We start from the raw sequence: 56,565 nt of genomic DNA, 5'->3' as shown, positions 1-56,565 counted from the left end.
CCAACTGAAGGGCCGATGACACGGCCTCGAGCACAGTGTCCGAGACGCCGCGAATACTGCCGCGTTCCAGGCGGGTGTAGTAATCCGTGCTCACCCCCGCGAGATGCGCCACTTCCTCGCGGCGCAAGCCCGGCACTCGGCGCAGGTTCCTGTATGTGGGGATGCCGGCCTGTTCCGGGCTGATCTTCGCTCGACGCGAGATCAGGAACTCACGGATTTCGTCTCTTCTGTCCACATCCACCACGCTACGCACACCGGGCGGCGGGTGGCAGTGTCTCTCAGACACCCCCAGCAGATGTCTCAAGGGCCCGACGGCGGTTGTCCCGTACCCTTGAACGGTGACCCTTTCTGCGATGAACGACTTTGCCGTATCCGCTTTGGGGGGTGCAGGACAGGTGCAGCCGCATATGTCCGCGCTCCTCCCCGACTGGTTGAACCCCCAAATCTTCCTGGCCGACCCAGCACTGGCACCATGGGTAGTCCTGCTCGTGTGCGGCATCGTGTTCGCCGAGACGGGACTCCTGGTGGGCTTCTTCCTGCCTGGCGACTCGATGCTCTTCACCGCAGGGCTGCTCGTCGCCACGGATACCATCAAGTTCAATATCTGGGCACTCGCCGCCCTCATCGTCGTGTCTGCGATCATCGGCAACCAGAGCGGCTACCTCATTGGTTCCAAAGCCGGACCGGCCATCTTCAACAAGCCTGATTCCAAGCTGTTCAAGCGGGAGAATGTCGAGAGCGCACACGCCTTCTTCGAAAAGCACGGCGGCAAGGCCCTGATCCTGGCCCGCTTCGTTCCGATCATCCGCACCTTCGTCCCGGTGATTGTCGGCGTCGCGCAAATGGACAAGCGCAAGTTCTTCATTTTCAACGTCATCGGCGCTGTGCTCTGGGGCGGCGGCGTCACGCTGCTCGGCTACCTGCTGGGCGACAAGGTTCCGTGGGTCCGGGACAACCTCGACATCATTTTCGTGGTCATCGTGCTGCTCTCGGTGGTCCCTGTGGCCGTCGAGGTCATCCGCGGCTTCCTGGCCAAGCGCAAGGCCACAGACCGCGGAACTGAACCCGTCGAGGAGTTCATCGAAGGACACGAAGCCGGAAAGCACGGCGAGGGCTAAGCCCACTGGCTTAAAGAAAGAGGCACCCCGCAATTCGTTTGCGGGGTGCCTCTCTCGTTAATGCTTGCGGGGAAAATCTAGCGCAGGGCGTCCACGATGGCCGGGAGCAGCGCCCTGAACGCCTTGCCGCGGTGGCTGATGGCGTTCTTCTCCTCGGAACTCAGCTCGGCGCAGCTGCGGTCCAGCCCCTGGGGCTGGAGTACGGGATCGTAACCGAATCCACCCGCGCCGCGGGGTTCACGCAAGAGGGTGCCTTCCAGCTGCCCGTATTCGACCACCTCGCGCGCCCCGCCGTCGACGGCGGCCGGTACAGCGAGCGCCGCCGCGCAGACAAACGCGGCTCCCCGGTGTGCGTCGGGGACGTCGGAGAGTTGCGCCAGCAAGAGTTGCAGGTTGGCGGCATCGTCACCGTGCCGGCCGGACCAGCGGGCCGAGAAGATGCCCGGGGCTCCGCCCAGCACGTCCACGGCCAGCCCCGAGTCATCGGCTATCGATACCATTCCTGTGGCTTCAGCCACGGCCCGTGCCTTGAGCAGGGAGTTCTCGGCGAACGTCACGCCGGTCTCGGCAACATCGGGAGCCCCGGCCGCAGCCGCGTCAATCACTTGGGTGTCGACGTCGAGTCCTGGCACCTGCCCCCTGAGGAGTTCCCTGAGTTCGCGCAGTTTTCCCTTGTTGTGGGTGGCGAGAACGAGCCGCGGCGTAGCTGCGATAGTTGCCCCGCTCACGGGGCCTCGGCCAGGGTCTCGCGCTGGATGGCCGCCAACTCTCCCGTGCCAATGAGGGCAAGGTCCAGCAACGCATTCAACTCATCGCGGTCGAAGGGTGCTCCCTCCGCGGTTCCCTGGACTTCCACGAACTTGCCGGAGCCTGTGACCACCACGTTCATGTCGGTTTCGGCGCGCACGTCCTCAACGTAGGGCAGGTCCAGCATCGGGATACCGTCAATGATTCCTACCGAGACGGCGGCGATGGTGTCGATCAGCGGCTGTGCGTTCTTGGCGATCATCTTGTTCTCGCGGGCAAAGCGGATCGCTTCGGCGAGCGCCACGTAGGCGCCGGTGATCGCAGCGGTGCGGGTGCCGCCGTCGGCCTGCAGGACATCGCAGTCCAGCACGATCGTGTTCTCGCCCAGGGCCTTGGTGTCGATGATGGAACGCAGTGAGCGGCCGATCAGGCGCGAAATTTCGTGGGTGCGTCCGCCGATCCTGCCTTTGACCGACTCACGGTCGGAACGGGTGTTCGTGGCCCGCGGCAGCATGGCGTATTCGGCCGTGACCCAGCCGCGGCCTTCGCCTTTGAGCCAGCGCGGAACGCCCTCGGTCAGGGAAGCCGTGCACAGCACCCGGGTGTTGCCGAATTCGATCAGGGCCGAACCTTCGGCCTGCTTGGACCAGCCGCGGGTGATGCTGATGGGACGGAGTTGATCGGGCGTACGGCCGTCGGCACGGATGACGGGGACAGATGTGGCTTCGGAAGTCATACTGCAAGCTTAGCGATCCCATGGCCCTAGCCTGACTGCGCGGCCGGACTCCTTCGTCGGGTGGTGGGGTTCAGACGGTGTAGTGGACTCCGGCAACCGCGACGGCGACATCGCCAGCGAACTCGGGCCGCGCCTCTGCCATGACTTTGGTCTGCGATGTCCACACCGGGATGTGGGTCAGCAGGAGGCGTCGGGCTCCGGCGGCTGTGGCTGCCTGGCCCGCGCGCTTGCCGGTCATGTGCACATCCTTGATGGCGTCGTCGCGCCCTTCTTCAAAGGCGGCCTCGCACAGGAAGAGATCGGCGTTGCGGGCGGCATCTTCAAGGCCGGGGCAGGAGTCGGTGTCTCCCGAGTACGTGAGGATCCTGCTCACGGCTTTGCCTTCTTTGTCCGGCTCGGTGACCTCCACGCGCAGCGCGTAGGCCTCTTCCACCGGGTGGTTCACGGTGTACGGCGTCACGGTGAACGGTCCGAGCTGCACGGATTGGCGTTCGCTCCAGTTGCTGAAGTCGAATTCCTCGTGCATTCCGGGGTCCAGGTCCAGGCCGTAGGCGGTGGCCATGCGGTCGGCTGTCGCGGCGGGACCCCAGACGGGGATCCGGTCCCGTCCCCAGCCGCCCGGCTTCCAGCGGACGGCCACGTGCAGTCCGCAGAGGTCCATGCAATGGTCCGGGTGCAGGTGGGTCAGGAAGATGGCGTCGATATCTTCGAGGTCCGTGTAGCGCTGGATGGCCCCGAGGGCACCGCTGCCGAGGTCCATGACGATCTTCCACTGGCGTTCACCGTCGTGCGCGGTCAGCAGATAGCACGACGCCGGAGAACCCGGACCGGGGAAGGAACCTGTGCAGCCAACAATGGTCAGTTTCACTGGATGCGGCCCCCGCGGGCCGCGCCGAATTCGTTCACGGTGAACGCTGCAGGGTCAACGAAATTGGACGTCCTCGCATGGTGGCCTCCAGCGCGGGCGGCCTCCAGCATTTCCGGGGTGATGCGGGCGAGGCTTCCGGTCGGGTATTGGGCGGCCACATGGTCCACGTGGCGCACGGACAGGACCTCCGGGCCGAGGAAACGTCGCGCCAGGGTTTCGAACTGGGCGGCGTCGCCAGTGGCCATGAAGTCGTGCCGGGGCAAACCGGCATCGGTCCGTTGGATCCCGTGGGTGGCCAAGGCGCGGTACACGTCTTTGGCGGTCTCCTCGGCGCTGGACACAAGGGTGACGTCTTCTCCCATGACGTAGGAGATGACGCCAGTGAGCAACGGATAGTGAGTGCAACCGAGCACCACGGTATCCACGCCGGCGTCCCTGAGCGGCTCCAGGTATTCGTGGGCCGCGGCCAGCAGCTCGGGACCGGTGGTGATGCCGGCTTCCACGAAGCTCACGAATTCCGGACAGGCCGCCGAGGTGATGTTCAAGTCCGGGGCTGCGGCAAAGGTGTCCTCGTAAGCGCGGGAACCCACCGTGGCCGATGTCCCGATCACGCCGATCCGGCCGGATCTCGTCGCGGACACCGCCCGGCGGACTGCGGGTTGGATGACCTCGATGACGGGAATCCCGTAGCGGGCCGTATAGCGTTCGCGGGCATCGCGCAAAACTGCGGCCGAGGCTGAGTTGCAGGCGATGGTCAGGAGCTTGACCCCGGAGTCCACGAGCTCGTCCATGACGCCGAGGGCATTGGCCCGGACTTCGGCGATGGGGAGCGGTCCGTACGGTCCGTTGGCAGTGTCCCCCACGTAGATGATTGACTCATTCGGCAATTGGTCGATGATGGACCGTGCCACGGTGAGTCCGCCGACTCCGGAATCGAAGACGCCGATGGGGCGCGATCCCAGCAAGGGGTTGGGTGCTTTGCTGTTCAGTGTTTCCAGCTTGCGCTGTGTTTCCGGCTTGCGCTGGGATTCCAACGCCGCTGCGGCGCTCTCCCCATCCGATACCGCGTCCGATGCTGAGTTCATGATTCTTAGAGAATAAGCCAAGGCATGTGCTGCAGCCACGACATGTGGCGGGGGCCTCGTGTCTGTTTTGTCACACGGACGGCCTTGGGCGCCGGTAATTTCACTCAGGGCTTCCGGTCCATCGAGGCCATCATGGCCTGGACCAGCGATTCCTGGAGCCAGGTGGTGAAGTTGTAGACGAGCGCCAGGTAGCTCTCTACGTCTTCGGCCTGGGACCAGTCCTGCATGGCGTGGACGTGGTCGGCATCTGCTTCGTCGCGGATATCGAGGCGCTCGGCCAGCACCAAACGAACATCGTTAAGCGCCATGGACCAGAGCTTCGCCTCCTCCCGGGTGAGGACGAGCTCGTCTCGGTCCAGGCCCATCGCGGCGGCCCGAAGCGCGCCGATTTTCCCCTCCCGCAGCGAGCGTTCGGTGAGCTGGCGGAACTCAAGGGACGCGGCGTCGTCGTTCTTCATGACGTTCGGCAAGAGCCGCAATAGGGCGCGATCGGACGGTTCCTTGACATTCATGTCCAGACCGATCAAGGCCGTCAGGGGATCTTCGTTCCCGGACAGCTCCGGTTCCAGCATTGAAATGACATCGTCCAGGAGTCCGCGCAGGAGTTCGCGCTCGGCGGGCTCAAGGTAGCCGGTAATGCCTTTGAGCCCGTACTTGAAAGCCTTAGCCACGTGCGCCGCCCTTGCGTCCCCGGCCGTCGCCGCTGCTGCTTGCCTTTTCAACCGTTGCCCACAAACCGTAGCCATGCATGGCAACTGCGTGCTGCTCCACTTGTTCCTTGCCACCGTACGCCACGATGGAACGGCCCTTCTTGTGGACCTCGAGCATGAGTTTGTTGGATTTGGCCTCGGAATAGCCGAAGTAGCTCTGGAACACGTAGCTCACATAGCTCATGAGATTGACGGGATCGTTCCAGATCACCAGGTTCCAAGGGATGTCAGCAGCGCTGAGGAGGTCGGTGGACGACTGCTCCGAGATGTCCGTCCGTTCCTCTCCCTTTAAGCCTGCGTCTGTCACTGTGTTGGTGACGGGGGCGACGGTAGTGGTCATCTGTCCATTCTATGGCGATGGTGGGCCCGCGCCGGCGAGACCTGGGAGCCGGTGGGTGGGCCCACACCGGCGAGGGCCCCGGGTTGAGCGGAGCGAGACCTGGGAGCCGGTGGGTGGGCCCACACCGGCGAGGGCCCCGGGTTGAGCGGAGCGAGACCTGGGAGCCGGTGGGGACTAGAGTGAATTCGTGAGTAGATCCGTCGCCTGGGACCACCCCCGCACGTCGTTGTACACCGATCACTATGAGCTGACAATGCTGGAAGCTGCCCTCCATTCGGGCGCGGCACACCGGCGCTCCGTCTTCGAAGCCTTCGCTCGCCGCCTGCCCGACGGCCGCCGCTACGGCATCGTCGCCGGGACCGGCCGGCTGCTTGAGGGAATCAAGGACTTCCGTTTCGGCGACGCCGAGCTCGCGTTCCTCGATCAGCACAAAGTAGTGGACAGGCAGACGCTGGATTTCCTCGCGGACTACAGGTTTTCCGGCGACATCTGGGGCTACCCGGAGGGCGAGGCCTACTTCCCCGGCTCCCCCATCCTGATCGTCGAATCCACCTTCGCGGAAGCGTGCATCCTGGAAACGTACATCTTGTCCGTGCTCAACCATGACACCGCGATTGCTTCGGCCGCCTCCCGGATGACCAGCGCGGCCGGTAACCGGCCGTGCATCGAGATGGGCTCCCGACGCACCCAGGAGGAATCCGCGACGGCGGCAGCCCGCGCCGCGGTCATCGCCGGTTTTGGCAGTACCTCCAACCTTGAGGCCGGCCGCCGTTACGGCATCAAGACCGTGGGCACGGCCGCCCACTCGTTCACGCTCCTGCACGATACCGAGCGCGAGGCCTTCGAAGCGCAGATCTCCGCCTTCGGACCGGGAACGACGCTTCTGGTGGACACTTACGACGTCGAGGTCGGGGTACGCACTGCGGTGGAACTCGCAGGTGACAAGCTCGGGGCCGTCCGCCTCGACTCCGGAGACCTCGTGGCCCAGGCCCAGTGGGTCCGCGAGCTGCTGGACAACCTCGGCAACACCAACACTCGGATCGTCGTCACCTCGGATCTCGATGAATTCGCCATCGCAGCCCTGCAATCGGCCCCGGTGGATGTGTACGGCGTGGGCACCTCCCTGGTCACAGGATCGGGAGCCCCGACGGCCAGCATGGTCTACAAACTGGTCAGCCGGACCAACGATGCCGGCGAATTCGTTCCCGTGGCCAAGATAGCCAAAAACAAGGCCAGCGTGGGCGGCCGCAAATACGCCCTCCGCAAACTCAACGAACTCGGCATCGCAACCCAGGAGATCGTGGGCATCGGACACCGGCCGGAAGACGACGGCAACGACCGCCCGCTGCTCCAGCAGTTCATCAAGAATGGCGAACTGCTCCCGGGTTGGACAGGACACGAGGGCGTGGTCCGGGCCCAGGAACGGCATGCTGCCACCATGGCCGAACTCCCCCCGGTAGTCCGGAGGCTGCAGCGCGGCGAGCCGGCAATCCCCACTGTCTACGAGGAGGACTGAATGTCCCGTGCCCTGATTATCGTGGACGTCCAGAACGATTTCTGCGAGGGCGGGTCCCTCGCCGTGGAAGGTGGCGCCGCCACGGCTGCCGCCATCAGCGAATTCCTTGACGCGAACCACCAGCACTTTGACCACGTCGTGGCCACGCAGGACTGGCACGTGGACCCGGGTAGCCATTTTTCGGAAACACCGGACCTGGTGGACAGTTGGCCCCCGCATTGCCGCGCCGGGAGCAAGGGCGCCGAACTCCACCCGGATCTCGACGCCGAGTACGTCCAGGCTTACTTCCGCAAGGGACAGTACACCGCGGCCTATTCAGGATTCGAAGGAGTCCTGGCACCCGAAGACGAAGTCCCCATGGGCGAGCTCGCGCCGGGCGCCGTTCCCTCCGTCGAGCTGGACGAGGACGCCCTCGGGCTCGACGACTGGCTGCAGAGCCACGGAGTGGAAGAAGTGGTGGTGGTGGGAATCGCCACGGACTACTGCGTCAGGGCCACCGCACTGGACGCCGTCCAGGCGGGCTACTCCGTGACAGTGATTGGTGAACTCACCGCCGGAATCGCGGAGGATCTTGACGAGACCTTCGCGGAGCTGGAAGAAAACGGCGTCGAACTAGCGCAGCCCTAAGGGCCGGGGCCCCGCCAAGCGGCCAGCGGTTCTACTTCCGCCCGATGAACCAATCCTGAAGCTTGCGCAGCCGCGACTGCAATTGCTCCTCGTTTGCCTGCGCGACGGCCGGTCCGCCACAAACCTCGCGCAACTTGTTGTGGACCACGCCGTGCGGGGTACCGGTGCGGGCCGACCAGGCCGCGACGTTTTTCGCCAGCTCATTGCGCAGGTCCATCAGCATGCGATGGTCCGGAATAGCGGGCGACGCGGCGGCGGCCAACGGAGATTGGCGCTTCTTCCTCGACTGCTGGTCGTGCTGCCGCTGCCGGAGCAACGTTCCCACCTGTTCGGCGTCGAGCAGCCCGGGGATCCCGAGGAAATCAAGTTCGTCCTCGGACCCGATATCGGCTCCCGTGCCGAATTCGCCGCCGTCGAACAGCACCCTGTCAAAGGATGCCTGGGAATCGAGGGCCTCGAATTTGCCCTTCTCCAAGGAGTCCGAGGCCTTCTCTTCGCGGTTGGCCTCGGCCATCAGGTTCTCTTCGGGGTTGAAGAGCCCGTCCGCGTCTTCCTTCTCGGGCCGGTCCAGCGCGTGGTCCCGCTCGGCTTCCATGGAGTTGGCCAAGGCCATGAGCGGCGGCACGGACGGCAAGAAGACCGACGCCGTTTCCCCACGTTTGCGGGCACGGACGAAGCGGCCCACGGCTTGGGCGAAGAACAGTGGCGTGGACGTGGACGTCGCGTAGACGCCGACCGAAAGCCGGGGGACGTCAACGCCTTCGGACACCATGCGGACGGCCACCATCCAGCGCTTCTCGCTGGCGGTGAACTCCTCGATCTTGTGTGAAGCCTTGGAATCATCGGACAGGATCACCGTGGGCGACTGACCCGTGATCTTCTTGAGCTGGCCGGCATAGGCGCGGGCGTCGTCGTGATCCGTGGCTATCACCAGGCCGCCGGCGTCGGGCACGGTACGGCGCACCTCGCTGAGGCGCTTGTCGGCGGCAGCGAGAACCGCGGGGATCCATTCCCCGCCGGGGTTCAGCGCGGTCCGCCAGGCCTGGGAGGTGATGTCCTTGGTCACGGCAGCCTCACCGAGGGAAGCCGCCATTTCGTCTCCGGCGCTGGTACGCCAACGCATCTGGCCCGAATACGCCATGAACAGCACGGGACGGACGACGTGGTCCCTCAAGGCATTGCCGTAGCCGTAGGTGTAGTCCGCCTTCGAGCGGCGGATGCCGTCGCGGTCTTCGGCGTATTCGACGAAAGGGATGGGTGAGGTATCGGAACGGAAAGGCGTGCCCGTGAGGGCCAGGCGCCGCGTCGCAGGATCGAAGGCCTCACGCAATCCGTCGCCCCAGGACAACGCTTCGCCACCGTGGTGGATTTCGTCGAGGATGACTAGGGTGCGTGCGGCCTCGGTCTTGGCCCGGTGGAGCATGGGCTTGCTTGCCACCTGCGCATAAGTCACCGCGACGCCGACGAAGCCCCTGCCGTGCTGGCCATCTGAATTCTTGAAGTTCGGATCGATGGCAATGCCCACCTTGGCCGCGGCATCCGCCCACTGCCGTTTCAGGTGGTCGGTGGGAGCGACGATCGTCACGCGGTTCACGGTTCCACTGTCAAGGAGTATTGACGCAATCCGCAGGGCAAAGGTGGTCTTACCTGCGCCCGGCGTTGCCACGGCGAGAAAATCGCGCGGACTCGCGTTCAGGTACAGGTCCAGCGCTTCCTGCTGCCAGGCGCGCAGCTTCGGGGCGGTTCCCCAGGCTGCGCGTTCCGGATATGCGGGAGGCAGCGCAGGGCCGCCGAAAAGTGTTTCAGTCACGCGGATTCCACCCGCCTGGCGTCTGCCTGACTCGCGGCAATCAAGCCGCGGGCCACGCCACCAGGCGCAGCTCTGCGCAGGCCGCTGCGCGAGGCAGCAACGATTCCAAGCAAGGCCGCTGCAGCCAGCGAAACCCAAATAACCACAAAAAACACCAATCTGTTCCGGATGCGCCGAATCACGCAGGGCAGCAAACAGGCAGAAAAAAACACTCCCCCGCCTACTACCAGGAAAAACCCGACTACTGGGGCTTACTCGCTACTTGGAGTTGCCCGAGCCGTTGCCCTTGTCTCCGCCGTCGTTACCGGGGCGAAGTCCTTCATAGATTTCTTTGCACTCGGGGCAGACCGGGAACTTTTGCGGGTCCCGGCCAGGGGTCCACACTTTGCCGCACAGCGCAATCACGGGCTCGCCTGTCATGGCGGACTCCATGATTTTTTCCTTGCGGACATAGTGCGAAAAACGCTCCCGGTCACCGGGTTCCACTTCCTGGCGCACTTCCTCGCGCTCAATGGTTGCAGTGGAAGTTCCGGCTCCGGAAAGCTCGCGCATGGGATCGTTTTCGAATGGGTCCGGAGGAAGCGTCGTCATGCCATCCATCTTAGCCGCTGCAGCTTCGCGATCAGATGCACGGCGTCAGATGCCCTGCCAATTCGGCTTGTTGTCATAGGTGTGGCGGTAGTAGTCGGCGAGCTTGAGCGAGGATGCCGCAGCTTCATCGATCAGGATGGTGGCGTGCTGGTGCATCTGCAGCACCGATGCCGCGCAGATGGCCGCCACCGGCCCTTCGACAAAGTCCCTGACCGCCTGGGCCTTCTGCGCCCCCGTGGCAATCAGGACAACATGCCGGGCATCCATGATGGTTCCGAGACCTTGAGTCACCACGTGGTGCGGGACATCGTCAATGCTCTTGAAGAAGCGGGCGTTGTCCTTGCGGGTCTGCTCGATCAGCGTCTTGATCCGGGTCCGCGAAGCGAGCGAGGAGCCGGGCTCATTGAATCCAATGTGGCCGTCCGTGCCCACGCCGAGGATCTGCAGGTCAACGCCGCCGAGTGCCCGCATGGAGTCCTCGTACGCCTGGCAGGCCGCAGGAAGGTCGGCCGCGGTACCGTCCGGGCTGTGGACATTGGCGGGGTCGATATTGACCCGGTCCGTGAATTCACGGCGGATGACTTCACGGTACGATTCCGGATGCCCCGGCTTGAGCCCGACGTATTCGTCAAGGGCGAAGGCGTGTGCCTGGCTGAAGTCGAGGCCCCTTTCCTGGTGGCGGCGCGCAAGCTCGTCATAGACAGGGAGCGGAGAGGACCCCGTGGCCAGGCCCAGGACGGCGTTCGGCTTTCGGAGGAGCAGCGCCTCGATGGCATCCGCGGCAAGCGCCCCGATCTGCTTGCTTCCCGGAAGGATGACAACTTCCATCGTCCACGACCTTTCTAGCTGTGTTTCCCGGATCGACTGGTTCAAACTCGAGGTTATCCCATGTCCCATAACTTGTCATTGTTGTCCATGGAATCAACGGTTGACGCTCAATTGCGCGAAGAGCTCCGGCCCGCGCCGGTCAAGCCAGCGGCCGCCGATCCGGACACCGGCCACGAACAGGGCCACTCCAAGAACCGTACCAATTGCCAGATTGATCCATCCCCACAGCGGATCGCCTGTGACCGACTGGACAATCACAAGTACAAGTTCAGGAAGGACCAGGAGGAACAGCACCGCCATTCCCCCGAACTGGACGGCCAGGGTCTGGGCAACGTTTCCTGGCGGCTTCTTGAACGGGCTGTCACCGGGCAACGGCACGCTGGACGTATACCGCGCCGACACGATGGAGGCCAAGCCCAGGCCCGTGAACAGAACGCCCAGGGACAGACCCAGAACACAGGGCAACCAGCCCCATTCTCCCGTCAGGAAAAAGGGCCCGACGGCGAAGATCAGCACCACAGGGAGTGCGAATACCAGGCAGGCCAAGGCCCGGCCGAGCCGGTCATGGATACCGCGTACCCCGGTGGCCAGATGCAAGGCAAATGCGGTGTTGTCGTAGGAAACATCTGCGGCTATGGACCATGCGAGGATAAAGGCAGCCAACGGCCCCAGAATCACCAGCATGGAATAGCTTCCGGACTGCCCGGACTGGAACAGGAAAATCACGGGCAACAACGGGACCACCATCAGCGAGGCTGCGTAGCGCGGATCGCGGATCCAGTAGCTGAGGGCGCGCGCGGCAATAGCCCCGGTGGGAGTCGCCGGCAGTAGTCCGAACAAGCCAAGTTTCCCGCCGCGTTTCCCTGATCCACCGGAATATGGCGGAGTGACCAGCGCCCGCTTGAGCAGGGCATTCCATCCGGCAAATAACACGAGGAGAGTGGCCAGGGCGATCAACGCCTTCAGGCCGGCAGCAGCAACGTCTCCGGACGCCAGATCGCCGCCAAGCGACCAGGAAGCTCCGAGCGGAGTCCAGGAGACCGTCCGGGCAAGTTCGGGGAGATAACCGGTGGAACTGGACACTCCCCTGAAGACGCCGGCCACAATCGGTCCCATCAGCACGAGCGGCACAAAGACCACAATGCTGCTCACATCCTTGAAACGGCGGGAGGCTGCGAGGCTGGCCGTCGCCGTAGTGACCACTTTCGACAAGACCACGCAGCTCAGCACGCCCAACACTGCGCCCAGCAGGGCGCCGAGCACCGCCGGCACGCTGCGCCACCATGTTGCCGCCGTGAAGAGCGCCACAATCATCGTGGACAGCCCCGGCAATCCGATGAATCCCGCGAGGGCGAGGCCGGTCAGCAGCTGACGCATGGGGATCGCCGACGTCGTGAAGCGGGAGGGGTCAAGCGTCATGTCCGCGGCCGAGGCCATGAGGGGAACCACAGCCCAGGCCAGGAGCGCGGCGGCGCCGCCGAGGACGACGGCGGTGTGGGCCGTCTCGGCGTCGGCCCACCGCAGGGCCACGAGCGCGCCCGCCAGGGTCGCGACGACTCCCAGTGCATAGAGCCCGCCGATCGCGATTCCCACAAGCTGGCCCGGGCTGCGTCGGAAGCCGTTCAGCAGGAGCCGCCACTTCAGGCTCAGAAGGTGCGCAACCATTCCAGGCCTCCCGTCTGGTTCCCGCCGCCCACCAGCTGGACAAAACGGTCCTCAAGCGTGGCGCCGTCGCGGACCTCGTCGACGGTTCCGGCGGCGAGGACCCTGCCAGCAGCCACAACGGCAACGTGGTCGCACATGCGCTGCACAAGGTCCATGACGTGGCTCGAGACGATGACCGTCCCTCCCGAGGCCACGTAGTTGTCAAGAATTCCCCTGATGTTGGCAGCCGAGACGGGATCGACGGACTCAAAGGGCTCGTCCAGCACCAGCAGCCTGGGCGCATGGATAAGCGCCGAGGCGAGGGCAATCTTCTTTGTCATGCCGGCGGAGTAGTCCACCACGAGGGTGCCGGCGTCGCCGCTCAAATCCAGCGCGGCCATCAGTTCCCCCACCCTTTGGGCAACGACGTCCCTGTCCATGCCCCGGAGCAAGCCGGCGTAAGTGACCAGCTGTTCACCCGTCAATCGGTCGAAGAGGCGAACGCCGTCGGGCAGTATCCCCATCAGCTTCTTGGCTTCGAGCGGTTTCGCCCACACGTCCACGCCGTGGATGTAGGCTGTCCCGAAATCCGGCCGCAGGAGCCCCGTGGCCATGGACAACGTGGTCGTCTTGCCCGCCCCGTTGGGACCAACGACCCCATAGAAGGAGCCAGCGGGCACATCCAGGCTGATGCCGTCGACGGCGACCTTGCCGCCAAAGCGTTTCGCCAGTCCGCGCAGGGCCAGGGCAGGCACCGGGGAGGTATGAGGGGAACCGGGAAGCTGGACAGTCATGCAGCCAGCCTAGCCCCGGGGACGCTCCCAGGAGTCGTCCCCGAGGGGGAACTACGGAGCCCCTTTCCGGAGCCGCCTCATCCCAAAGGACTAGATCGCCAACGGGTTCGCACCCGAAGGACCAGCCCTCAGAAGCTGTGCCGTGGAACCGCGCGCTGATACTGTGGCGCCCAGTCCAAGGGGAACCCGAGTTCAAAAGCCGCGCGAAGCCACCAGTGCGGATCGCGGAGGGCTGCCCGTGCCATGAATACGCCGTCGGCTTGGCCGGTGGCCACAGTGTGTTCGGCCTGTCCGGACGACGTCAGGAAGCCGACGGCCCCGGTGGGAACCCCTGCTTCGCGCCGGATCTGCTCGGAGAATCCCGTCTGATATCCAGGTCCGGCCTTGATCCGCTGGTGGGCCACAGCGCCACCGCTGGAGACGTCCACCAAGTCCACGCCGTGCTCGGACGCAGCCCGCGCGAGGCGCACGGAGGCGTCAATGTCTACGCCACCCTCTGCCCAATCACTGGCGGAAATCCGCAGCAACAAGGGCATCGAATCGGGGATGACCGCACGGACGGCGTCGATGACCGCAAGCATCAAACGGTTCCGGCCGGCCTCAGTCCCTCCCCAGGAATCATGGCGCTTGTTGATCAGGGGACTTTGGAATTCGTGGAGGAGGTAGCCATGCGCGCCGTGGATCTCCACCGTGTCGAACCCGGCGTCCACGGCCCGTAAGGCTGCCGCCGCGAAGTCGGAAATGACGGCTTGGATGTCCGCCTCGCTCATGGCAAGAGGACTTACAAGCCCGGCAAAGGCCTCCAGCCCGGGGCCCTTGGCCACCCAACCGCCGTCGGACTCCGCCACGGATCCGTTCTCTTCGGCGAAAGGCCAGTAGGTCGAAGCCTTGCGGCCTGCGTGCGCCAGTTGGACACCGATCTTGCCGCCCACGGCACTGTTGCGGTGGACGAAGTCCACAATCCGCTCCCAGGCGGCCGCCTGCTCATCCGTGTACAGCCCGGCATCCCGCGGGCTGATCCGTCCCTCGGGGCTGACGGCCGACGCCTCGGTGAGGATGAGGGCCGCGCCGCCCGTGGCAAACGCTCCAAGATGCACCAGGTGCCAATCGTTGGGCACGCCGCCCCCGCCGTCGGGCGAGCAACTGTACTGGCACATCGGCGAAACCCAGCCACGATGCGGCAACGTCAAGGAACGCAATTGAAGCGGGCTGAACAGAGCGGGTTGCGTCATTAGAAGAGGACCCGCGCCAGACCTTGCCGGGCCTTGGCCACGCGTTCGTCTGCAATGCCGACGACGTCGAACAGTTCCAGCAGGCGCACACGCGCCGTTTCCCGCTCGGGACCGAAGTTGCGGCCAATGAAGGCGACAATGCGGTTGAACGCGTCCTCGATGTGTCCACCCGAGATGTCCAGGTCCGCCACCGTGAGCTGCACTTCGATGTTGTCCGGCTCCTGCGCCGCCTGATGACGCGTGGCTTCGGCTTCCGTTGCCGTCAGGAGCTCGAGCCTGCCCATCAGTTCAACTTGGGCGAGTCCGGCCTTCGCCTCGGCATCAGCCGGTTTCTCGGCCAGGGCCTGGCGGTAAGCGGTGGCGGCAGCGGCGTAGTCCCCGGCTTCAATGGCATCGAAGGCTGCCTGGTGCAGCGGTGGCAGAGGGCGGGCCTCCGCGCCAGCTGCACCTGCACCGATACTGCCCGTTACGCCGTTGGCTTCGGCCACCTTGAGGAGTTCATCGATGAGGCTGCGGATTTCCTCGTCCGAAGCAGGCCCCTCGAAGAGCGGCACCGGCTGGCCCTTCAAGACGGCGACGGCGGTAGGGACGGCCTGGACCTGGAATGCCTGTGCAAGCTGCGGGAACGCGTCAACGTCCGCCGCGGCCAGCACCACTTTGCCGGCGTAGCCTTCGACGACACCTTCGAGGCTATGCAGGAGGGTCGAAGCCTCCAGGGAGCGGTTTGACCATAGAAGGAAAAGGACGGGAATCTGCGCGGACAGCTGGACGAGGTCCTGGAAATTGGCCTCGGTGGCATCTACGCGCAGGGGCTGGCTGCTTCCGGGGCTTCCGCCGGAGGCAGCCGGGGCACCGCTCGATGCCGCCGGCGCGGGACGCCGCAATGCGGAGAGGTCGACGGCGCCGCGCAGGTTGAGCTGGCTGGCAGCGGCTGGAGAGACGGGACGGGATCCTGGCGAACTCATACCGTCCACTCTAGCCGCTGCGCCAACAGCATTTGCCTACTTGAAGCTGGCTCCCACCAGACCGCGGACCGCGGCAACGAGCTTCATCGGAGCAGTCGAACCTGCCGGTGGAATGTAGATCGCTACCGACTCCGAGAAGGTCTGCACGAGGCCAACCTTCGTGGAATCCCCGCCCGCAAGCACTGCCGCGGCTTTGTCCACGGTGAGCGTGTCACCGTCGGCCTTGGGCTTGCTGGTGAAGTCGAAGTCCAGCTTTCCCACCACCACAGCGCCGCCGTCGGAGGTCCGGAACACTGCCGTATCCGCCGGAGAGGGCGTGTGCGTGAAGGTGAAATCGCCATTGGTTCCGGACTTGACGGTGCTCGCCTGGTAGTCCAGTACATCCGCAATGTATGGCGAGTTGGTGCCCTCCACGAGCTTGTCCTTGAATGCCGAATCCGCCTTGGTCAAGCGATCGCCCAGGGCTGCCAGCGCCTCGGTCCCGCTGTACTGCAGCCCGGACTTGTCTCCGGCCGCTATCTGCGCGGTTCCGCCCAAGGGGATCGCCGGGAATGACGTTCCGGGCTGAAGCGGGGACGTGCTCTTCAGCTTGTAGTTCTCTCGCGGCGAGGCCTGCACGAGGGTCAGGACCTGGGGAACCACGTTGCCATCGCCTTGCGTCACGGCGATCACGGTGCGTGGCCAGGTTCGCTGGGTGGAGATGACGCTGCCGAGCAATTTGCTGGATCGGACGGGCATCCGCGCCTCGTGCGTGGCAACCTGGGACCGGATCTTGTAGTTCTGCGTGCGCACCTGCAACTCCGTGCCGTCAACCCGGGGAGTGAGCTTGGAGGCGTCACGTGCGGCATCCCCGGCGGCCACTGCGCCGGCCACCTGGTCCAGGATGCGCTTGAGCTGCGCGTCCACGAGGACCGGGACGGCCTGCGCACCGGCGGTCTCGGCCGGGCTCGCCGTCGCGGATCCGGAGGGAGAAGGACTCTCGGCCGCTTGGGCGCCTGCCGCGGTGCCACCCACGAGGGCCGTCACAACAGCTGCAGCTACAAGCGAAATGCGGAGCACGGGGCCGCCGCTTGTGCCCTTCTTGGTGTCCTCGGGAGCGGTGTCCTCGCCGATGATGTCCTTATCGCTTTCGTTCTCGGTGACCTCAGCGGTGTCCTTGTCGGTTTCCTTTTCGGTTTCCGTGTTCCCGCCGCCCCGCGGACCGTTGGGGCGTGCGCCCCTGCCTCGGCCCCTGGTGAACTTGCTGACGAACGGCAACGCCGCACCCGCGGCAATGAGGATCGCGCCAATGACAATCAGCGGGACAGCCCACGGCATGGTGGCATCGTTGGCGAACGTTACGGAGACCGACGACGGCGCCGGCTTGGTTCCGTCGCTAGCCAGGAGGAGCGACCAGTTGCCACTCGCGGGCGGGGAGAAGGTGTAGTCCAGCTGTCCGCTGGCGTTCTCCGTTTCCACCCACAGGTCAGATCCGGCAGGCGACGGAGCGGTTGCTTCGCCGTCGGTCCCGGCAACCTGGAGGGACTTGCCGTCCGCGGAGACGCCGGTGATGCTGTTGTGGGCGGTCTTGCCTACCCACGCATCGACGTCATCCGGACGTCCAACAGCCAACACGAACTTGCCATCGCCCTTGATGCTGATCTGTTTGGGACCGCCCTTGTGGGTCAACACGTCTTGGGTGATCACGGTCAGCGGAGCGGCTTTGGAGTCGCCGGGGGCGGACGCGGTTACGGTCTCGGCCGGGGCCCAAAAGGTCAGCTGGCCAATGCCGGCCAACAGTGTCAGCAGGCCAAGCAGCACCAGCGAAACTGCAGTCTTCAATCGCACAGGAATACCAATCATCAGCGGTCGTTGAACTTCAAGGGTAACGGTTTTGTTACCAATGAGTCAGTTCGGGGTCCTCCCAAAGGGCTTCCCGACGCACGGTTCACCCCCTAGAATTCGCCAATTCGGGCCTCCTGATAGTGTGGCGAACAACATGGCATCGGGCATTCCTCGAGCCTGACCGCGGAACGAAAAGGCAGCTGAAACACGTGAAAGAGCGCAAGGATCCAACTCCCGCCGAACAACAACCGGGGGTCACCCCGGATGGCTCGGCTAATGGGTCTGCCCAGGACGGCAGGGATCACGGCGAAGGCCTGATGGCATCCTTCGTCCGCCGCCTCCGCCAACCTATTCCGGGCGCCCAACCACGGGTCCGTTTCGAGATGCCTCCCGAACTTGAGCACGACGCGGCAACCGGGCCCGCCCAGGATGAATCCGACGGTCCGCGCTTCGGTTCCCCCGGCCCGAGAATGTCCGCGCAACATCCGCTCTATGTCGGCTTCATGGGCACGGCCGGCGTCGGCGTCGCCCTCATGCTGTATTACATCGGCACCAATACCGTCCAACTGCTGTTGTGGATCGTTACGGCCCTGTTCATTGCTTTGGGACTGGACCCCGTGGTCCGCTGGCTCGAAAACCGCAAGGTTCCGCGCCCGGCCGGCGTCGTCATCGCCGTCGGAGTCCTCGTTGCCGGAGTGGCGGCGTTTTTCGCCACCCTCATCCCCACCATCGTGGAACAGGTCTCGCAGATCGTTCAGCAGGCTCCGGACTGGATCCGGGGCTTCGTCAATTCTGATTTCTTCCGCTCCGTGGACAGCCAATTCGGTGTACGCGACAAGATCAGCCAGGAACTCGACAAGTTCGTCAAGAACCCGGATGCCATAGGCGGCATTTTCGGCGGCGTCGTAGGTTTCGGGTCGACGGTGGCCAACGGCGTGTTCGGGACGCTGATCGTCCTGGTCCTCAGCCTCTACTTCCTCGGCGCCCTGCCCGCCATGAAGAGATGGGGATATCGGCTCGCACCGCGGTCGCGCCGGCCCCGCGTGGAGGCATTGTCCGAAGAAATCACGCGCTCGGTAGGCAACTACGTGATCGGCCAGGTGTGCGTGGCCTTGCTTAACGCTTTGTTCGCCTTCATCGTCATGAGCATCCTGCGTATTCCGTTCAGCGTCCTGCTGGCCTTCGTGGTTGCCTTGCTTGCGTTCATTCCCCTGGTGGGCGGAATGATTGCCGCGGTGGTGGTCATTCTGGTGGCCTTGACCGCCGGCTGGCAGACGGCCGTGATCTACGCCATCTGCTACTTCGCCTATCTGCAGTTCGAGGCCTACTTCATCTCTCCGCGCATCATGCAGAAGGCCGTCGCCGTTCCGGGTGCTGTTGCCGTGATCTCGGTGATCGCAGGCGGCAGCCTACTGGGCGTGCTCGGCGCCTTGATCGCCATCCCGACGGCGGCAGCCATCATGCTGCTGATCAAGGAAGTCTTCATCGTCCGCCAGGACCGCCACTAGGCCTGCCAGCTCAAGCGGTGGCCACCGGACCTGTCCAGTGGCGCGGCAGGCCATCCGGTCCTGCACCGGTTTCCGTCACGTCGTCCACGATCTCGTCCAAAACCCGCGCCGCGTACTTCTCGCCGACCCACAGGTGCTTGGCGCCGTCGATCCCGAGGACACGGGCCTGAGGCACTAGGCTGAATCGTTCGGCGGCCTCGGCGGGCTGGAGATAGTCGTCGTGTTCCGGAACCAGGACTGTCAGCGGTTTTCCCGCGGCAGCCCATTCCTTCAGGTGCACATCCGTGGCCCGGTGCAGCGGCGGAGACAGCAGCACGGCGCCCTCCACCTGCGAGGCCACGGGCTCAACGGCCCCGTACATCAAGGCCAGCTCGGTGCCGAAGGACCAGCCCACCAACCAGCGGTTCGGAAGCCCGCGTTCCACCGCGAAGCGAACAGCAGCCTCGACGTCGTAGCGCTCACCGATTCCCTCGTCGAACTGGCCCTGACTCGTACCCCGAGGCGAATGCGTCCCCCGCGTGTTGAAGCGCAGAACCGCGACGCCGGCCAGTGCCGGAAGCCGATAGGACGCCTTCCGGTAGACGTGCGAATCCATGAATCCGCCGTGCGTCGGCAAGGGGTGCAGGGTAATAAGCGTCGCCGCGATCTCGCCGGACTCCGGCAGCGCCAGCTCCCCCACGAGCAACTTGCCGTCTTCGGTGCGGAACTCAACGTTCTCGCGGTGCGCCGGCAAGACCGTGGATGCCCTGATGTCCGTGGCAGACTCCGGCTGGCTGAAAACGAGGGAAGCAGGATCGAAACTCATGCTTCCAAGCTTAAGTGCTCAGCGGTACCTGTAGGTTCGGCCCGTCCAGCAGTTGTTGTGCCAGTGGCGGCGTTCCGCCAACCCTGCGGCATCGCCGAAGAGGTGCGTCTCGGACCACACCACCAAGTGGGCGATTCCGGGCATGATGGCCATCGAACAACCGGGACAGATATAGGTCTTCTCGCCATTCCTTGCGGTCATGGTCCGGACCATCCACTCGCCGTCGGGGGCGCTTTCCCTGCGGGCAATGCCCGAACGGGCACGTTCCAGATCCAGTTCCTGCGACTCGCCTGTCCGTTTCCAGCTTGCCTTGGCTGATTCGGTGCGTCGGGGGCGGTTGGAGCGGGGCATGACTCCATTCTGCCCCAGTCGCCAGTTGCGCGCGGCAGAGGAAGCGGCAGAGGAAGTAAAGTGGAGCGGTGCGACTCGTCATAGCCCGTTGTTCCGTAGATTACGTTGGCCGCCTCAAGGCCCATCTCCCGCTTGCCACCCGGCTTTTGCTCGTCAAATCCGATGGTTCCGTGCTGGTCCACTCCGACGGCGGCTCCTACAAGCCGCTGAACTGGATGAGCCCGCCCGCTAACCTGCGGGTGACCACGCCGGAGGAGACCGAGGTCGAAGAAGGCGTGGTGGAGCAGTGGACCGTGCAGTCGGCCAAGACCGATGACCGGCTCATCATCAACATCTACGAGCAACTCCATGACACTTCCCACGACCTCGGAACGGACCCCGGGCTCATCAAGGACGGGGTCGAAGCTGATCTGCAGCGACTGCTCGCCGAGCAGATCGAAACCCTTGGCACCGGTTATTCGCTCATCCGGCGCGAATACTTCACTGCCATCGGTCCGGTGGACATCCTCGCCCGGGACGGCGAGGGCCGGACAGTCGCCGTCGAGCTCAAGCGGCGCGGCGACATCGACGGCGTCGAGCAGCTCACGCGCTACCTTGAACTGCTCAACCGCGATCCGCTGCTGGCGCCGGTGCGGGGCATTTTCGCCGCCCAGCAGATCAAGCCGCAGGCAAAGGTCCTTGCCAACGACCGCGGAATCGACTGCATCACCCTGGACTATGACGCGATGCGCGGCGTAGACGACAGCGAGTCACGCTTGTTCTAGCCTTCATCCCGGGGAAACCCAGTCAGGGGCTGGCCCCGGCAACTAGAATCAAAGCATGACTGTCCCAGACCGGCCTGTATCTTCTTCTGCGCCTGTGCGCCACCTGATTACCGGAACCATCGTCAGCGACGGTGTGGTGATCGAAGATGGCCTGGTGGCGGTGGAGGACGACCGCATCGCCTTCGCCGGACCGGCCGCCGAATTCCACGAAGCAGCCTTCGAAGGGTTCGAGGAAACTCCCCGGACCGATTTCCCCGCGGAACGGTACATCGTTCCCGGATTCGTGGATGTGCACTGCCATGGCGGCAACGGAGGCGACTTCCCTGGCGCCGATGAATCCTCGGCACGCAAAGCCATCGATTTCCTGCACCGCTCCGGAACCACAACCCTCCTCGCCAGCATGGTCACGGCGCCCCGGGAAGACCTGCTCCGCGGCATCGAGCTATACGTACGCTTGGCCGATGAAGGACTCGTAGCTGGAATCCACCTCGAAGGGCCCTTCCTCTCCCATGCCCGCTGCGGCGCGCAGAACCCTGCCTATCTGCTGGACCCGGACTTGGATCTCATGACCGAGCTCGTTGAAGCGGCTGCCGGCAAGCTCGCCACCATGACCTACGCCCCCGAGCTTCCCGGCGCCGCGGCACTAGTGGACCTGATGACGTTCCACGGGGTGACGCCGTCCCTCGGCCACACGGATTGCGACGACGCGACGGCCGCCGCTTCCCTCACCGCGGCACGGGAGGGCTTGGAATCGGCTGGTTTCGACGGCGTCAGCTCTTTGCCGACTGTCACGCACTTGTTCAATGGCATGCCTCCCATGCACCACCGCGCCCCCGGCCCTGTGGCTGCCTCCCTTCGCACGGCCCAAGAAGGCAAGGCCGTGGTGGAACTGATAGCGGACGGTACCCACCTGGATCCAAGCACGGTGGCTACTGTTTTTCAGCTCGTAGGCGCGGCAAACGTTGTCCTTGTGACCGATTCAATGGCGGCGGCGGGACTCTCCGACGGAAACTACATGCTGGGCCCCTCCCCGGTGACCGTGACGGACGGTGTGGCTACCTTGGACGCCACAGGATCCATCGCCGGCGGCACTGCCACCATGCTCGACGTCGTCAGGCGCACGGTTGCGGCCGGCGTCGGACTCGCCGACGCAGTCGGATCGGCGACGACGGTTCCCGCCGCAGTCCTGGGGCTCTCCGATGAACTTGGCGGCCTGCGCCGGGGCCTGCGGGCCGATCTCGTCGTCGTGGACAAGGAGCTGCAACTCGCGGGTGTATTGCGCAATGGTGATTGGCTGGCTTAGGGGGGATTGGCTGGCCTTGGCCGAATTTGCAGGCACCCAATGGCGGCTCCAGTGGCGGGCGGGCGCTTTCTTCCGTTACCTTCTTTTTACTTAAAATTTGTCGGAATTCCCCAGCAGACCGTTGACCTCCAGTATCCGCCATGAAAGTGTTGTAGCAGTCTTTGTGTAGGTGTGATTCATGCTCGCAAGACGTGTTGCGAGCGTGAAGCTCCTGCGAAGCCAACCAAGCCTTGCTTGGGCGGAAAACCAGGTCTTCTCGCGGAGTAACCAAGGCCGGCACGCGGTGTGCCGGACTTAAAAGTTCCACAATGAGGAGAAACAAAAATGGCACTGGGCACCGTAAAGTGGTTCAACGCTGAAAAGGGCTTCGGCTTCATCACCCCGGACGACGCCGAAGGCGACGTCTTTGTCCACTACTCCGAGATCCAGACCGGCGGATTCCGCACCCTCGACGAGAACCAGCGTGTTCAGTTCGAGATCGGTCAGGGCGCAAAGGGCCCGCAGGCCACCGGCGTAACCGCCGTCTAGTTTGATTGCTTGAATTCTGCTCGCAGATTCAATGAAAGGGGTTCCGCACAGGATGCGGGACCCCTTTCTCCTTCCCAACTAACTCGCAGTTGTTGTCGTTATGAGCCGTCAAAACGACAATAAGTGCGAGCTACTTGGGTTTGTCAGGCAACGAGGGTGCGGAGAAGCCTCGCAGTTTGCCGAACGGACAGCCCTGGCAAATATGCCCGGCTTAGCGCAGCGCCAATCGCGGGAATCTCCAGGCTGTCTTGGTAGTACATATACAAAGTCCGGTACTCCGGCTGGAACCTCGATTTGAAGCGGGCCAGCGAGCGGAATCCGTAAACGGGCTCCAAGGTCCTGCCAACGAGGTCGAGAATGCCCGCCATGCCGGCTTCCCCGCGGGAGAATTCCTCGGTCTCCCCAGCCAAAGGTGAGCCCGACAAGGAAATGACCTCCACTCCCTGTCGCAACTCGTGGACTGCCGAGGCAATCATGAATTCCATGAGGCCAGGGAAGGCATCGCTGCGTCGGCGCATGAAATCCAACGTCCAGCTGATCACTTGGCCGTCACGAAACACCGGTAGCCAGCTGGTGACCCCGTAGACAAAGCCTTTGCCATCGACGGCTATGCAGCAAAGCACTTCGTCGTCCATCAGCTCGTCGAGGGAACCCAAGGTAAAGCCCATTTCAGGTACTTTTTTCCGGGCGGCCCACTCTTCCGACACCTCGCCGAGCTGGGAGCGTATGTGTTGCGGGAACTCCGAATAGCGCCCCCACCGGGCTTCGACGCCGGCCTTCAGTGCGCGGTTCCTGGCCGTGCGCACGTTTTGCCACGCTTTGCCCGTGAATTCGAGGTCGCGGATGGAGAGCCGCGTTTCCTGGGCAACCGCAATGCGGCGAAATCCCGTGGATCGCAGCATCGGCCACAATTCCTCAGTGCAGGAATAAAGGCACGGCACCAATGCATGGTGCGCGCAATAGTCCAGAAAGCCCTCGGTCGCGGCAGGCGCTTGTGCGGGATCACCGAACGGTCCGGCGAGGGTCAATGCGACGTTTCCGTGCTGCTGGTAGGCAATTCCGGCGTCCATTCCGGGAGTGAACCAGAACTTGTTCGGCTCCCATAGCGCCATCCAGGAAAGGGACTCCCCGCCGCGCTTGACCAAACCCCTGGCCGCCAAGCGAGCCGGATCGTCACCGCCAGGGCCGTGCTGCCGTTTGAGAAGCAGCGTCCACACCGCTGCCAGCGCCACGAGCCAGAAGATGATCCCGGACCACGCGAACAATATTGACTCGGCGGCGCTTCGCTCTGCGAACACGCGACCGAAAGCCGTGGGTATGGGCAAGGGAAGATACTGCCGGGCGAGTTCCGCAATGAGACCCAGGATTCCGCCGTCGTGCGTCAAACCGCCCGAGCCGAGCCAGGCCCCGGTGTAGCCACTCGCCAATACGAGCCACGTACTGCCGACCAGCCACGCCATCTTCCGGCGGAGCGGCGCCCTCGAGCCCACCACAAAGTTGCCCCTGAACAGGAAAAGCAGAACCGCCAGGATAAGGGGAACCAGGGCGAGGGTCAGGATGTGGAATACCGCGGAGCCCATGACGACGGTGCGGCCTCGTCCTGGAAAATGCGGAATGCTGGCAAACAACACCAGATAGGCGAAGGACAGCGCCACGACGCCGAGTTGCACGCCGATGGCGATTTTCAGGGCCAAGCGCCTTCCTTGGCGCATGCCCACCGCACAGATCAAGAGCAGCAACGCGGGTACCACCGCGAGGGCTACGCCGGCCGGCCCAGGATAGCCCTGGCGTCCAAGTTCCAGGCAACTGATGTCCACGGTTCCGCCGCAGTTGGCCTGCAACTGGTTGAGCGTCGGAACAGGGTTCAGGACCATTTCGCGGAGCAATGCCAGCGGCCCCGCCGGGCTCCTCACGGCGCCCGCCACCAAGGGCCCGACGCCGAAAATCGCCACCATGACTGACAACAGGTTCCGCGTCTCCCGCCTGGTCGCACGGTGGCTCGGTTGAATACCGTGGTCGAGCTGGAGCCACAGACCGGTCCCGAGCCCGAGCAGGGCACCGGTCAGGGCCATGACGGCCGAGGGGTCGCCAACGTACAGGACCAAGAGAAGCGCCAGGGACACAACCGTCGCCCTGAGGCGCCGACGCCACAGGGTCGGTAGAAGGCCACTGGCCGCCATCGAAACGAAGAGGGTTGCCGGAAGGGGGCCGGAGGTCCTGGCATCCATCATCCGCCCCAGCCAACCGTCGTCGGCGTATGCTGCCAACTGGACCACCAACAAAAAAGCGGTGACCGTGGCGAACTGCCCGCCAAAGAAGCCCGCTGCCGTGCGGAACCACCCCAACTTGCGCTCTGAGGAACCCAACAGGACGACGAGCAACAACGAGCTCATGACGTAGTCGAAGGGGTTGGCGGCAAAAAACATCGAGGTCCAGATGGACCACCAGTCCCCCGCTTTCAATCCTCCGCCGCTCACGCTCGTGAGATGCCGCAACACGTCTGGGCCGTACCCGGTATCGGAGTCGAAGATCGCCGGACTGAGCAGGTACAGCGCGAGCACAATCACGGTGAAGGGGATCGCGCCAATATGGGCAGCCACGTTGCCAAGCACGGCCCGGGCAAGCGCGGCCGCCATCTTCCGCGCGGGCTTGGCATCTTCGGGAGCAGCCGCCTGTTCCTTGGCCAACTGGGCTTCCTGGGTACTCACTTAACGAGCCCCCATCGAGGGGCCAGGAATTCCATGGCAGAAGGAAGCTCTTGTACGGCCACGGCCCACGAGTGGCCGGCCCCGGCAACCGAAGCGTGCCTGACGTCGAACCCGGAGACGCGGGCAGCTGCCGCTAGCTCGGTGGCGAACCGGGTGAATTCACTGTCCGCTGCCCCGACGGCGAAGAAGCCTGCATGGCCGTCGTAGCTTCGCTGTTTCATCAGGGTCAACGGTGTCAGGGCGTCGAAGGCCGCGGAGTCGCCGCCAAATGCGGTCTGGATGGTCCGCCTGCGATCAGGACCAAGTGAAGGCTCCCGCTCTCCCGAGAAGGCGATGAAGGAAGGGTAGATTTCGGGGTGAAGCGTGGTCATCTGCACGGCACAGGTTGCACCGAAGGAGAACCCTCCAACGGCCCACTTCCTTGGGTCGGCGGAAACCTCGAGCGTCGAGTTGATCCAGCGCGGAACATCGATCGCGAGGTAGGTGTCGGCACGTGCGATCCGACTGTCCATGCACATCGTGTTTGCGGTATCGGAACCGTTTGGATCGACCACCACCACAACGGGCGCCACTCCTCCGTGCGAGGCGGCAAAGGTATTCATCGTCGGCTCAAGCAGGCCGCCGGTCAGCCAATCGGCGGGACGTCCGGGCTGGCCGGCAAACAAAACCAGTACGGGTAATTGGCTGCGATCGCTGGCCAAGTAGGCCGGCGGCAGGTAAATGAAAGCGTCCTGGGCCTTGAAACCGGATTCGATACCGGGAATCGATGCCCTGCGGACTATTCCCCCATCAAGCGCTGACGCCGGCTGGGTTCCGGAAACACCCCTTTTGAACGCCTCCTCAAGCTCCGGGATCCGTCCCACATTGTGGCCGAAGAGATCAGCCGACGTGTGGTTGAGTCCGAAATAGCTGTTGATCTGAAGCGCGGAAAGGAGCAATACAGCGAAGAATGAGATTCCTGCCGCGCTCCTGCCGCGCCACGAGGAACCGGGAAACCGGAAAAGGAGGAGGACCAACGCAGAGAAGGCAACCGTCGACCAAACGAGGACATCGATGGGGAGATCCTCTGGGAACACGGTAAGAACGTTGACGAGCAGCCAATGGATGACTGCGACAACTCCGCTTGCCACGACAAGCGAAACAACTATGGAAAGCAACCAGCGCCAGCCTCGTCGCAGGAGGAGGAATGCGCTCCCGGCAATTCCGGCGCCAAGGATGGTCCAATAGAACGGACCATCAACTAGGCTCACGTTGTACGGGAAGTCCACTGTCCTCAGCGCCAGGTGCCGACGCCCACCACAGGGCCGGCTTCCAGCCAAGACGACAACCCGGCGTAGGCATCAAATCTCATCGCCAACATGAACCGCTGGCCTTCATGCTGGAGTTCGACAACCACGACGTCGGGCTGAAGCCTCGTCAGCTCTTCCTCCGTTGGCTTCCGGCGACCCAAGAGCTCCAAGGAGCTGCGGCGGAAACTGTGTTTTGGACGGAAGCTGAGCGAGAGCAGGCGGAACCACTCAAGCTCCGAGTCCTGATAACGACAAACCCCCATCCGCCAGCTGTTTCCAGCCGTGCAAATGGAGGCGTCAACCGTGCCCAGGGCGCGCCGCAAATTGAAGCGGCGCACCCCGACGAGGCACAGTGTAAAGAGCAGCAACGCAAACGCCGTTGCCAAGGCGATGAACGGAATAGCAGAATCGTCCATCAAGGTCTTGCTATCGGATCCCCGCAGTAGCTGAATCGCCCAGCTGGGCGTTGTCAGCGACGATCACCACGCGGTTGTTGTCGACGGAGAAGAACCCGCCGTCCACAACTACTGCGAGGCGGTCTCCGGTAACCGGCTCGATGGCCAGCTCGCCCGCGGCCAGAATGGCGAGGAGCGGCGAGTGGCCCGGCAGGATCCCGATTTCACCATCGCTGGTGCGGGCCTTGACCATCTTGGCCGCACCGGACCACACGAAGTGGTCCGCTGCGACAATCTCAACCTCGAGCTCAGCCATACTACTTGGTCTGTTCCTGGATCTTGGCCCACTGGCGCTCGACGTCATCCAGGCCGCCGACGTTGAAGAACGCCTGCTCTGCGATGTGGTCAAGCTCGCCGTCGCAAATCGCCGTGAAGCCTTCCACGGTGTCCTTGATGGACACGGTGGAGCCCTCGACGCCGGTGAACTGCTTGGCGGTGTAGGTGTTCTGGGACAGGAACTGCTGGATGCGGCGTGCACGCGACACGACGATCTTGTCTTCTTCGGACAGTTCGTCAACGCCGAGGATGGCGATGATGTCCTGGAGTTCCTTGTTCTTCTGCAGGATCTGCTTCACACGGACAGCCGTGTTGTAGTGGTCCTTGCCGATGTACTGCGGGTCCAGGATGCGGGACGTCGACGTCAGCGGGTCAACGGCCGGGTACAGACCACGGGAGGCGATTTCACGGGAAAGTTCCGTGGTCGCGTCGAGGTGTGCGAAGGTCGTTGCCGGAGCCGGGTCGGTGTAGTCATCGGCAGGCACGTAGATGGCCTGCATCGACGTGATCGAGTGGCCCTTGGTCGAGGTGATGCGCTCCTGCAGGAGGCCCATCTCGTCGGCGAGGTTCGGCTGGTAACCAACAGCGGACGGCATGCGGCCGAGCAGGGTGGAGACCTCAGAACCGGCCTGGGTGAAGCGGAAGATGTTGTCGATGAAGAGCAGCACGTCCTGGTTCTGCACATCGCGGAAGTACTCCGCCATGGTCAGCGCGGACAGTGCCACGCGCAGACGCGTTCCCGGCGGTTCGTCCATCTGGCCGAATACAAGGGCGGTGTCCTTGAGGACGCCTGCCTCTTCCATTTCAACCCAGAGGTCGTTGCCTTCACGAGTACGCTCGCCAACACCGGCGAATACCGAAGTACCACCGAAGTTGCGGGCCACACGGGTGATCATTTCCTGGATCAGAACGGTCTTGCCGACACCGGCGCCACCGAACAGACCGATCTTTCCACCCTTGATATACGGGGTGAGAAGGTCAATGACCTTGATGCCGGTCTCGAGCATCTCCGTGGAGCCCTCGAGGGACGCGAAGGCCGGAGCCTTGCGGTGGATCGGCCAGTAGGCGTCTGCGTTGATCTCGGACTCGTCAACGTCCAGCGGCTTGCCGAGAACGTTGAAGATGTGGCCCTTGACGCCGTCGCCCACAGGCACGGAGATCGGGGCACCGGTGTCCTGCACGGAGGTGCCGCGGACAAGTCCGTCGGTGGCCTGCAGGGCGATGGCGCGGACGAGGTTGTCACCCAGGTGCTGGGAGGTCTCGAACGTGATGGTCTTGGTCTCACCGTTGAGAGTGATCTCAGTGGTAAGCGCATGGTAGATCGACGGGATTGCGTCAGCCGGGAATTCGACGTCGACAACCGGGCCAATGACACGGGCAATGCGGCCGGTGGCGCCGGCCGTTGCAGCTACGTGCTCGGTAGCGGTGGCAGTCATCTCTCTCACTTCACTCAGTAGATGGCGTGGGGTTAAGTTTATCTATTTGGTGCAGGTGCAGCTTGCGCCGAACCAGGCACCGGCGGCTACGCGCTCAGGGCGTCGGCGCCGGCCACGATTTCGGAAAGCTCCTGCGTGATCTCAGCCTGGCGGGCCGTGTTGCGCAGACGCGTGTACTTCTTGATCAGATCGGTCGCGTTGTCGCCTGCCGACTTCATGGCGCGCTGGCGGGCGGCGAGCTCGGAAGCTGCTGCCTGCAGCATTGCTGCGAAGATGCGGGACTCGATGTAACGCGGCAGCAGCGCGTCAAGCACCTGCTCCGATTCCGGTTCGAACTCGTACAGCGGCAGAAGCTCGGACTCACTGACTGCCTGCTCTTCAACTTCGAGCGGCAGCAGTCGAACAACTGTGGGCTCCTGCGTCACCATCGACTTGAAGCGGGTGTAAACGACGTGGATCTCGTCCACGCCACCCTCAGCGAAGTCGTTTGCGAACTCTTCGAGAAGAGCGGCGCCGATTTCCCTTGCAGTCTTGAATTCCGGTGCGTCCGTTCCGCCGGTCCATACGCGGGAGTACGAACGGCTGCGGAAGTCGAAGTATGCCTGGGCCTTACGGCCAACCAGGTAGGTCTTGACCTCCTTGCCCTCTGCTCGGAGAAGTTCATTGAGTCCTTCGGCCTGCTTGAGCACGCTCGCCGAGTAAGAACCAGCCAGGCCACGGTCCGAGGTGATAACCAGGACGGCGGCACGGCGGATCTGCTCCGGCTCGGTGACAAGCGGGTGATCGATTTCGCTCTGGCTTGCGACAGCAGAAACGGCACGGGTGATCGCGTTTGCGTAAGGCAGCGAAGCTGCCAAGCGGGCGCGGGCCTTACCGATGCGCGAGGTAGCGATCAGTTCCATCGCCTTGAAGATCTTGCGCATCGACGTCGTCGAGCTGATCTTCTGGCGGTAGACCCGGATCTGGGCTCCCATACATTTCCTTTCCTAAGATCCCGATGGATCAGCGGCTAAGGCTTTGGCGAAGGCCCCGGGCCTGCGGATTCCGCAGGCCCGGGGACCAATGCTCTAGCGCTTCTGCTTGACGATCTTTTCCTGGTCGACTTCGCCGCCGGAGATCGCTTCGTGCTCTTCGTGTCCGGCACCAACCAGGCGGTTGTCGCCTTCGCCGAAGAAGCCCTTCTTGAAGGCAACGATGGCGGTCTTCAGCGCTTCAGCGGTGTCATCGTCCAGGACGTTGGTCTGCGCCAGCGTGGTCAGGATGGAGGACTTGTGCTTGAGGTGCTCCAGGAACTCGGACTCGAAACGGCTGACATCCTCAACCGGGACATCGTCCAAGTAGCCCTTTGTACCGGCCCAGATGGACACAACCTGGTCCTCGACCGGGAACGGCGAGTACTGGCCCTGCTTGAGCAGCTCCATCAGGCGGGCGCCACGGGTCAGCTGCTGGCGTGAAGCAGCGTCGAGGTCGGACGCGAACATCGCGAACGCCTGCATGTCGCGGTACTGTGCCAGGTCCAGCTTCAAGGTACCGGAGACCTTCTTCATGGACTTGACCTGTGCCGCACCACCAACACGGGACACGGACACACCGACGTCAACAGCGGGGCGCTGGTTGGCGTTGAAGAGGTCCGACTGCAGGAAGATCTGGCCATCGGTGATGGAGATGACGTTGGTCGGGATGTAGGCCGAGACGTCGTTTGCCTTCGTTTCGACGATCGGAAGACCGGTCATCGAGCCTGCGCCCAGCTCGTCGGAGAGCTTGGCACAACGCTCCAGAAGACGGGAGTGCAAGTAGAAAACGTCGCCCGGGTACGCTTCGCGTCCCGGCGGGCGGCGGAGCAGCAGGGACACTGCACGGTAGGCTTCGGCCTGCTTCGACAGGTCATCGAAGATCACCAGTACGTGCTTGCCGCCGTACATCCAGTGCTGGCCGATGGCCGAGCCGGCGTACGGAGCCAGGTACTTGAAGCCGGCGGGGTCGGATGCCGGGGAAGCCACGATGGTGGTGTATTCCAGCGCGCCGTGGTCTTCCAGGGTCTGGCGGACAGCGGCAATGGTGGAAGCCTTCTGGCCGACGCCGACGTAAACGCAGCGCACCTGCTTGGTGACATCGCCCGAAGCCCAGTTGGCCTTCTGGTTGATGATCGTGTCCACGGCGATCGCGGTCTTGCCGGTCTGGCGGTCACCGATGATCAGCTGGCGCTGGCCACGGCCGATCGGAATCATGGCGTCGATAGCCTTGAGACCGGTCTGCATGGGCTCGTGGACCGACTTACGCTGGGTCACGCCCGGAGCCTGGAGTTCCAGTGCACGAGTGGTCTCGGCCTTGATCTCGCCGAGGTCATCGATCGGCTGACCCAGCGGGTCAACTACGCGGCCCAGGAAGGCGTCGCCCACCGGGACGGACAGGATTTCACCGGTGCGGTGGACTTCCTGGCCTTCTTCGATGCCGGTGAAGTCACCGAGGATGATGACGCCGATTTCGCGGACGTCGAGGTTCTGGGCCAAGCCCAGGGTGCCGTCTTCGAAGCGAAGCAGCTCGTTCGCCATGACCGAGGGAAGGCCCTCAACACGGGCGATGCCGTCACTTGCGGCGGTCACGCGGCCGACCTCTACGCGCTCTGCGTTTCCGGGTTCGTAGGACGCCGCGAACTCGTTCAACGCATTACGGACGTCGTCGGCGTTGATGGTCAATTCGGCCATCTGCAGTCCCTGCTCTCCTGTTTTCGTGATCATCGTTGCTCACGATGACCGGGTTTTGTATCAGTTAAGTTGTGCTTGTCTGGCTAGCCAGCGAGTTGCCGGCGGAGCTCGGACAGGCGGGCTACGACGGAAGCGTCAAGCACTTCGTCTGCCACCTGGACCCGGATTCCACCGATCAGAGTCGGATCGACGCTGACGTTGACCTTCAGCTCGCGGCCGTAGAGGGCATCAAGCCCGGCCTGCAGACGGCTGGCCTGCGCATCCGTCAACTGACGGGTAACGCGGACAGTTGCGATCCAGCGCTGCTGGCGCTTGGCTGCAAGCTTGGCGAAGTTGTCGATGAGCTTGCTCGGCTTGACGCCGCGCGGCTGCGACACGGCCTGGCCGATGAGAAGCTGGGCTTCCGGGCTTGCGCCAGGAACCAGCTTCTCCGCCAGACTGATCTTGGCCGCAGCACTTGCCTGCGACTCTCCCAGAGCACGTTGTACCTCGTGGCTGGAAGCAACGGTCTGGTTGAAAGCAAACAGATCGTTTTCCAGCTCTTCCAGCCCCGTGATTCCGGAGGCAGAAACGGCCGACTTGTTTTCAGCCACGGCGATGACCACCGTGGCGGCAAGAGTCTCGAGTGCATCGCCGATATCGCGTGCCGATGCCCAGCGTGAGCTGGCCAATCCACTCGCGATTTCCGCAGCATCAGCGGAGACTTTCCCGCCAACCAGCTGCTTGACCAGCGCCGACTTTTCTTCTCCGCTGCGGGAGGGGTCAGTCAGGGCGCGGCGCAAGCCAGCCGAGCTGTCCACCGTTCCCAGGATTCCGAAGAGGTCCTTAGCCAACTGCAGCGAGGCCGTCGGAAGCATGGCTTCCAACTGCTCCAGCGCCTTGGTCAGCGATTCGCTCGATACACCTGCCATTACTTAGCTGCACCTGCGCTCTGGGTCTCCAGATCTGCGAGGAAACGGTCCACCACGCGGGCGGCACGCTCGTCATCGCTGAGCGATTCGCCAACGATGCGCTCTGCCAAAGTCGTGGCCAAGGTGCCCACCTCGGAACGCAGGGAGACAACAGCTGCCTGGCGTTCCGATTCGATCTGGGCGTGCGCCTGCTCGGTGATGCGTGCCGACTCGGCTGCTGCCTTGGTCTTCAGCTCCGCGAGGATCTGGGCACCTTCGGCACGAGCTTCTTCGCGAATGCGGTTGGCCTCGGCGCGGGCATCGTGGAGCTGCTGCTTGTACTCTTCGAGAGCTGCAGAAGCTTCAGCCTGGGCCTTTTCAGCCTTGGCAATGCCGCCCTCAATCGCCTCTGCGCGCTCGGCAAAAGTCTTCTCGAACATCGGGACAACAAACTTGACCACGATGTAAAAGAGGACCGCAAAGCCAGCGAGGACGACGCCCATTTCCCAGGGGTTGGGAACGAGCGGATTAGCCGACTCGGCGGCGCCTTGAGCGGCGGCTGAGATGATCTGCTGATTCATGTTTCACCCGTCCTTATCTACTCGGTTCTGAATGTTCGCTTGGTTCTTAGCGGTTTACTTGAGAACGAAAGCGAAGACCAGGCCGAGGATGGCGAGGGCTTCGGTAAGAGCCAGACCAAGGAACGCGATCGGCTGGAGCACGCGCTGGGCTTCCGGCTGACGTGCAACACCGTTGATGTAAGCAGCAAATACGAGACCCACACCGATACCACCGCCGATTGCGGAGAGACCGTAGCCAATGAGGTTAAGGGAGCCGTTGATATCGCCGTTCATTGTTTTCCTTTCAAGATGCCGCAGTCGCGGCAGGTTGTTTGGTTTGCTTCAACCCCCGAGGGGGAAGATTAAGGGGTTGTGCCTAGTGGCTGTCCGCGTGGAGCGCGCCTTCAATGTAGATCGCAGTCAAAAGGGTGAAGACGTACGCCTGCAGCACCATGATCAGGGCTTCGAGCATGTACATGGCGACGGCGCCAACGAGCACCAGCACCGATGCGCCCTTGAGAAGGACGTTTTCCTGCATGACCAGGAACTCAATGCCCGAGCCGGCGATCATCACAATCAGGTGCCCTGCCATCATGGTGGCGAAGAGACGGAGGCTGTGGGTGACCGGGCGGACCATGAAGTTCGAGATGATTTCGATCGGTACGACGATCGGCAGGATGTACCACGGCACACCGGAAGGAACAGTGGCCAGCTTGAAGTACTTCAGGCCGTTCTTCTTGATGCCGATGCCGATCCAGGTGACGTACACGACTGCGGCCAGCACATAGGCCCCGCCGACGTGCGAGAAGCTCGGAAGCTGGATCACGGGAATGGCGCCGTAGATGTTGTTCACCAGGATGAAGAAGAACAGGGAGAACAGAAGCGGCACGAACTTCATGAAGTCGCGTCCGCCGATAATGTCCTTGGCGATGCTGTTGCGGACGAAGCCGTAGGCCATCTCGCCTGCGAACTGCAGCTTGCCGGGAACCAACTGCTGCTTGCGTGCAGCAGCGATAAAGAATGAAGCGATAAGGACGACCGACAGGATCACCAGCAACATCTGCTTGGAGAAGCCATCGCTCGCACCCCACGGCAAGATAGCCGGCAGGTGCATTTGGTCGATTCCGGGAGGAGTGAAGGTCCCTGAATCCTGGGCCGGGAGCGCAAGCGCGATCAACGCGTTTCCTCTCTGCAGTGTCCATCATTGGGCGTTGTTGAGGATCCGGCCGCGTTTCTTGCAGCCATTTCCCGTGTGAAATTATTTGGCATTACTGTTCCCGTCCTGGGACGGACCACTGTCTGCTTTGCTCTCACCGGAGGACGAGCGCTGACTGGTGAGGCCATGCATGTGGGAAAGATAGAATCCCCCTGCGGCTCCGAGCAGAGCGCCAACGAGCACAATCCAGCGAGTCCCCCACAGATTATCCAGACCCCAGCCTATCAAACTCCAGACTATGATTCCGCCAATAATGTAGCTAAAGACGGCAATGCCGGCGTTGTATCCGCCGTCGCCTCCGTCGCTCGCTGGCTCAGTGGAATCGCCGGGTTTTGCGACATTGGGCGTGGCGGAGCGTCGCTTGTTCTTAGGAGTGAACATCGTCCCCTCCTTTGCCTGCTGCGGGGTCGTTGTAGATCTGGAGCCGGGCTTTGCTGAAGCCGTAGATTTCGGCGGCTTGCCACGAGACAACCGCGACGACGGCGCCAATCACGAACCAGCGTCCGTGCAGCCATGCGGGGGCGCCCAAGACGAACAGCACCACCGCGAAGCCAACGACCTTGACAAAGTAGCTGGCAACAAAAAGGCCGACCGCGCCGGAGGGATTATCCCGGCCGACAAAATGGCCGATCAATAGGCTGATGGCAAAAAAGGCCATCACCAGTGCCCCGCCGAATGCGGCAGAAAGGACTCCTACGCCACCGTTCATGACCGCCGCAACAACCGATGTTGCGGCGAGAGCGGCCACCGCCGTCGTCGAGCTGAGGAAAAGAAGCCTCAGCCACAGCGAGGAGGTGGAGCGGGGGGCAGCAACGCCGCTCGAGTCGGACTGCTGTCCGCCGGCGTTGGAGGTCATGGGGATGCCAATCGTCGTGGCAAAATTGCCAAAGTCTCAAAAAGGGTGGGTGCGCGGGCGAGTGACTGTCCGCCCTAGAATTCTACATGAGATAGAACTGTGATGTTAACGCCCTTGTCACACACCGTCTACTGGGCGGCGCGCCCTTTTCGGGCAAAGTACGGCCAGGCTGTCACTCCGGCCATGATCAGCGCGGCCACGACGTCTACCGTGAGGACCATCTGCCAAGGGAAGATGGCAAACGCCAGGCCTCCGAACGCCAGAATGCAGGTCCACACGTACATCATGAGCACCGCTGTGCGGTGGGTGTGGCCGAGCTCGATGAGCTTGTGGTGCAAGTGTCCGCGGTCCGCCGACCAGGGCGATTGGCCACGTGCCGTACGGCGCAACACCGCCAGGCCGAGGTCCAGCAGCGGTAGCGAGAGAATCGCGAACGGCAGCAGGATGGGCACGATGGTCGGAATACCATTGGCGCGGTCGTAAAGCCCCGAACTGATCTGGCCCGTAGACACTACACCGGCCGAGGCCATCACGAGGCCCAAAAGCATGGCGCCGGAATCGCCCATGAAGATTTTGGCCGGGAACCAGTTGTGCGGCAGGAATCCGATGCAACAGCCCACGATGATGGCCATCAGCAGCGCCGCCAAGTCCGAGCGGTCCGTGAGCGTTGCGTTGCGGTGCACCCAATACGCCGTCAGGAAGAACGCAACCCCGCCAATAGCGGCAACGCCTGCTGCCAGGCCGTCGAGGCCATCGATGAAATTGACGGCGTTCATGGTGGTCACAATGGCGAGGGCGGTCAGGACGATCCGGAGCGGTTCGGCCTCAATCCGTATGGGCTCCGGAACGAAGGGAACCACGGACATCTGCACGCCCCAGACCGCAACGATCGTAGCGGCCGTACATTGGCCGATCAGCTTGACCCACCAGCGGATGTCCATCACGTCGTCGGCAACACCCACGGCGACGATCACAAGGGCACCTGCCAGGATCCCCCACGGCGCACCGTTCCCGTGGAAGATGTCCTTCACGAAGAACGAATTGCTGGCTACCACGAGGGCCACGGCGAAGCCCGCGAAGAGTCCCAGGCCACCGAGCCTGGAAATCGGGACTGAATGCATATCCCGACTTCGGATGGGGGCAAAAAGCCGAAGTTTGTTACCCATCTGGCGGGCTACCCACGTAGCGAGATACGACACGACGGCAGCCGTGAGCATCATGAGCGAATACATGATCACGTGGCGGCTCCTGTTGGCGGTGGTGGTGGATTTTGTCCCTGGCGACTAGCTGCCGGCACAACACCTGCAGCACCTCTGCGCACCGCCGAATATTGCTGTACTACAGTTGGACTCTGTCAAGATACTAGCGGCAACGGCTGCTTTGCTCCGTTTCACGCGCCCCTAGGGCGAGCCGGGAGGACCCTCCCCGCAACTGCCCGGAAGGAACCCTACATGACTGTCTCCGTTGCCGTAGCGGCTGTGACCTTTGACCGCCCCGGAGAGCTAGCAGTCCTGCTCGACGCTATCAACAAACAGTCCTTGCCCGTGGACACCATTTGCCTCGTGGACAGCGGAACCACGCCTTCGCGGGAGCTTGCGTCAAACCATTCAAAGGTGGACTATGTCCGCTCAGAGGCGAATCTGGGCGGGGCGGGCGGCTTCGCCCTGGCGATCCTCAAGGCGGTGGCCAGCGGAGCCGAATGGGTCTGGATCATGGACGACGACGCCGAACCCGGGGATCCCGCATGTCTCGAAACCCTGGTTCGCGAGGCGGAGGCCCGCGGACTGGATGCCGTCGTCCCGCTCGTCGTGGCCCCCGGCCACCCGGACAAGCTCTCCTTCTTCTTCCGGATAGACGGCAAGGTGACCCACGACCGCGCCGAAGTCGAGAAGGCGGGGTTCCTGCCCGACGTCGGGCACTTCTTCAACGGGGCGCTCATCCGTTCCAGTGTCTTCTTCAAAGTGGGAGTGCCGGATATCCGGCTGTTCATCCGGGGTGATGAGGTGGACTTCATGATCCGACTCAGGAAAGCGGGGATACGCTTCGGTACTGTCGCGACGGCGTGGATCACCCACCCGCATGCGTTTTCCGAGACGAAGCACGTCTTCGGCGCGCGCTGGCACGTGATCGTGCCGGATTCAGCGTTCAAGCGCTACTTCTACTACCGCAACCGGGGCTATTTGATCCGCCGCTACCGCCGCCCCAAGTCGATGGTGGCCGACGTCGGAGGCTACTTGGGCTACTTCCTCCCCCGTGGTGACTTCCGCGGGCTCGCCGAGTGGTTCCGGGCATTCTCCGCCGGTTTGCGGAACAAGGGCTTCGGTCCGCTGGAGGACCAGAAGTTCTAACGGCCCCGCTGGGCCCGACTTCGAATCAGCGTGCTGTTGTTGCTGGAGAGCCGACGGCGGACCAGCAGCCCCAGCAGCACCCACGGCTCGACGAAGACCCGGTATGCGACGCGTCCCGGATGCAGGACGAGTCGCCAGGCCCATTCGAGCCCGAGCCGGCCCAGCCAGCGTGGAGCGAGCTTCTGGAGGCCCGCGAGCTGCTCGATTGCCCCGCCGACTGTGCAGTAGACGGCAGGTGGAAGCTCGTCCAGGCGTCGGTGCAGGACCGATTCCTGCAGGGGCATTCCAAGGCCAAGAAGCACCAGCTGTGGACGGAATTCGGCCAGCCAAGCAACGGCGGCCTCTTCGCTGGCATCGTTCCAATTCTCACCGGGCCGCCCGGAGACCTCAGCGCCGGGCACGATTTCGCGGAGGCGTTCCACCGTCTTGTTGTTGGCCTCGGGGCCAGCCCCGACGACGGCGATCCGGCGTAGTCCTTCGACGCCGCCGAGCGCCGGTACCCAGTCAGTAGAACCCAAACGGTATTCCATCAACCCCGCGCCCTCGTCCCGTGGACCTCCGCGGCGTCCAAGTCCCCAGAGCATGGCGACAGGCGCACCATCCATGAGCACCACATCGCTGCGTTCGTAGAGACGGCGGAAGTCCGGGCTCGAATGAAACAACGTGACGCTGTGCAGATTATGTCCGAGGACAACCTTGGTGGTGCCGTCCGAAACGTACCCGCTGATGGCCTCGATAAGTTCGTCGGCGCACAAGGCGGTGACGTCTACGTCCAGAAGGGGAACACGATCCCGGACAAGGCTCATTCGGCCCTGGTCTCCGCGGGAACAGCAGTCTCCGTGTGAACAGCAGCCTCGCCGGCGACGGGGGTCTCAACATGCTCCCCCGGGGCCGTTTCCGGTTCTGCGGCCGTCTCCGGCACCGTTTCAGTCTCCGTCGGCGGCTCCGGCGCGGATTCTCCGAGGGCCAGCACTCCGGGAACAACCTCAAGGAGGCGTTCCAGCGAAATGGCACCCTCGCGGACCACACGGAGTGGCAGGGTGGTGGCGTCAACAATCGTGGATGCTACGGACTCGGTTCCCTCGACGGGCCGGAACCCGCCCTCAAGGTAGACCTCGACCGATTCGGCAAGCTGGGTCCTCGCCTCGGCGGCTGTCTGCGCGGCCGCTTGACCGGTGCGATTAGCCGAGGACACAGCCAGCGGACCGGTGCGGTTGAGCAGTTCAAGCGCAATTTCGTCGTCGGGCATCCGCAGGGCCACGGTTCCGCGGGTCTCTCCCAGGTCCCAATCCAAGGACGGCTGGGCATGGAAGATCAGCGTCAGGCCGCCGGGCCAGAAGGCGTCTGCCAGCTTACGGGCTTCTTCCGAGACATCGGTTGCCAGCCCGTCCAGCGCATTGAGCCGCGGGATCAGCACCGGCGGCGGCATATGGCGGCCGCGGCCTTTGGAGACAAGCAGCATGGTCACGGCCTGCGGTGAGAACGCGTCGGCGGCAATGCCGTAGACGGTGTCCGTCGGCATGACGACACACTTTTTCTCGTTGATGGCGCGCTGCGCATGCTCCAGGCCTTCGGCGCGTTGTTCCTCTGACGTGCAGTTGTAGCTTGTGGTCACAGCGCTATTCTTTCATTTCCCGGAGGCAGCGATTGCCAACAATGCGCTCGTGGCACGTTCCTTGCCGTTGAGATCGAGGTGGGTGGTGACTTGCGTCCAGCAGCCGGCAGCCTTCAGGTGTTCGGAAATCCACCCTGCCTGCACCTCGGCGTGCTCCATCACGAAGAAGCCGCCGCCCTTGAGGAGCCGGGCAGCGGAGGCGGCAGCCGCCGTCGGAAGCTCCATTCCGTCCGCTCCCCCGCCATACAGGGCCTCGGGCGGATCGTGCAGTGCCACTTCTGGTTCGTTCGGAATTGCTTCAGCCGGGATGTAGGGCGGATTGGAAACGACGACGTCGAAAGTTCCGTCGTGTTCGGGCAAGGCATTGCGGAGGTCGCCTTGCACGAGCTTCACGCCGAGTGGCTTCAGGTTCTTGGTGGCCCAGGCATGGGCGAACGTGCTGAATTCGACGGCGTGGACCTCGGCCCCGGGCACTTCGTGGGCAATCGAAGCTGCGATAGCTCCGGAGCCGGTGCCAAGATCGACCACTTTGGGGTGCTGGAGTCCCTGGAGGTGGTCGATGACCAGTTGGACCACGGATTCCGTCTCGGGCCGCGGAATGAACACGCCCGGGCCCACGGCAAGCGTGAGGTAGCGGAAGTGCGCGACGCCGGTAATGTGCTGGAGCGGAACGCGCTGTGCGCGCTCGGCCACCAAGTCCGCGTAGCCTTCAGGGGCGGCGGAATCGCCAAGCAGCATGGCGCGCAGGCGCCCGAGGCCGACACCTAGGAGATGTTCCGCGAGGAGTTCCGCGTCCACGCGCGGAGTGGGGACTCCGGCGTCGGACAGGATGATTGTTGCCTCGCGGACGGCGTCGGCGAGGCTCTGGCCCGGAAAGAACGTCATGAAAATCCTTGCAGGGTGTTACTCGCCGAGGGCATCCAGGCGGGACTGTTCATCCATTTCGATGGCCGATTGGATGACCGGTTCCAGGTCACCGTTCATGACGGCGTCGAGGTTGTAGGCCTTGTAGCCGGTACGGTGGTCGGCAATCCGGTTTTCCGGGAAGTTGTACGTACGGATGCGCTCCGAACGGTCCATGGTGCGGATCTGCGACTTGCGCTGGGCCGAGTTCTCGGCGTCGATCTGCTCCTGCTGGTGGGCCAGGATACGGGCACGGAGGACGCGCATGCCGGCTTCGCGGTTCTGGAGCTGGGATTTTTCGTTCTGCATGGCCACCACGATGCCCGTGGGAAGGTGGGTAATGCGGACTGCCGAGTCCGTGGTGTTGACGGACTGGCCGCCGGGACCTGAGGACCTGTAGACGTCGATCTTGAGGTCGTTCTGGTTGATTTCGAGTTCTTCGGGCTCATCCACTTCCGGCAGCACCAGTACACCGGCCGCCGAAGTGTGGATGCGGCCCTGCGACTCGGTGACGGGAACACGCTGGACGCGGTGCACGCCGCCTTCGAACTTCAAGCGGGCATAGACGCCTTCTGCGGGATCGTTCGAGTTGCCCTTGACGGCCATCTGGACGTCCTTGTATCCGCCCAGATCCGATTCCGTGGCCGAGATGAGCTCGGTCTTCCAGCCGCGCGACTCCGCATAACGCATGTACATGCGCAGCAGGTCTCCGGCGAAGAGCGCAGCTTCGTCTCCGCCTTCGCCGCCCTTGACCTCAAGAATGACGTTACGGGCGTCGTCAGGATCGCGCGGGATCAACAACCGGCGCAATTTCTCCTGCGCTGCCGGAAGCTGAGCTTCGATATCGCCCACCTCAGCAGCAAATTCGGCGTCCTCAGCAGCCATTTCCTTGGCCGCTTCAAGATCGTCCATGAGCCCGTGCCAACGGTTGTACGCCTCCACGATGCCCTGCAACTGGGCAGACCGCCGTCCCAACTTGCGGGCCAAAGCCTGGTCGGCATAAACAGCAGGATCGCTCAACTGCGCCTGGATAGCAGCATGCTCATCGAGCAATCCCTGTACGGACTCAAACATTTCTAAACCTCTTTCGATAACTGCAACGCGGGGTCACTTACGGCCCATGCCGAGGGCCCGGATGGGCCGTAAGTGACCCCGTGTTGCAACGCCAAAGGGCGGGGGCGGAACATCCGCGCGGCACCAACCGCACGAACGAACCGGCGCCCGCCCCTAAAACAGCTACTTGTCGTTATCCGACTTGGCTCCAAGAGTCGTCTTCTGTACCTGCATGAGGAACTCGACGTTGCTCCCGGTCTCCCGGATCTTGTTGGTCAGGAGTTCAAGGCTCTGCTGGGTCTCGAGTCCGGACAGGACGCGGCGCAGCTTCCACATGATCTTGACTTCTTCAGCCGAAAGCAGGTTCTCTTCGCGACGGGTACCCGAAGCGTTGACGTCCACGGCCGGGAAGATGCGCTTGTCCGCCAGCTGGCGGGACAGGCGGAGCTCCATGTTGCCCGTGCCCTTGAACTCTTCGAAGATGACTTCGTCCATCTTGGAACCGGTCTCCACGAGCGCGGTTGCCAGGATGGTGAGCGAGCCACCGTTTTCGATGTTGCGCGCAGCACCGAAGAAGCGCTTCGGCGGGTAGAGCGCAGCAGAGTCGACGCCACCGGACAGGATGCGGCCGGAGGCCGGTGCTGCCAGGTTGTAGGCGCGGCCCAGGCGGGTCATGGAGTCCAGGAGGACCACCACGTCCATGCCCATTTCCACGAGGCGCTTGGCGCGTTCGATGGAAAGCTCGGCAACCGTGGTGTGGTCATCGGCGGGACGGTCGAAGGTGGAGGCAATGACCTCACCCTTGACGGTGCGCTGCATGTCCGTGACTTCTTCGGGACGTTCGTCAACCAGCACCATCATGAGGTGGACCTCAGGGTTGTTGGTGGTGATCGCATTGGCGATGGACTGCAGGATGAGCGTCTTGCCGGCCTTGGGCGGGGAGACGATCAGTCCGCGCTGGCCCTTGCCGATCGGGGCCACGAGGTCGATGACGCGCGGGCCGATCTTCTTGGGATCCGTTTCGAGGCGCAGGCGCTCGGACGGGTACAGCGGGACGAGCTTGGCGAATTCGACGCGGTCCTTGAGCTCTTCGGGCGTCTTGCCGTTGACTGACGTGACGCGGACGAGCGCGTTGAACTTCTGGCGCGCGGACTGCTGGTTGCGGTCCTCGCCGTCACGCGGAGCGCGAATTGCGCCGACGACGGCGTCACCCTTGCGCAGGTTGTATTTCTTGACCTGGGCGAGGGACACGTACACATCGTTGGCACCGGGCAGATAACCCGAGGTGCGGATGAACGCGTAGTTCTCCAGTACGTCCAGGATGCCGGCAACCGGCAGCAGGACGTCGTCCTCGGTGACCTCGACGTCGTCGACGTCCGGACCCTGGCCACGGCCACGACGGCGTTCGTTGCGGTCGCGGAAGCGGTCGCTACGGGTGTTTCCATCGCGGTTGTCACGGTTGTCCTGCGGACCCGGACGATCGTTGCGGTCGCGGCGGTTTCGACGATTGCGGCGGTTGCCCATGTCATCGCCGTCGTTCGTATCTTCGCGACGCGTACGGGTGTTGTCACGGCGTTCGCGCTGTCCGGGTTCGCCGGCTTCGACCGAAGCCTGCTCGCCCTGGCGCGGCTGTGCCTGACGCTGCTCGGGCTGACGCTGTTCCGCCTGACGCTGCTCGGGCTGACGCTGTTCCGCCTGACGCTGCTCGGGCTGACGCTGTTCCGCCTGACGCTGCTCGGGCTGACGCTGCTCGGCTTGACGCTGTTCTACGCGGGGCAGTTCAGTCTGGGGCTGCTCGGCAGCGCGGGTCTCGCCGGCTTCACCGGTCTCCGCAGGAGCGGCCTCGCCACGACGACGGTTCCGCGTGCGCGGCTGGCGGCGTTCGCCGGCGGCCTCGCTTGCTTCGGCGACGGGAGCGGCAGGAGCGGCAGGAGCCTCGGCAGCGACGGCGGGAGCTTCCGCGGTCTCCGTGGCGGCTGGAGCGGCAACAACGCCGTCGCTGGTGGCCCGGCGGCTTCGGCCACGGCCACGTGCCCGGGTGCCGTCCTGCGCAGGAGCTTCGGTGGATGCTACGGCAGGTGCGGCAGCGGTCTCAGCTTCCGGGGCTGCAGGCGCGGCTTTTGCTGCCACGGCTTTGGCCCCGGTAGGAGCCTTGCTGGTGGTTGCACCGGCACGGTGGGCCGAGATAGCCGAGACCAAGTCCCCCTTGCGCATCCGGGATCCGCCCGAAATGCCCAGCTGACTGGCGAGAGCCTGGAGCTGCGCGAGCTTGAGGCCTGCAAGGCCGCTGCTCTTAGCGGTTGCGGCCGTTGATTCAGCTGCAGAAGATGTGGTGTCCACAGCTGAAGCCAGCTCAGTGGTTTCTGTCACGAAGGATCCTTCCCCCTCGACGGCGTCCAGACCTAGAGCTGGACGCGATGATTTGTTCTGGACTGCAGTTCAGATCTGCAGCCGTGATTTCGGTCTTGCCGGTTTAGTTTCAGCAGGGCCGGATACTAATACGTCTTCGATGCTCCGGCGGGCGGGGCGCGGGCTGACGGCTCGGGTAACAGAAAGGGTTCTGTGGCACCTGCGACAGGCCGATAAGGAGACGACACCGGCAGACTTCGACACAGTAGGAGACGGGAACGGCGTTAAGCCGGGATCCAATGTCAGGGAACTGCCCGCGGTTCTACCGCCGGTGCAAGTCCACTCTAGCACCTTCAACGTCCACTGCCAGTGTCATCACGCGCCAAGCAACGTCCGGAGTGTTGTCCGCAGTGAACGAGGTAATCAATTCGGCAATCGCCTCGGCTTCGTCCACGCCGTTGGCCAATGCCAAAACTGTGGGTCCTGCTCCCGAAACGACAGCTGCATGGCCTGAAGACCGCAATGCCTTGATCAGCGCCGCACTTGGCCGCATTGCCTCTGCGCGGTAGCTCTGGTGCAGGTAATCCTCGGTTCCGGGAAGCAGGAAACGGGGCTCGGCCGTCAAGGCGTGGATCAGGAGCGCCGCGCGTCCTGAGTTCATGGCTGCTGCGTGGTGGCCGATGGAAGCCGGCAGCAAACCACGGGCAGTTTCCGTGGACAGTTCGTAGTCAGGCACTGCGACGATCGGGATGACCGACGGGACCACTTCCGCGCGGGTGCTGCTGTACTGCTCGCTGTCCTGCCATGACAGGGCCAGTCCGCCGAAAATCGCGGGTGCGACGTTGTCCGGGTGCCCTTCCATCTCGCTCGTGAGTTGCAGGATCCACTCGCGGTCACGCTGCTCGGATTCGGGCACCAGTGCGTTGGCAGCGGTAACGGCCGCAACCACTGCCGAGGCCGAGGAGCCAAGTCCGCGGCCGTGCGGGTTGACGTTGTCCGCGGTGATCTTGAGGCCGCTGTGCCGGAAGCCGAGGCGCTCCAAGGCCGTGTTGAGGGCACGCACAACGAGGTGGCTGGCATCGCGCGGGAGGGTGTCGGCTCCCTCACCGGAGAGCTCGAACTCAAGCTCTCCGGTGGTGAGTGTTTCGACGGTCAGCGTGTCGTAGATCGACAATGCCAGGCCGAGGCTGTCATAGCCGGGGCCAAGGTTGGCGCTGGTACCCGGGACCCTGACGGTCAGCTGCTGGCCTGCCGCGACAAGCTTGAGACCGGTCGCGGTGGGCTGCGTGGTTTCCACTCTTAGTTTTCTTCCAGTCCCAGTTCGGATGCCACGGTCACGACGTCGTTCGGTACCTTGACCGGCTGGACCTCGCTGCCGTCTTCGGTGCGGAGGGCCCACTGCGGGTCTTTGAGTCCGTGTCCGGTGACGGTGATGACGATCGTCTTGCCGGTGGGAACCTCGCCTGCGGCGTGCTTCTTGATGAGGCCGGCAACGCCTGCAGCGGAACCGGGTTCGACGAAGACGCCTTCCTTGGCGGAGAGCCAGCGGTGGGCATCGAGGATTTCCTCGTCGGTTACGGCTTCGATGAAGCCGCCGGATTCATCACGTGCCGCGATGGCCGTGTCCCAGGACGCCGGGTTGCCGATGCGGATAGCAGTGGCGATCGTGTCCGGTTCAGTGATCGGGTGGCCTGCCACGAACGGGGCCGCGCCTGCTGCCTGGAATCCCCACATGGCCGGCGTCTTGGTGGAGACGGCGGGAAGGGTGCCGGCAGTTGCGGACTCGAAGGGCGCGGAATACTCCTTGTAGCCCTTCCAGTACGCGCTGATGTTGCCCGCGTTGCCCACCGGCAGGACGTGGATGTCAGGAGCGTCTCCGAGGGCGTCGACGATTTCGAAGGCACCGGTCTTCTGGCCCTGGATACGCGCCGGGTTGACGGAGTTCACGAGGAACACCGGGTAGGAGTCACCAAGCTTGCGGGCGATGTCCAGGCAGTTGTCGAAGTTGCCGTCCACCTGCAGGAGCGTGGCGCCGTGCGCGATCGCCTGGCTCAGCTTGCCCATGGAGATCTTGCCTTCGGGGACCAGCACGGCACACTTCAGCCCGGCGGCCGTGGCGTAGGCGGCGGCGGAGGCCGAGGTGTTGCCCGTGGAGGCGCAGACAACGGCCTTGGCGCCAGCTTCGACAGCCGCCGTCATGGCCATCGTCATGCCGCGGTCCTTGAAGGATCCGGTGGGGTTCATGCCCTCCACCTTCAAGTACACAGTGGATCCGGTGAGTTCGGAGAGCTTCTGCGCGTGAACGAGCGGGGTTCCGCCCTCGCCGAGGGTAATGACCTTCGTGGCTTCCGTTACAGGCAAACGATCAGCGTATTCGCGGATTACTCCGCGCCATTGGTGAGCCACTTAGACCCCTTCTACCCGCAGGACGGATGTTACGGAATTGATGACGTCCAGGCCCTTGACGGCCTCGACGGTTGCCGCGAGTGCGGCTTCGGATGCGCGGTGGGTGACGATCTTCAGCTCGGCCGACTCAACCTTCGAGGCGGCATCGCGGTGGATCGTCTGGCGCATGATTTCAATCGATACGCCGTGCTCCGCAAAGATGTGGGTAATCCGGGCCAGCACGCCGGCCTGGTCTGCAACGTCGAGGCCGATGTAGTAGCTCGTGGTCGAGGCATCGATCGACAGCGCGGGCACGTAGCCGGTGGTGGTCTCGGTACGACCGGGACCACCAAGCACCACCCGGCGGGCCGCCGAGACGAGGTCGCCCAGGACGGCAGACGCCGTCGGGGTTCCGCCGGCGCCCTGGCCGTAGAACATCAGCTGGCCGGCATTCTCGGCCTCGATGAAGACTGCGTTGAACGCACCGCGAACAGCTGCAAGCGGGTGTTCGCGAGGCAGGAGGGTCGGGTGGACGCGGACTGAAATGCCGCCTTCGCCGTTTGCGTTGTTGATCTTCTCCGCGATGGCGAGCAGCTTGATAACGAAGCCCGCTTCCTTCGCGGCGGCAATGTCAGCTGCGCTGACCTTGGTGATGCCTTCGCAGTAGACGTCTTCGAGGGCGAAGCGCGTGTGGAAGGACAACGACGCGAGAATAGCGGCCTTGGCCGCGGCGTCATGGCCTTCGACGTCGGCGGTCGGGTCGGCTTCCGCGTATCCGAGCCGCTGGGCCTCGGCCAGCGCGTCGGCGAACTGTGCACCCGTGCTGTCCATTTGGTCGAGGATGAAGTTGGTGGTGCCGTTCACGATGCCCAGGACCCGCGTGATGCGGTCGCCGGAGAGGCTGTCGCGGATGGGGCGCAGGATCGGAATGGCGCCGGCGACGGCCGCCTCATAGGACAGCTGGACGCCGGCTTTGTCGGCCTCTTCGTAGAGCGTGGGGCCATCCTGTGCCAGGAGCGCCTTGTTGCCGGTCACGACGCAGGCGCCATTCTGCATGGCGGTCAGGATGAGCGAACGGGCCGGCTCGATGCCGCCCATGAGCTCGATCACCAGGTCGGCGTCCTTGACCAGGGTGTCGGCGTCAGTGGTGAACAGTTCGCGCGGCAGTTCGACGTCGCGCTCTGAATCAATGTTGCGCACAGCGATGCCGGACAGCTGCAAGCGTGCACCGGTGCGGGCCGCAAGGGCGTCGGCGTCGTCAAGGAGAATCCGCGCTACCTGGGCTCCCACGTTGCCACAGCCCAGCAGGGCCACCTTCAGGGTTCGCACTTCAGACATTCGCCACTCCCATGTCGCGGTTCAAGAGATCTTCTTCGGTTTCCCCGCGGACGATCAGCCGGGCGGATCCATTGCGCACAGCGACAACGCCAGGCCTGGCCAGATAGTTGTAGTTGCTTGAGAGGGCCCAGCAGTAAGCGCCGGTTCCCGGTACAGCGAGCAGATCACCGGCTGCCACGTCTTCGGGCAGATATACATCTCTAACAACTATGTCGCCGCTCTCGCAATGTTTGCCCACTACTCGGGACAGTTGCGGGGCAGCGTCCGAGGCCCGCGAGGCGAGAATGGCCGAATAATCCGCGTCATACAGCACCGGACGGGCGTTGTCGCTCATGCCACCGTCCACCGACACATAGCGGCGCGGGAACGTAACGTTTTCCTTGCCGTCCGCATCCGCGGGCGCATCCACGCGAACAGTTTTCAGCGTCCCCACCTCGTACAAGGTGAAAGTGCTGGTGCCGACGATCGCGCGGCCCGGTTCGATCGAAATGCGCGGCGGGGTGATGCCCAGCTCAGCGCACTTGGAGCGTACGACGGCGGCCATCGCCCGCGCGATTTCGGCCGGCGGGCGGGGGGTGTCCGCCGGCGTGTAGGCAATGCCGTAGCCACCGCCCAGGTCCAGTTCCGGCAAGGCGATGGAGTACTTCGCCTGCATCGCGGCGAGGAATCCCAACAGCTTTTCGGCTGCGAGGGCGAAGCCGTCAGGCTCGAAGATCTGGGAACCGATGTGGCAATGCAGGCCCAGGAGTTCCACATTGGAGTAGGAGGTGGCCGCAGCAACGGCTTCTTCGGCGGCCGAGAGGCCAGCTGACTCCGTGGAATCCCCGGCCATGGAGAGACCGAATTTTTGGTCCTCGTGGGCCGTGGCGATGAATTCGTGGGTGTGGGCGTGGACGCCGGGGGTCAGCCGCAGCATCACCTTCGCCGTCTCGCCGCGACCGGAGGCAATCTTGGCAACCCGCTCAAGCTCATCGAGGCTGTCCACCACGATGCGGCCGAGCTTCATGTCCAGTGCCCGGTTGATCTCGGCATCGGACTTGTTGTTGCCGTGCAGCCCCAAATTGGCGCCATCGATGCCGGCGCGGGCCGCGACGGCGAGTTCGCCCCCTGAGCAGGTGTCCAGGCGCAGGCCTTCCTCAGCCACCCAGCTGGCCACGGCAGTGCACAAGAAGGACTTTCCGGCGTAGTAGACGTCCACTCCCCCGCAGATGTCCTCGAAGGCTGCGTCGAAGGCATCCTTGAAGGAGCGTGCGCGGGCACGGAAATCGCCTTCGCTCATGACGAACAGCGGGGTGCCGAACTGCGCCTTGAGCTCGCTGACGGGAACCCCATCAATGGCGAGTCCGCCGTCGTCGTTCCTCTGGACACCTTCGGCCCACATCGGCGAGTGAAGCGCGTTCACGTCCTCCGGCACCGCAAGCCATCCGGGGGCAAGGGGTGAGGCTGCATTGCTGCTGTTAGTGCTGTGCTTCATGCCGGATCACATCCGTTCCGGAGCTGAAACGCCAAGGAGTTCAAGTCCGTTTGCCAGCACCTGGCTTGTGGCGTCATTGAGCCACAGCCGTGTGCGGTTGACATCCTGCACAGCTTCGTCGCCCAGCGGCGAAACGCGGCAAGCGTCGTACCAGCGGTGGTAGGCGCCGGCGATGACCTCGAGGTGGCGGGCCACCCGATGCGGTTCGCGGAGTTCCGCGGCCTTGGCCACGATGGACGGGTAGCTGCCAAGGTAGGACAGCAGCTCGTTCTCGGTTGCGTGGTCCAGCAGGGACGCGTCGAAAGCGCTGTGGTCCACGCCGGCCTCGATCGCGTTGCGTGCTGTTCCGCGGGAACGGGCGTGCGCGTACTGCACGTAGAACACCGGGTTTTCGTTGCTGTTCTTCTTCAGCAGTTCCGGATCCAATGTCAGCGGCGAATCGGCAGGGAAGCGCGCCAGCGAGTAACGCACCGCGTCCTTCCCGAGCCACTCGATAAGGTCCTTGAGCTCGATGATGTTGCCCGCACGCTTGGACAACTTGGCGCCGTTGACGGAGACCAGCTGTCCGATCAGGACCTCGATGTTGACCTCGGGGTCGTCGCCCGCGCAGGCGGCAATGGCCTTGAGCCGGTTGATGTAGCCGTGGTGGTCGGCCCCGAGCAGGTAGATCTTCTCCGTGAAGCCGCGGTCCTTCTTCGACAGGTAATAGGCGGCGTCAGCGGCGAAATACGTGGGCTCGCCGTTGGCACGGATCATCACGCGGTCCTTGTCATCGCCGAAGTCCGTGGTGCGCAGCCAGACTGCCCCGCCGTCGTCGAACACGTGGCCCTGCTCCCGCAGGCGGGCAACGGCGGATTCGATCGCACCGCCGTCGTGCAGTTCCTGCTCGGAGAAGAAGACATCGAAAGCCACGCCGAACTCGGCCAGGGTGTCCTTGATGTCCTTCATCTGGGCCTGGTAGGCCGCGGAACGGATCACCGGCAGTGCCGCCTCGTCGGTCAACTCGCGGATTGCCGGATGGGCGTTGAGGACCTCGTCGCCGAGCTCCCGGATGTACTCACCGGGGTAGCCGCCCTCCGGAACGCCGCGTCCGTGCAGGCGGGACAGTACCGAGTTCGCAAAAACGTTCATCTGCGAGCCGGCGTCGTTGATGTAGTACTCCGCAGTGACGTCCGCACCGGAGGCACGGAGAACGCGGGCAATGGAATCGCCCAAAGCGGCCCAACGCGTGTGGCCGATGTGCAGCGGTCCCGTGGGGTTGGCCGAGACGAATTCCATGTTGACCACATGGCCTGCGAGCGCCTCGTTGGTTCCGTAGGAGGTTCCCGCCTCGACGATGACCTTGGCCAACGCGCCGGCGGCGGCTGCATCCACGGTGATGTTGAGGAAGCCCGGGCCCGCGATGTCCACGGCGGTGACGCCGTCGATCGCTTCCAGTCGCTTGCTCAGGATCGTGGCGAATTCACGCGGGTTGGTCCCGGCATGCTTGGCAAGCTGCAAGGCGATGTTGGTGGCCCAGTCGCCGTGCTCCCGGTTCTTGGGTCGCTCCACGCGCACGTCCTCGGGGAGGGCAGATTCGGAAAGCGCAAGCTCGCCGGCGGCGACAGCGTCTTTCAGGCAGGCGGATATGGCGGCGGAGAGTTCTTCGGGAGTCACCCGTCTAGCCTACCGGTGGGGCTTGCAACTGGTGGAATTCTTATGCTTAGCAATGCGCACACGCGGGCACCAGCGCGCACCCAGCCGACGCCCAGCTTCGGCCAGTAGAGCTCCCAGACTGAACCGATAGGCTGAAATCAACGTCAAACGTGTGATCGGCCCACGGCCCAGACCAAATTGCATTGACCACTTTCTCGTCCAGTTGAAACGAGTCCAGTTGAAACGAGCAGAACCATGACTACGCCACTCCGCAAGAGCCTTCTGGTGGGCGCCGCAGGCCTCTCCTTGGCCAGTTCGGTGGCAGCTTGCGCCCCTTCGGCCCAAGGCAGCACCCCGCAAAAGACCTCCACAGTTTCCGGCCCGTACAAGGACGGTACCTACAGTGCGGACGGCGACTACTTTTCGCCCAACGGCGGTGAAACCGTGGGCGTCCAGTTGACTTTGGCCGGTGACACTATTTCCGCCGTGGACATCACCGTCCATGCCAACAACCCGAACACCAAGGAGTTCCAGGGACAGTTCAAGAACGGCATCGCCGCGCAGGTCGTCGGCAAGAAACTGGACGAGATCAACGTCTCGAAAGTAGCTGGCTCCTCCCTGACCAGCGAAGGATTCAACAAGGCCGTGGAAACCATCAAGTCCGAGGCCAAATAGGGGCATGACGCACACGGGCTGGAGCGATTTCAGCTTCGACGGTATCGGGACCAGGTGGGAAATCTCGACGCCGGAGGAACTCCCGGACGGGGTGCGCCTCAGCTTGCTGGGCGTCGTTGAGGACTATGACCGGAGCTACTCGCGCTTCCGGAACGACTCCCTGGTTGCAGCGCTCGCCCGTGAACCGGGCACCGTCACCCTCCCGGCCTCGGCAGGCGAGCTGGAACAGCTCTTCCGGAAGCTGTACCGCCTCAGTAACGGCGCCATGACACCGCTCGTCGGCGGCAGTCTCGAGCGCCTGGGCTACGGGGCGGACTATGCCTTGCGGCCCCTCGGCGATCCGGTGCCGGCACCGCGTTGGGAAGATGTCCTCGTATGGAGGGGCACGGCCATCTCCGCTTCCGCTCCAGTTGTCCTGGACATCGGCGCTGCCGGGAAGGGTCAATTGGTGGACCTTCTGGCCGCGGTCCTGCGCGGGGCCGGAATCACCGAGTTCCTTGTCGATGCCAGCGGCGACATGCTCCATTCCGCGGCGGAACCACTGGGCGTGGCCCTCGAACACCCTTACGACCCCAGCCAGGCGATCGGCGTCGTCGAACTCCACAACGGTGCGCTGTGCGCTTCCGCAGCCAACCGGCGAGCGTGGGGCGACGGCCTGCATCATGTCCTCGACGGCGCTACCGGGCGTCCCATAGAGACTGTGGTGGCCACGTGGACCATGGCTGCCACCGCAATGGAAGCCGATGCCCTGGCCACGGCGCTCTTCATGGTGGATCCGACGGTGCTCGAGGGAGAATTCGATTTCTCCTGGCTCAAGGTTTACTCGGACGGACATGCCGCCTATTCGGCCGGCTTCGAAGGGACACTGTTCTCATGATTGCCATCAAAGCGCGTGTGGATGCGTGGCTCGGCCATTTCACGATGTACCGGCTGATCCTTTGGGTCCTTGCCGTGCTCGCGGTGTACAGCATGGCGTTGAACGCCTTGGGCTGGCTGAGCTTCGGGCTGCCTGAAATGCTGGTCCACCTTGTGCTGTGCCTGGGTCTGACGTACGCATCCAACCGGCTCGTGGCCATGCTCTTCAAAGTCCAGCCGCATTCGGAGTCCTCGCTCATCACGGGCCTTCTGTCGTACTTCCTGTTCTGGCCCACTGAGCTGATTCCCTCGGTTCAGATCCTCGATCTCGCCGGGGTTGCCGTTGCATGTGTCCTGGCATCGGCATCCAAATACGTGTTGGCCTTCCGCGGACGGCACATTTTCAATCCCGCCGCGGCGGGCGCCTTCATCGCCGGCCTCACCGGTTTGAACATCGCGACGTGGTGGGCAGCGACCCCGGCCATGCTGTGGCTCCTGGTCCCCGGCGTGCTGCTGGTGCTGTACCGGACTCTGAAGGTGCTCATGGCCTGCACTTTCCTCGTGGTGGCGGTGACCGTGGTGTGCGCCGTACTCCTGCGCGGCGGGATGAGCTTCGGGCCAGCCCTGTGGCAGCCGATCGCGCAGCAGCCGCTTCTGTTTTTCGTCGGCTTCATGCTCACCGAGCCCCTCACCCTGCCTCCCCGCCGTTGGCAGCAAGTGGCGCTGGCCGTCGTCGTGGCGTTGTTGTTTGCGGTGCCCTACAACCTCGGCGTCGTCGCCAATTCGCCGGAACTCGCGCTGCTCATCGGGAACCTGCTCGCGTTCCTCGTGGGACAGCGGGGCGGGATCATGCTGACGTTCAAGGGTTCGCGTCCCCTGACGCCCTTCACTACCGAATTCCGCTTTGAGCCACGACGGCCAGTTCGTTTCCTTCCCGGGCAGTTCATGGAAATCAACCTTCCGCACTCGCGCTCGGACGGGAAAGGACGGCGACGGGTCTTCAGCATCACCAGCGCCCCGGACTCGCGCGAGATGACATTCGGCGTCGGCACGGCGGAACCAATCTCGGCCGCCAAGCGCGTGTTGCTCGCGCTTGAGCCTGGAGAGTGCGTCCGTGGAACCGCGGTGGGCGGCGACTTTGTCTTACCGCCCGACGCCGGCAAACCGGTGCTGCTCATCGCGGCGGGAATCGGGATTGCCCCGTTCCTTTCCCAGCTGGCGTCCGGCGACTCAGCGCGAAGGGACATCGTGGTGTTGTATCTCGCCCCGAGCGCGGCGGAACTTGCCGGGAGCGATGTGCTGGCGGCCTCCGGCGCACGGGTCATCGCCCGCCTTTCGGACGGTTCCGCACCGCCGTCGTTCATGCACGACGCCGGGCGGAGCCGCATCGATGGCGGCTCCCTGCGCGAACTCATCCCCGATGTCGCCGAGCGGGACGTGTACGTCTCCGGGTCCCCGGCAAACGTGGACACCCTTCGCTCTGCCGCCCGCCATGCCGGAGCCCGACGAATCCACGTGGACGCTTTCGCGGGCTACTGACGGCTCGCCGCCGCCCGTTTTCCATTGCGGCGCGGTGACCTGCTAAGCTCGTGGACGTCCCTCCGGCAACGGACGGGAGCCCCGGATGCCCTCGTAGCTCAGGGGATAGAGCGTCTGCCTCCGGAGCAGAAGGCCGTAGGTTCGAATCCTATCGAGGGCACAACAGAAAACCCCGCCAGTTCAAGGAACTGGCGGGGTTTTTCTTTTGCCTGGAGGCCTCGCTTTGGCAGATCCCGGACATGCCGCACCGGGCCGGCTAAAAAGTCTGTGCCCACTCCTAAGCTGTTCGTACCCGTCCAACAGGTACGAAAGGGTTCGCCGTGATCTGTTCCATCATTCCGCCCTACATGCTGCGAAAGCTGGCCACCCAGCACGAGCCCCGCCTTCGGGTGATCGCACGCGCCGCCAAGGAATCCCTGCTCCACATCAAGAACTTCCAAGCGGTCCGCGCGCTTCCCGTGCCGGTCCCAGTGCCCACGGCACGCCAAGCGAAGCCCGGCCTGCCCAAGCGGACCGTCTTCGACGCCAGCTCCACCGAAGCCTTGCCCGGCAAGCTCGTCCGCAAGGAGAAAGGTCCGGCGACGGGCGACGCAGCCGCCGATGAAGCCTACGACGGCCTCGGCGAAACCCACGCGCTTTATGCAGGCGCGTTCAGCCGGAATTCGATCGACGGCGCCGGGTTGAAACTCGATGCCACTGTCCATTACGGCCAGCTGTACGACAATGCTTTCTGGAACGGCAGCCAAATGGTCTTCGGCGACGGCGACGGCGAGATCTTCCAGAGGTTCACGAAGTCACTCAGCGTGATAGGGCACGAGCTCGCCCACGGCGTTACCCAATACACGGCAGCCCTCGCCTACCGGAACCAGGCCGGAGCCCTCAACGAATCCATGTCGGATGTTTTCGGGGCGCTGGTGGAGCAGTATGCCAAAAAGCAATCTGCTGCCGAGGCCAGCTGGCTGATCGGCGAGGGCTTGTTCACCGACGCCGTCCAAGGCACTGCGCTCCGTTCCATGAAAGCACCGGGGAGCGCGTATGACGACGACGTGCTCGGCAAGGATCCGCAACCGGACTCCATGGACAAGTACGTCCGCACCACCGCGGACAACGGCGGTGTCCACATCAACTCAGGCATCCCCAACCGGGCGTTCTCCCTTGTTGCCTTGGAGCTGGGTGGCAATGCCTGGGAAGCGCCGGGACAGATCTGGTACAACACGCTGACCAGCGGCTCACTGCCTGCCACTTGCACCTTCGGACGCTTTGCGAAGGCCACAATGGCGTCGGCAGAGGAACTCTTTGGCGCCGGTTCAAACGAGCATGACGCAGTCCATAAGGCATGGGAAACTGTGAAGGTAAAGCTCTAGCAACACACTCCAGAGCAGTGGAAGCCGCAGAACATGAAAATCACCGTCCAGCGCAGCGGTGGCGTCGCCGCGATCACACGCGTCTGGACCGTGGATGCCGCCACTTCCGAAGATAAACAACGCTGGATGCCGATCGTGGAGGCGTGCCCTTGGGACCAGGTGCCGTCCCGCGCGCAAGCCCGCGGACAGGCGACCGCGCAGACAACCGGGAAACCAGCCGGGCAAGCCGACCGGTTCATGTATTCGATCCGCGCAGGTCAACACCGGGCCACGCTTCCGGAGACCGATGTCACCGGGCCATGGCACACTCTCGTCGAGAACGCCAAGGTCGAGGGCCTGGAGACCCTCCGCCGCTAGCCAACCTCCGCCAACTGGCCACGGAAAGCCCTCCGGTACGACTGCGGGCTCGTGTCCAGGACCTTGGCGAAGTGGTGCCGCAGCAGCACGGAATGTCCGAACCCGGCTTCGCGTGCAACCTCGTCAATGTTCAACTCAGTAGTTTCCAGGAGCTCCTGCGCCCGGAGCACCCGCTGCGAGTTGAGCCACGCCGCCGGGGTGGCACCCGTTTCGGCCCGGAACCGGCGTGCGAAGGTCCGATCGGACATGTGCAGCCGGGACGCCAGCTCGCCGACGCTGTGGTCGTGCTCGAGGTTCTCCACCATCCACCGCAGCAACGCCTCCATAGGCGCAGAGCCGCAGGCGGGCATGGGCCGGTCGATGAACTGGGCCTGGCCGCCGTCGCGGTGCGGCGGAACCACCATGTCGCGGGCGATGGCAGCAGCAACGTTGGCGCCAAGCTCGACGCGAACCAGATGCAGGCAGGCGTCAATACCGGCGGCCGTGCCGGCACTTGAGATGATTGTTCCGTCCTGGACGTAGAGCACATTTTCGTCCACGTGAATCTTCGGATACCTGCTGGCCAGGTCCTGTGAATAGTGCCAGTGCGTGGTGCAGCGGCGCCCGTCAAGCAGGCCTGCACGCGCAAGCGCGTATGCCCCGGAACAGATCGACATGACCCAGGCACCCCGTTCATGCGCCGCCCGCAGCGCATCCAGCACAGACTCCGGGACGTCCTCATCCCGTCCGTACGGGGCCATGATGACCAGGTCGGCATCGGCCGCGGCTTCCAGACCCAGGCCGACATGCATTGACAGCCCGGACTTCATCTTCACGTCTCCCGGGACAGGAGCGCAGACCCTGAAGTCAAAGCTGGGAACGCCACTCCCCCGGCCCGCCCGGTCAATGCCGAAGACCTCGTAGGCCGTCCCGAATTCGAAGATCGAGAAGTTGGGAACAACAATGATCGCCACCGTTTTCAACATAGATCCAGTGTGGCAGAAAATTGTCTAAATGGGTCGTTTCTGCCACTGTTTCTTGAAGTGCATCAGGAACACGATGGAGTCATGGAATTCATCGGAGTTTTGCTATTCATCATCCTCATCATCACTGCCGCCGCTTCCATCTCAGCAGTCCTTCGGGACGGCCGCGGCCACCTTCCCCCCGATCGCTCCGAGCCTTGGACCGCGCGGGACCTGCCGAACAACTCATGCTGGACGCTGCGCGCGTTCTAACCACAGCCTGTCCCTGAACACGGACGACTTTTGTCCGCATTGTGGGCTAGATTCAATGCCATGATCCAGACGTCCGCCAGGCTGCTGCAATTGTTGTCCTTGCTGCAGGTCCGGCGTGAATGGACCGGCCCGGCGTTGGCCAACCGGATGGGTGTCACCGAGCGGACCGTGCGGCGCGACATCGACAAGCTGCGGAACCTTGGCTACCCAATCCACGCTTCGCCGGGCATAGCCGGCGGCTATCAACTGGGCGCGGGAGCCCAGCTCCCGCCGTTGCTGCTCGACGACAATGAAGCACTCGCAGTCGCATTGGGACTGAACTCCGTGGCGGCGGGTCCCGTGGCCGGTATCGGCGAAGCATCGGTTCGCGCCCTTG

The 56,565-nt window shown here is 63.8% G+C and carries 57 protein-coding genes and 1 tRNA gene (2 of these 58 only partly in view); 16 read left to right on the top strand and 42 right to left on the bottom strand.

Annotated features, from left to right (window positions below; all coding sequences use genetic code 11):
* A protein-coding gene (locus NFJ07_RS03455; RefSeq protein WP_269992522.1) for a helix-turn-helix transcriptional regulator crosses the window boundary here: on the bottom strand, window positions 1-235 show its start. Its footprint begins 797 nt before the window's first position; only the first 235 of its 1,032 coding nucleotides appear in the window; it begins with the start codon at window positions 233-235; the stop codon falls past the left edge of the window.
* A 118-nt stretch (window positions 236-353) separates the two neighbouring features.
* Between NFJ07_RS03455 and NFJ07_RS03450 the strand changes: the two genes are divergently transcribed.
* Window positions 354-1,118, top strand: a complete 765-nt coding sequence (locus tag NFJ07_RS03450; protein WP_269992674.1) for a VTT domain-containing protein — start codon at window positions 354-356, stop codon at window positions 1,116-1,118.
* Window positions 1,119-1,195: 77 nt separating this feature from the next.
* Here NFJ07_RS03450 and rdgB read toward each other — a convergent pair whose 3' ends face one another.
* The 6 genes from rdgB to clpS form a co-directional block, all read right to left on the bottom strand.
* Window positions 1,196-1,846, bottom strand: coding sequence for an RdgB/HAM1 family non-canonical purine NTP pyrophosphatase (gene rdgB / locus NFJ07_RS03445; RefSeq protein ID WP_269992521.1), 651 nt, complete (start codon window positions 1,844-1,846; stop codon window positions 1,196-1,198).
* Window positions 1,843-2,601, bottom strand: a complete 759-nt coding sequence (gene rph, locus NFJ07_RS03440) for a ribonuclease PH (protein WP_078108499.1) — start codon at window positions 2,599-2,601, stop codon at window positions 1,843-1,845. Before rph ends, rdgB begins: the two co-directional genes overlap by 4 nt.
* A 70-nt stretch (window positions 2,602-2,671) precedes the next feature.
* Window positions 2,672-3,469, bottom strand: coding sequence for an MBL fold metallo-hydrolase (locus NFJ07_RS03435; protein ID WP_269992520.1), 798 nt, complete (start codon window positions 3,467-3,469; stop codon window positions 2,672-2,674).
* Complete coding sequence (murI, locus tag NFJ07_RS03430) at window positions 3,466-4,554, bottom strand: glutamate racemase (RefSeq protein ID WP_269992518.1); 1,089 nt, start codon at window positions 4,552-4,554, stop codon at window positions 3,466-3,468. Before murI ends, NFJ07_RS03435 begins: the two co-directional genes overlap by 4 nt.
* Window positions 4,555-4,658: 104 nt before the next feature.
* Window positions 4,659-5,225, bottom strand: a complete 567-nt coding sequence (locus NFJ07_RS03425; RefSeq protein ID WP_269992517.1) for a DUF2017 domain-containing protein — start codon at window positions 5,223-5,225, stop codon at window positions 4,659-4,661.
* Window positions 5,218-5,604, bottom strand: a complete 387-nt coding sequence (gene clpS, locus NFJ07_RS03420; protein WP_269992516.1) for an ATP-dependent Clp protease adapter ClpS — start codon at window positions 5,602-5,604, stop codon at window positions 5,218-5,220. Before clpS ends, NFJ07_RS03425 begins: the two co-directional genes overlap by 8 nt.
* A 187-nt stretch (window positions 5,605-5,791) precedes the next feature.
* Here clpS and NFJ07_RS03415 point away from each other — a divergent pair, with 187 nt between their 5' ends.
* Entirely contained in the window at window positions 5,792-7,120 is a 1,329-nt protein-coding gene (locus NFJ07_RS03415) for a nicotinate phosphoribosyltransferase (RefSeq protein WP_269992515.1), read from the top strand.
* Window positions 7,121-7,747, top strand: coding sequence for an isochorismatase family protein (locus tag NFJ07_RS03410; protein ID WP_269992513.1), 627 nt, complete (start codon window positions 7,121-7,123; stop codon window positions 7,745-7,747).
* A gap of 31 nt (window positions 7,748-7,778) precedes the next feature.
* Here NFJ07_RS03410 and NFJ07_RS03405 read toward each other — a convergent pair whose 3' ends face one another.
* The 8 genes from NFJ07_RS03405 to NFJ07_RS03370 all read right to left on the bottom strand — a co-directional run bounded on the left by NFJ07_RS03405 (window position 7,779) and on the right by NFJ07_RS03370 (window position 17,453).
* Window positions 7,779-9,557: a DEAD/DEAH box helicase gene (locus NFJ07_RS03405; protein ID WP_269992510.1), complete on the bottom strand. Its 1,779-nt coding sequence runs from the start codon at window positions 9,555-9,557 to the stop codon at window positions 7,779-7,781.
* Window positions 9,558-9,815: 258 nt separating this feature from the next.
* Window positions 9,816-10,157, bottom strand: a complete 342-nt coding sequence (locus NFJ07_RS03400) for a DUF3039 domain-containing protein (RefSeq protein ID WP_269992509.1) — start codon at window positions 10,155-10,157, stop codon at window positions 9,816-9,818.
* 36 nt (window positions 10,158-10,193) lie between these two features.
* Window positions 10,194-10,976, bottom strand: coding sequence for a glucosamine-6-phosphate deaminase (gene nagB / locus NFJ07_RS03395; RefSeq protein ID WP_269992507.1), 783 nt, complete (start codon window positions 10,974-10,976; stop codon window positions 10,194-10,196).
* Between the two features lie 93 nt (window positions 10,977-11,069).
* Window positions 11,070-12,641, bottom strand: a complete 1,572-nt coding sequence (locus tag NFJ07_RS03390) for a transporter (protein ID WP_269992506.1) — start codon at window positions 12,639-12,641, stop codon at window positions 11,070-11,072.
* Window positions 12,623-13,414, bottom strand: coding sequence for an ABC transporter ATP-binding protein (locus NFJ07_RS03385; RefSeq protein WP_269992504.1), 792 nt, complete (start codon window positions 13,412-13,414; stop codon window positions 12,623-12,625). Before NFJ07_RS03385 ends, NFJ07_RS03390 begins: the two co-directional genes overlap by 19 nt.
* Window positions 13,415-13,542: 128 nt before the next feature.
* The gene (locus NFJ07_RS03380) at window positions 13,543-14,646 is read right to left on the bottom strand and encodes an NADH:flavin oxidoreductase/NADH oxidase (protein ID WP_269992503.1); all 1,104 of its coding nucleotides are present in this window, start codon (window positions 14,644-14,646) and stop codon (window positions 13,543-13,545) included.
* A complete protein-coding gene (locus NFJ07_RS03375; protein WP_269992502.1) occupies window positions 14,646-15,611 on the bottom strand; it encodes a tetratricopeptide repeat protein in 966 nt (321 codons plus the stop codon). The genes NFJ07_RS03380 and NFJ07_RS03375 overlap by 1 nt, the downstream gene beginning before the upstream one ends.
* A 36-nt stretch (window positions 15,612-15,647) precedes the next feature.
* Entirely contained in the window at window positions 15,648-17,453 is a 1,806-nt protein-coding gene (locus NFJ07_RS03370; protein ID WP_269992500.1) for a hypothetical protein, read from the bottom strand.
* A gap of 299 nt (window positions 17,454-17,752) precedes the next feature.
* Here NFJ07_RS03370 and NFJ07_RS03365 point away from each other — a divergent pair, with 299 nt between their 5' ends.
* Window positions 17,753-18,943, top strand: coding sequence for an AI-2E family transporter (locus tag NFJ07_RS03365; protein WP_269992672.1), 1,191 nt, complete (start codon window positions 17,753-17,755; stop codon window positions 18,941-18,943).
* 10 nt (window positions 18,944-18,953) lie between these two features.
* On the opposite strand, the gene NFJ07_RS03360 is transcribed toward NFJ07_RS03365, so the two are convergent.
* Together NFJ07_RS03360 and NFJ07_RS03355 are read right to left on the bottom strand one after the other, a co-directional pair.
* Window positions 18,954-19,748, bottom strand: a complete 795-nt coding sequence (locus tag NFJ07_RS03360; protein ID WP_269992498.1) for an alpha/beta hydrolase — start codon at window positions 19,746-19,748, stop codon at window positions 18,954-18,956.
* Window positions 19,749-19,766: 18 nt separating this feature from the next.
* Entirely contained in the window at window positions 19,767-20,099 is a 333-nt protein-coding gene (locus NFJ07_RS03355; protein WP_269992497.1) for an ATP/GTP-binding protein, read from the bottom strand.
* Between the two features lie 68 nt (window positions 20,100-20,167).
* On the opposite strand from NFJ07_RS03355, the gene nucS reads away from it, so the two are divergent.
* The 3 genes from nucS to NFJ07_RS03340 all read left to right on the top strand — a co-directional run bounded on the left by nucS (window position 20,168) and on the right by NFJ07_RS03340 (window position 22,694).
* Window positions 20,168-20,863, top strand: a complete 696-nt coding sequence (gene nucS, locus NFJ07_RS03350) for an endonuclease NucS (RefSeq protein ID WP_269992496.1) — start codon at window positions 20,168-20,170, stop codon at window positions 20,861-20,863.
* Between the two features lie 55 nt (window positions 20,864-20,918).
* Complete coding sequence (nagA, locus tag NFJ07_RS03345) at window positions 20,919-22,166, top strand: N-acetylglucosamine-6-phosphate deacetylase (RefSeq protein ID WP_269992494.1); 1,248 nt, start codon at window positions 20,919-20,921, stop codon at window positions 22,164-22,166.
* A 324-nt stretch (window positions 22,167-22,490) separates the two neighbouring features.
* Entirely contained in the window at window positions 22,491-22,694 is a 204-nt protein-coding gene (locus NFJ07_RS03340; protein ID WP_028264741.1) for a cold-shock protein, read from the top strand.
* Between the two features lie 143 nt (window positions 22,695-22,837).
* Here NFJ07_RS03340 and NFJ07_RS03335 read toward each other — a convergent pair whose 3' ends face one another.
* The 14 genes from NFJ07_RS03335 to NFJ07_RS03270 form a co-directional block, all read right to left on the bottom strand.
* Window positions 22,838-25,330, bottom strand: coding sequence for a DUF2156 domain-containing protein (locus tag NFJ07_RS03335; RefSeq protein ID WP_269992670.1), 2,493 nt, complete (start codon window positions 25,328-25,330; stop codon window positions 22,838-22,840).
* 68 nt (window positions 25,331-25,398) lie between these two features.
* Window positions 25,399-26,652, bottom strand: a complete 1,254-nt coding sequence (locus NFJ07_RS03330; protein ID WP_269992493.1) for an alpha/beta hydrolase — start codon at window positions 26,650-26,652, stop codon at window positions 25,399-25,401.
* Window positions 26,653-26,675: 23 nt separating this feature from the next.
* Entirely contained in the window at window positions 26,676-27,107 is a 432-nt protein-coding gene (locus tag NFJ07_RS03325; RefSeq protein ID WP_269992492.1) for a DUF2550 domain-containing protein, read from the bottom strand.
* A gap of 10 nt (window positions 27,108-27,117) precedes the next feature.
* Window positions 27,118-27,402, bottom strand: a complete 285-nt coding sequence (locus NFJ07_RS03320) for a F0F1 ATP synthase subunit epsilon (protein WP_059387616.1) — start codon at window positions 27,400-27,402, stop codon at window positions 27,118-27,120.
* 1 nt (window position 27,403) lies between these two features.
* On the bottom strand, window positions 27,404-28,858 hold the full coding sequence (atpD, locus tag NFJ07_RS03315; protein WP_269992490.1) for a F0F1 ATP synthase subunit beta: 1,455 nt from the start codon (window positions 28,856-28,858) through the stop codon (window positions 27,404-27,406).
* 86 nt (window positions 28,859-28,944) lie between these two features.
* A complete protein-coding gene (locus NFJ07_RS03310) occupies window positions 28,945-29,832 on the bottom strand; it encodes a F0F1 ATP synthase subunit gamma (protein ID WP_269992488.1) in 888 nt (295 codons plus the stop codon).
* Between the two features lie 93 nt (window positions 29,833-29,925).
* Window positions 29,926-31,563: a F0F1 ATP synthase subunit alpha gene (gene atpA / locus NFJ07_RS03305; protein WP_269992668.1), complete on the bottom strand. Its 1,638-nt coding sequence runs from the start codon at window positions 31,561-31,563 to the stop codon at window positions 29,926-29,928.
* Between the two features lie 83 nt (window positions 31,564-31,646).
* Window positions 31,647-32,474, bottom strand: a complete 828-nt coding sequence (locus NFJ07_RS03300; RefSeq protein ID WP_269992486.1) for a F0F1 ATP synthase subunit delta — start codon at window positions 32,472-32,474, stop codon at window positions 31,647-31,649.
* Complete coding sequence (locus tag NFJ07_RS03295; RefSeq protein WP_265977227.1) at window positions 32,474-33,034, bottom strand: F0F1 ATP synthase subunit B; 561 nt, start codon at window positions 33,032-33,034, stop codon at window positions 32,474-32,476. The genes NFJ07_RS03300 and NFJ07_RS03295 overlap by 1 nt, the downstream gene beginning before the upstream one ends.
* A 54-nt stretch (window positions 33,035-33,088) precedes the next feature.
* Complete coding sequence (atpE, locus tag NFJ07_RS03290) at window positions 33,089-33,307, bottom strand: ATP synthase F0 subunit C (protein ID WP_028264751.1); 219 nt, start codon at window positions 33,305-33,307, stop codon at window positions 33,089-33,091.
* An 82-nt stretch (window positions 33,308-33,389) separates the two neighbouring features.
* A complete protein-coding gene (gene atpB, locus NFJ07_RS03285; protein ID WP_269992482.1) occupies window positions 33,390-34,190 on the bottom strand; it encodes a F0F1 ATP synthase subunit A in 801 nt (266 codons plus the stop codon).
* A gap of 81 nt (window positions 34,191-34,271) precedes the next feature.
* On the bottom strand, window positions 34,272-34,610 hold the full coding sequence (locus NFJ07_RS03280; protein WP_269992480.1) for an AtpZ/AtpI family protein: 339 nt from the start codon (window positions 34,608-34,610) through the stop codon (window positions 34,272-34,274).
* The gene (locus NFJ07_RS03275) at window positions 34,597-35,085 is read right to left on the bottom strand and encodes a hypothetical protein (RefSeq protein ID WP_269992478.1); all 489 of its coding nucleotides are present in this window, start codon (window positions 35,083-35,085) and stop codon (window positions 34,597-34,599) included. Before NFJ07_RS03275 ends, NFJ07_RS03280 begins: the two co-directional genes overlap by 14 nt.
* A 128-nt stretch (window positions 35,086-35,213) precedes the next feature.
* Window positions 35,214-36,323: an MraY family glycosyltransferase gene (locus tag NFJ07_RS03270; RefSeq protein WP_269992476.1), complete on the bottom strand. Its 1,110-nt coding sequence runs from the start codon at window positions 36,321-36,323 to the stop codon at window positions 35,214-35,216.
* 213 nt (window positions 36,324-36,536) lie between these two features.
* Between NFJ07_RS03270 and NFJ07_RS03265 the strand changes: the two genes are divergently transcribed.
* On the top strand, window positions 36,537-37,433 hold the full coding sequence (locus NFJ07_RS03265) for a glycosyltransferase (RefSeq protein ID WP_269992475.1): 897 nt from the start codon (window positions 36,537-36,539) through the stop codon (window positions 37,431-37,433).
* On the opposite strand, the gene NFJ07_RS03260 is transcribed toward NFJ07_RS03265, so the two are convergent.
* From NFJ07_RS03260 to argS, 10 genes are all read right to left on the bottom strand, one after another.
* A complete protein-coding gene (locus NFJ07_RS03260; protein ID WP_269992474.1) occupies window positions 37,430-38,239 on the bottom strand; it encodes a WecB/TagA/CpsF family glycosyltransferase in 810 nt (269 codons plus the stop codon). The two genes, NFJ07_RS03265 and NFJ07_RS03260, sit on opposite strands and share 4 nt — an antisense overlap.
* A complete protein-coding gene (locus tag NFJ07_RS03255; RefSeq protein WP_269992472.1) occupies window positions 38,236-39,048 on the bottom strand; it encodes an L-threonylcarbamoyladenylate synthase in 813 nt (270 codons plus the stop codon). Before NFJ07_RS03255 ends, NFJ07_RS03260 begins: the two co-directional genes overlap by 4 nt.
* Before the next feature lie 12 nt (window positions 39,049-39,060).
* A complete protein-coding gene (prmC, locus tag NFJ07_RS03250) occupies window positions 39,061-39,933 on the bottom strand; it encodes a peptide chain release factor N(5)-glutamine methyltransferase (protein WP_269992471.1) in 873 nt (290 codons plus the stop codon).
* Window positions 39,934-39,951: 18 nt separating this feature from the next.
* A complete protein-coding gene (prfA, locus tag NFJ07_RS03245; RefSeq protein WP_269992470.1) occupies window positions 39,952-41,025 on the bottom strand; it encodes a peptide chain release factor 1 in 1,074 nt (357 codons plus the stop codon).
* A 162-nt stretch (window positions 41,026-41,187) separates the two neighbouring features.
* Window positions 41,188-43,374 (bottom strand): transcription termination factor Rho, encoded by a 2,187-nt coding sequence (gene rho / locus NFJ07_RS03240; protein ID WP_269992468.1) that lies wholly within the window; start codon window positions 43,372-43,374, stop codon window positions 41,188-41,190.
* Between the two features lie 301 nt (window positions 43,375-43,675).
* Window positions 43,676-44,650 carry a homoserine kinase gene (thrB, locus tag NFJ07_RS03235; RefSeq protein WP_269992466.1) on the bottom strand — a complete coding sequence of 325 codons (975 nt, stop codon included), beginning with the start codon at window positions 44,648-44,650 and terminating at the stop codon, window positions 43,676-43,678.
* A 2-nt stretch (window positions 44,651-44,652) separates the two neighbouring features.
* Window positions 44,653-45,759: a threonine synthase gene (thrC, locus tag NFJ07_RS03230; RefSeq protein ID WP_269992464.1), complete on the bottom strand. Its 1,107-nt coding sequence runs from the start codon at window positions 45,757-45,759 to the stop codon at window positions 44,653-44,655.
* Window positions 45,760-47,076, bottom strand: coding sequence for a homoserine dehydrogenase (locus NFJ07_RS03225; RefSeq protein WP_269992463.1), 1,317 nt, complete (start codon window positions 47,074-47,076; stop codon window positions 45,760-45,762).
* Entirely contained in the window at window positions 47,069-48,550 is a 1,482-nt protein-coding gene (gene lysA, locus NFJ07_RS03220; RefSeq protein WP_269992462.1) for a diaminopimelate decarboxylase, read from the bottom strand. Before lysA ends, NFJ07_RS03225 begins: the two co-directional genes overlap by 8 nt.
* A 6-nt stretch (window positions 48,551-48,556) precedes the next feature.
* On the bottom strand, window positions 48,557-50,206 hold the full coding sequence (gene argS, locus NFJ07_RS03215) for an arginine--tRNA ligase (RefSeq protein ID WP_269992461.1): 1,650 nt from the start codon (window positions 50,204-50,206) through the stop codon (window positions 48,557-48,559).
* 234 nt (window positions 50,207-50,440) lie between these two features.
* Between argS and NFJ07_RS03210 the strand changes: the two genes are divergently transcribed.
* From NFJ07_RS03210 to NFJ07_RS03185, 6 genes are all read left to right on the top strand, one after another.
* The gene (locus NFJ07_RS03210; RefSeq protein ID WP_269992459.1) at window positions 50,441-50,860 is read left to right on the top strand and encodes an FMN-binding protein; all 420 of its coding nucleotides are present in this window, start codon (window positions 50,441-50,443) and stop codon (window positions 50,858-50,860) included.
* A gap of 4 nt (window positions 50,861-50,864) precedes the next feature.
* Window positions 50,865-51,737 carry an FAD:protein FMN transferase gene (locus NFJ07_RS03205; RefSeq protein WP_269992458.1) on the top strand — a complete coding sequence of 291 codons (873 nt, stop codon included), beginning with the start codon at window positions 50,865-50,867 and terminating at the stop codon, window positions 51,735-51,737.
* Window positions 51,734-53,254 (top strand): FAD-dependent oxidoreductase, encoded by a 1,521-nt coding sequence (locus NFJ07_RS03200; RefSeq protein ID WP_269992456.1) that lies wholly within the window; start codon window positions 51,734-51,736, stop codon window positions 53,252-53,254. Before NFJ07_RS03205 ends, NFJ07_RS03200 begins: the two co-directional genes overlap by 4 nt.
* An 87-nt stretch (window positions 53,255-53,341) precedes the next feature.
* Window positions 53,342-53,414: transfer RNA gene (locus NFJ07_RS03195), tRNA-Arg, on the top strand.
* Window positions 53,415-53,601: 187 nt separating this feature from the next.
* Window positions 53,602-54,618 carry a M4 family metallopeptidase gene (locus NFJ07_RS03190; protein WP_269992667.1) on the top strand — a complete coding sequence of 339 codons (1,017 nt, stop codon included), beginning with the start codon at window positions 53,602-53,604 and terminating at the stop codon, window positions 54,616-54,618.
* Window positions 54,619-54,651: 33 nt separating this feature from the next.
* The gene (locus NFJ07_RS03185) at window positions 54,652-54,975 is read left to right on the top strand and encodes a protealysin inhibitor emfourin (RefSeq protein WP_269992454.1); all 324 of its coding nucleotides are present in this window, start codon (window positions 54,652-54,654) and stop codon (window positions 54,973-54,975) included.
* On the opposite strand, the gene NFJ07_RS03180 is transcribed toward NFJ07_RS03185, so the two are convergent.
* Window positions 54,972-55,940, bottom strand: coding sequence for a GlxA family transcriptional regulator (locus NFJ07_RS03180; RefSeq protein WP_269992452.1), 969 nt, complete (start codon window positions 55,938-55,940; stop codon window positions 54,972-54,974). The genes NFJ07_RS03185 and NFJ07_RS03180 overlap by 4 nt on opposite strands.
* Before the next feature lie 81 nt (window positions 55,941-56,021).
* Between NFJ07_RS03180 and NFJ07_RS03175 the strand changes: the two genes are divergently transcribed.
* A complete protein-coding gene (locus tag NFJ07_RS03175; RefSeq protein WP_269992450.1) occupies window positions 56,022-56,189 on the top strand; it encodes a hypothetical protein in 168 nt (55 codons plus the stop codon).
* Between the two features lie 60 nt (window positions 56,190-56,249).
* Window positions 56,250-56,565, top strand: the beginning of a protein-coding gene (locus tag NFJ07_RS03170) for a helix-turn-helix transcriptional regulator (protein ID WP_269992449.1). Its footprint extends 671 nt past the window's final position; 316 of the gene's 987 nt are visible here — the first part of the coding sequence; its start codon is at window positions 56,250-56,252; its stop codon lies off the right edge, out of view.

This window comes from Arthrobacter sp. B2a2-09 (assembly GCF_027587375.1).
Lineage (GTDB): Bacteria > Actinomycetota > Actinomycetes > Actinomycetales > Micrococcaceae > Arthrobacter.
Note: the sequence above shows the minus strand (reverse complement) of the source record. Positions and strands in the feature narration are given on the sequence as shown.

Bases quoted from the DNA above. Each gene is read 5' to 3' on its own strand.
- NFJ07_RS03450 (WP_269992674.1), top strand. From the start codon at position 354: ATGAACGACTTTGCCGTATCCGCTTTGGGGGGTGCAGGACAGGTGCAG.
- rph (WP_078108499.1), bottom strand. From the start codon at position 2,601: ATGACTTCCGAAGCCACATCTGTCCCCGTCATCCGTGCCGACGGCCGT.
- murI (WP_269992518.1), bottom strand. From the start codon at position 4,554: ATGAACTCAGCATCGGACGCGGTATCGGATGGGGAGAGCGCCGCAGCG.
- clpS (WP_269992516.1), bottom strand. From the start codon at position 5,604: ATGACCACTACCGTCGCCCCCGTCACCAACACAGTGACAGACGCAGGC.
- NFJ07_RS03410 (WP_269992513.1), top strand. From the start codon at position 7,121: ATGTCCCGTGCCCTGATTATCGTGGACGTCCAGAACGATTTCTGCGAG.
- NFJ07_RS03400 (WP_269992509.1), bottom strand. From the start codon at position 10,157: ATGGATGGCATGACGACGCTTCCTCCGGACCCATTCGAAAACGATCCC.
- nagB (WP_269992507.1), bottom strand. From the start codon at position 10,976: ATGGAAGTTGTCATCCTTCCGGGAAGCAAGCAGATCGGGGCGCTTGCC.
- NFJ07_RS03390 (WP_269992506.1), bottom strand. From the start codon at position 12,641: ATGGTTGCGCACCTTCTGAGCCTGAAGTGGCGGCTCCTGCTGAACGGC.
- NFJ07_RS03385 (WP_269992504.1), bottom strand. From the start codon at position 13,414: ATGACTGTCCAGCTTCCCGGTTCCCCTCATACCTCCCCGGTGCCTGCC.
- NFJ07_RS03380 (WP_269992503.1), bottom strand. From the start codon at position 14,646: ATGACGCAACCCGCTCTGTTCAGCCCGCTTCAATTGCGTTCCTTGACG.
- NFJ07_RS03375 (WP_269992502.1), bottom strand. From the start codon at position 15,611: ATGAGTTCGCCAGGATCCCGTCCCGTCTCTCCAGCCGCTGCCAGCCAG.
- NFJ07_RS03370 (WP_269992500.1), bottom strand. From the start codon at position 17,453: ATGATTGGTATTCCTGTGCGATTGAAGACTGCAGTTTCGCTGGTGCTG.
- NFJ07_RS03365 (WP_269992672.1), top strand. From the start codon at position 17,753: ATGGCATCCTTCGTCCGCCGCCTCCGCCAACCTATTCCGGGCGCCCAA.
- NFJ07_RS03360 (WP_269992498.1), bottom strand. From the start codon at position 19,748: ATGAGTTTCGATCCTGCTTCCCTCGTTTTCAGCCAGCCGGAGTCTGCC.
- NFJ07_RS03355 (WP_269992497.1), bottom strand. From the start codon at position 20,099: ATGCCCCGCTCCAACCGCCCCCGACGCACCGAATCAGCCAAGGCAAGC.
- nagA (WP_269992494.1), top strand. From the start codon at position 20,919: ATGACTGTCCCAGACCGGCCTGTATCTTCTTCTGCGCCTGTGCGCCAC.
- NFJ07_RS03340 (WP_028264741.1), top strand. From the start codon at position 22,491: ATGGCACTGGGCACCGTAAAGTGGTTCAACGCTGAAAAGGGCTTCGGC.
- NFJ07_RS03335 (WP_269992670.1), bottom strand. From the start codon at position 25,330: ATGGCGGCCGCGCTTGCCCGGGCCGTGCTTGGCAACGTGGCTGCCCAT.
- NFJ07_RS03325 (WP_269992492.1), bottom strand. From the start codon at position 27,107: ATGGACGATTCTGCTATTCCGTTCATCGCCTTGGCAACGGCGTTTGCG.
- NFJ07_RS03320 (WP_059387616.1), bottom strand. From the start codon at position 27,402: ATGGCTGAGCTCGAGGTTGAGATTGTCGCAGCGGACCACTTCGTGTGG.
- atpD (WP_269992490.1), bottom strand. From the start codon at position 28,858: ATGACTGCCACCGCTACCGAGCACGTAGCTGCAACGGCCGGCGCCACC.
- NFJ07_RS03310 (WP_269992488.1), bottom strand. From the start codon at position 29,832: ATGGGAGCCCAGATCCGGGTCTACCGCCAGAAGATCAGCTCGACGACG.
- atpA (WP_269992668.1), bottom strand. From the start codon at position 31,563: ATGGCCGAATTGACCATCAACGCCGACGACGTCCGTAATGCGTTGAAC.
- NFJ07_RS03300 (WP_269992486.1), bottom strand. From the start codon at position 32,474: ATGGCAGGTGTATCGAGCGAATCGCTGACCAAGGCGCTGGAGCAGTTG.
- NFJ07_RS03295 (WP_265977227.1), bottom strand. From the start codon at position 33,034: ATGAATCAGCAGATCATCTCAGCCGCCGCTCAAGGCGCCGCCGAGTCG.
- atpE (WP_028264751.1), bottom strand. From the start codon at position 33,307: ATGAACGGCGATATCAACGGCTCCCTTAACCTCATTGGCTACGGTCTC.
- NFJ07_RS03280 (WP_269992480.1), bottom strand. From the start codon at position 34,610: ATGTTCACTCCTAAGAACAAGCGACGCTCCGCCACGCCCAATGTCGCA.
- NFJ07_RS03275 (WP_269992478.1), bottom strand. From the start codon at position 35,085: ATGACCTCCAACGCCGGCGGACAGCAGTCCGACTCGAGCGGCGTTGCT.
- NFJ07_RS03265 (WP_269992475.1), top strand. From the start codon at position 36,537: ATGACTGTCTCCGTTGCCGTAGCGGCTGTGACCTTTGACCGCCCCGGA.
- NFJ07_RS03260 (WP_269992474.1), bottom strand. From the start codon at position 38,239: ATGAGCCTTGTCCGGGATCGTGTTCCCCTTCTGGACGTAGACGTCACC.
- prmC (WP_269992471.1), bottom strand. From the start codon at position 39,933: ATGACGTTCTTTCCGGGCCAGAGCCTCGCCGACGCCGTCCGCGAGGCA.
- prfA (WP_269992470.1), bottom strand. From the start codon at position 41,025: ATGTTTGAGTCCGTACAGGGATTGCTCGATGAGCATGCTGCTATCCAG.
- NFJ07_RS03225 (WP_269992463.1), bottom strand. From the start codon at position 47,076: ATGTCTGAAGTGCGAACCCTGAAGGTGGCCCTGCTGGGCTGTGGCAAC.
- lysA (WP_269992462.1), bottom strand. From the start codon at position 48,550: ATGAAGCACAGCACTAACAGCAGCAATGCAGCCTCACCCCTTGCCCCC.
- NFJ07_RS03210 (WP_269992459.1), top strand. From the start codon at position 50,441: ATGACTACGCCACTCCGCAAGAGCCTTCTGGTGGGCGCCGCAGGCCTC.
- NFJ07_RS03205 (WP_269992458.1), top strand. From the start codon at position 50,865: ATGACGCACACGGGCTGGAGCGATTTCAGCTTCGACGGTATCGGGACC.
- NFJ07_RS03200 (WP_269992456.1), top strand. From the start codon at position 51,734: ATGATTGCCATCAAAGCGCGTGTGGATGCGTGGCTCGGCCATTTCACG.
- NFJ07_RS03190 (WP_269992667.1), top strand. From the start codon at position 53,602: ATGCTGCGAAAGCTGGCCACCCAGCACGAGCCCCGCCTTCGGGTGATC.
- NFJ07_RS03185 (WP_269992454.1), top strand. From the start codon at position 54,652: ATGAAAATCACCGTCCAGCGCAGCGGTGGCGTCGCCGCGATCACACGC.
- NFJ07_RS03180 (WP_269992452.1), bottom strand. From the start codon at position 55,940: ATGTTGAAAACGGTGGCGATCATTGTTGTTCCCAACTTCTCGATCTTC.
- NFJ07_RS03175 (WP_269992450.1), top strand. From the start codon at position 56,022: ATGGAATTCATCGGAGTTTTGCTATTCATCATCCTCATCATCACTGCC.